Here is a 57,671-nt window from a genome sequence, read left to right as displayed (position 1 = left end):
CGAAGCCCAATCGATGCAGATGCCGGCCAACTTCCTGATGCGCCTCGGCCAGCCGCTGGCGCAGGCGCTTGAGGTGCTTGCGCCAGCGGCCGTCGATGATCGCGGCGTACACCACACGCTCCATCACCTGCGAGGTGGTCAGGCCTGAGCGCATTTTCAGGTGCAGCAGTTTCTGCATCAGCTCGGGGTTGGCCAGCATGTAGCCGACCCGCACGTTGGGCGAAATGCTCTTGGAGTAGCTGCCTACGTACACCACCTGCTGCAGGTGGTCGAGGCTGGCCAGGCATGGCTGCGGCTCGGCGACCATGTCGGCGTACAGGTTGTTCTCCACCAGGCGGAAGCCGTGCTGGCTGGCCAGCTGCAGCAGGCGATGCAACTGCGGCAGCGGTGTGCGTGAGCAGGTCGGGCTGTGCAGGTGCGGCTGGGTGAAGAACGCCGTCGGGCGGTGGTGGGTGAGCAATTGTTCCAGCTGGTTCAGGTCGTAGCCGGCCGGGGTGCGTGGCACGCCGACCAGCGTCGCGCCCTGGGTACGCAGGATGCTCATCAGGTTGGGGTAGCCGGGGTCGTCCACCAGCACCACATCGCCAGGGCGCACCAGGGTGCGTGCGGCCAGGTCCAGGGCCTGGCTGGCGCCGTGGGTGAGCATCAGCTGCGCCGGGTTGGCGACGATGGAAAGCTCTTGCTGCAAATTCTGCGCAGTCAGCGTACGCAGCTCCATCAGGCCCATGGGGTCGCCGTAGCCCGACAGTTCCAGCGGGCTACCCGCCACCTGGCGCAGCCCACGCCGCAGGCCTTCTTCGTACATCCAGTCGTTAGGCAACCATCCGCACCCCGGTTTGTAGGGCAACTGGCGGATCTCGAAGATCTGCTGCAGGTACCACTCGGAGTTGAACGTTGGTCGGCTGGCGTCGGCCTCGGTATTGTGCCGTTCCAGTAGTTCGCCCGCCGCACGGTTGACGAAGAACCCCGCATTGCCACGGCTCACCAGCAGGCCCTGGGCGACCAGGCGATCGTAGGCCTCGACCACGGTGAAAGTACTCACCGAATAGCTCGCGGCAAAGGCGCGGATAGACGGCACCTTGGCGCCCGGCTTCAGGGTCTGGTTGTCGATCAACTCACGCAACCCGTCGATGATCTGGTTGACCAGCGGGGTGGAGGAGTCTGGATGTAATTCGAACATTCGGGGCCTTCAGGGTGCGTATCGCCTGGCGTCTGCAGGGTGTACTGCAAGGGCGACCTGTACAGTGCAGTGCGAGATTCATGCCACTGTGCATGGCTCTCTGCGTCGGACATTTTTACATTAGGTGTCGGATATCGCCACATAAAGCATGTTCAGTTCGCTTCAGGCAGTCGTCCTGGGGCGCGTCAGCAGGCCGCCATGGAGGGCCTGCGTGTGTTCGTTCACACCATCCTGCCCGCATTAGCACTGATGTACAGGTGAAGCCGCCAGCCATCGGGGTTTCACGGTTTTCCTTGGATAAAAAGAAGCACGGGGTACACAACTGATGGACGCAACATCCACAACCACCACCGCGAAAAGCGGGCACGAGAGCAAGCTCAGTGCCTCGCTGAAGTCGCGCCACCTGACGATGATGTCGATCGCCGGGGTAATTGGCGGCGCCTTGTTCGTCGGTTCCGGCAGCGTGATCCACAGCGCCGGCCCAGCCGCTGTCCTGGCCTACCTGGCGGGCGGCATCCTGGTGGTACTGATCATGCGCATGCTGGGTGAAATGGCGACTTCCTCGCCAGACACCGGCTCGTTCTCCACCTACGCCGACCGCGCCATTGGCCGCTGGGCCGGTTTCACCATTGGCTGGCTGTACTGGTGGTACTGGGTCATCCTCATGGCCTGGGAAGCCTATGTGGCGGGCAAGATCCTGCATGGCTTCTTCCCCGACGTTAGCGTCAATGTGTTCGTGCTGGCCACGACCCTGCTGCTGATCACCGTCAACTTCTTCAACGTCAAGCACTACGGTGAGTTCGAGTTCTGGTTCGCCTTGATCAAGGTGATCGCGATCGTCTGCTTCCTGATCGTGTGTACCGCTGCCGTGATGAACGTGTGGCAGTTCGGTGAAGTGCGTGGCATCAGCCACCTCACCGCCGAAGGCTTCATGCCCAATGGCATCACCACCGTGATCGGTGCGCTGCTTGGGGTGATGTTCGCCTTCCTGGGCGCCGAAATTGTCACCATCGCAGCTTCCGAAGCCAAAGACCCGGCCGCGCAGATCGTCAAGGCCACCAACTCGGTGGTATGGCGTGTTTGCCTGTTCTACGTCGGTTCGATCTTCCTGATCGTCTGCCTGGTACCGTGGAACGACCCGCACCTGGGCGTTTCCGGCTATGGCGCCTATCGCCGTACCCTGGAACTGCTGGGCGTGCCGTATGCCGAGCTGCTGATGAACTTCGTGGTGCTGACTTCGGTGAGCAGCTGCCTGATCTCGGGCCACTACACCGCTTCGCGCATGCTGTTCTCCCTGGCTCAGCGTGGCGATGCGCCGTCGTTCTTCAAGATCACCCGTGCCGGCACCGGTGTACCGGTGTACGCGATCATGGGCTCGTGCGCCGTGGCCGTGGTGTGTGCGCTGATCAACTTCAGCGAGACCCTGCGCCCGAAAGACGTGCTGGATACCTTGATGAACACCACCGGGATGATCGCCCTGCTGGTGTACCTGGTGATTGCCTTCTCGCAACTGCGCATGCGCCGCAAGCTGATTGCCGAAGGCAAGGAAGTGCGCCTGAAGATGTGGCTGTTCCCGTGGCTGACCTACCTGGTGATCGCGTTCATCGTGGCCGCCCTGGTAACCATGGCCTTCATGCCTGACTACCAGATCCTGGTTATTTCCACCGGTATCGCGGCGGCAGTCGTGGTGGCAATGGGCGTGGTGCACCAGATCCGCTCTGGCAGCAGCAAGCAGCACTAAGCGTCACTCGTGTCTGGAAACGGCCGGCTCCCTTGGGGACCCGGCCGTTTCGCGTTGTTGGGCCTGGGCTTTTTCTGCGGGCATGTGGAAGCGCTGGTTCATCCACGGCGAGCCGAGCAGGGCGGCGGCGCCGATGAGGGCCAGGATGGCGAGGGCGATGTAGGGCTTCATGGGCATGCGCATACATGGACTGACTCCACGCGTAGGTAGTCAGTTCCGGCCTCATCGCCGGCAAGCCAGCTCCCACAGTTGATAGCTGTACCCAGCCGTGTGGTGACCCTGGTGGGAGCTGGCTTGCCGGCAATGAGGCCATAGCAGACAAACACAGGTCTGCGCCTCTACAATGCGAAGCATTATCACTTGGCGCCGGCCCTCCATGTCTAATACACCGCCCAACCAGGAACTGCTCGACGCGCTGGCGTTGCACTATGACGACCTGGTTCGCTACATCCGCCAGCGCTTTCGCGACCGCCATTTTGCCCGCGACCTGGTGCATGACGTCTACCTGCAGATTCTCGACAAGCCTCCCCGCCAGCGCATTTCGCTGCCGCTGGCATTTCTGCGCAAGGTCACCTTCAACCGGGCCATCGACCGGGTGCGCGCCGAATCGCTGCGTGCGGCTCACCTGGCTGCCGCGAGCCATGACGAACCCGCCCTGGACAGCTGGGACGGTGCCCGCGAGCTGGATTTCGAGCAGCAGCTGCATGCCCTGCTGGCGATCATCGAGGCCCTGCCGGCACGTCAGCGCCAGGTGTTCCTGCTGCACCGTATCCATGGCATGGCTCAGCGTGACATTGCCGCCGAGCTGGAGATTTCGGTCAACATGGTCACCCAGCACTTCAACCGGGCGATGCGTACCATCGCCAGCCGCTGGGAACCGGCCCGGCGCCTGCATGGCGAGGCACGGGCATGAGCCAGGGCAAGCGTGAAAGCAAGGCCCAGGCCGACCCGTTGGAGGTGTTCAGCGAAGCCCTGCGTGAGCGGGTGGCGTCCCGCGAGGCGTTGCTCGCCGAAGGCAAAGCCATGACCGCACGCCGGCGCAAGGCCGGCAAGGCGGCCAAGGCCAGCCTGCTGTCGTTGCTGGTGGCGGGCAGCCTGTGGTGGCTGGACCCTGCCTGGCATACCGAGCAGGTGAGGGTGGCCGTGGGCGCGCAGCGCGAGCTGGTGCTGGCGGACGGCAGCCAGGTGCTGCTGGATTCGGGTAGCCGCCTGCAGATTGAACGGCACCTGCGCAGCCGGCAGCTGGAACTGCTCGAAGGGCAGGCGCGGTTTACCGTAGTGCATGCCGATGCGCCGTTCATTGTGCACAGCCAGGGCGTGCGGGTGCGTGATATCGGTACGGTGTTCGACGTGCGCAGCGATGTGCGTGGCGTGCGGGTAGGGGTGCTCGAGGGGGCGGTCGAGGTCGGCATTGGACACGGCGGCGTGCAACCACTGCGGGCCGGGCAGCAACTGCTTGCTGCTGCTGGCGAGTTGGGCGAGGTGCAGGCCGTGGCATCAGGTGCGATGGAGGCCTGGCGCAGCTCGGTGTTGCGTTTTGACGGCACACCGTTGCGCGATGCGGTTGTGGATTTGCAGCGCTACAGCGAGGTGCCATTGCGGCTGGCGGATGAACGTACCGGGGGTTTGCGCTTGTCGGGTGAGTTCGACAGCCGGCAGGTGCGGGCACTGCTGGATCAGTTGCCAGCGGTGTTGCCTGTGACGGTGGTGCGCGCGGCTGATGGTGGCTTGGTCATTGGCCGGGTTGATTGATCGCCTGCGCCGGCCTTTTCGCGGGCTTGCCCGCTCCCACAGGTTACAGAGGTGAATCCGATGGGTCGGATATCCTGGGGGCGGGCAAACCCGCGAAAGAGCCAGAACAGGCAACCGATAATTATTTTCATTGGCACATCAACATTCGCCCATGGCCAACCGCCATCCCCATGAAGTCACTTGAATCGTTCATATGGGGAACACATGGGTAACCACCTTTCACCGCTGACGCTGCTGGCTGCCAGCCTGCTGACCTGCGCCACCGTCCAGGCGCAGGATGCCACCTTCAGCCTGGACATTCCGGCCCAACGCCTGGACCGCTCGCTAAACGCCCTGGCCCAGCAGACCGGCACCCGCATCCTGTTTTCCACGGATGCTGCCGAGGGCCGTCAGGCGGCGGCCGTGCAAGGGCGCATGAGCGTCGCCCAGGCCTTGCAACAGCTGCTCGCCGGCTCTGGTCTGCAGCTGCAGCGGGCGGGTGAGGGTTACCTGATCGGCGCGCCGGCCAGCGGCATGGCGCTGGAACTGGGTGCTATCAACATCGACAGCCAGCGTTATGGCAATACCACCGACGGCACCGGTGCCTACACCTTGGGCACTACGCGCGCCGGTACAGGGCTTGACCTGTCGCCACGGGAAACGCCGCAGTCGATCAGCGTGGTCACCCGCCAGCGCATGGACGACCAGGGCCTGAACGACCTCACCGAAGTGCTGCAGCAAACCCCTGGCCTGTCGGTCCAAAGCCTGGGCAGTGAGCGGTTCAACATCTACTCGCGTGGCTATTCGGTAGACAACTACCAGTTCGACGGCATTCCCACCACCCTTGATATCGTCAGCCAGGTGTCGGCGCAAAGCCTCGCCGACATGGCCATCTATGACCATGTGGAGGTGCTGCGCGGTGCCACCGGCCTGCTGACTGGCGCAGGTGATCCTTCTGCCACCATCAACCTGGTGCGCAAGCGCCCCACCGCCGAGTTCAAGGGGCATGTCAGCGCTGGGCTGGGGTCGTGGAACAAGTACCGCACCGAGGTCGACCTGTCCGGGCCGTTGACCCCCAACGGCAATGTGCGCGGGCGCATGGTTGCCGCCTACCAGCAGAACGACAGCTTCGTCGACCACTACCACCAGGAAAAGCAGGTGTTCTACGGCATCCTTGAGGCCGACCTCAGCGACACCACCTTGCTCACCGTGGGCGCCGACTATCAGCGCAACCGGCCAGAGGGCTCGTCCTCGGTGGCGTTCCCGCTGTTCTACAGCAATGGTGAGCAAACCGACTTTTCCCGCTCCACCAATAGCGCCGCGCGCTGGAGCAGCAACCCCCAGGACGCACTGAACACCTTCGCCAGCCTCGAACAGAAACTGGGCCACGACTGGAGCCTGCGGCTGGCAGTGAACCAGATGTACATCAACCGCGACGACTACCGCCTGGCCACCGCCAGCTGGGGCTTCCCCGACAAGCAGACCGGCGAAGGCGTGCGCCTGTACGGCGGCGCCGGCAGCACATGGCAGAAGCAGGTGGGTGTGGATGCGCAGCTCAAGGGGGCGTTCCAGGCATTCGGCCGCGAACATGACCTGGTGCTGGGCTACAACTTCTCCCGCTACCAGAACCACCACGACCCGCTGCGCGGCACCGCGATCGAGGGCACCCGGGTCAACTTCTACACATGGGACAACTACACCACCAAGCCCAACACCGCCAACGGCAAGCTTTACGACGGCGATACCAGCATCTACCAGAGCGGTACCTACCTGGCGACGCGCCTGCGGCCCACCGACGACCTGTCGCTCATCCTGGGCGCCCGGGTCAGTAACTACCGCTACCGCTACGACCTCAGCACGCAGCCGAACAAAATCCCGGGTAACCGTGAAAGCGGCGTGGTAACGCCCTATGCCGGTGTGGTCTACGCGCTGAACGACATTCACTCGGTCTATGCCAGCTACACCAGTATCTTCAAGCCGCAGACGGTACGTGATGCCAGCGGCGCAACGCTGGCGCCGCGCGAGGGCGACAACTACGAAGTCGGCCTGAAAAGCGAGTATTTTGACGGGCGCTTGCAAACCAGCGTCGCCGCGTTCGAGATCAAGCAGGACAACCTTGCCGTGGTCGACCCAGGCCGAGTTGTGCCAGGTACCACCACGGCGGCCTATGAGGCGATTTCCGGTGCCACCACGCGTGGCTTCGAAGTGGAAGCCAGCGGTGAGTTGCAGCCGGGCTGGAACCTCAGCGCCAGCTACAACCACAGCATCATCAAGGATGCCGACGGCGAGCGCATCAACACGGTGTTTCCGGCCAACATGGTCAAGCTGTGGACCACCTACCGCCTGCCGGCCGAGCTGGACCGCCTGACCGTGGGTGGTGGCATGAACTGGCAGAGCGGCACGCACTTCACTGCCGCGCCTGCCGAGCTTGGTACCGTCAAGGCCAAGCAAGGGCAGTTCGCCGTGTTCAACCTGATGGGCCGTTTTCAGATTACTGACCAGCTTTCCACCACGCTGAACGTCAACAACCTGTTCGACAACAAGTACCTCAGTGCGCTGGATACCACGTTCTACAGTGGCTATTACGGCGAGCCACGCAACGTCATGGTGACCACCCGCTGGGATTTCTGAAAACGGGTCAGGGTCTCATCACCGGCAAGCCAGCTCCCACAAGGGCATCATCGCCTTCAAGTGCTGCACTGTCCCTGTGGGAGCTGGCTTGCCGGCGATAGGGCCCTCACAGTCGACAGATGGCATATGCTAGGCACATTGCCCGCCCAAAAGGAGCCCCACATGGCCTGGTCCGCCAACCAGTATTCCCTGTTCGAAGACGAACGCACCCGCGCGGTGCGCGACCTGCTCGCCGCCATCCCGCCACGCCCGGTGCGCCATGCCACCGACCTGGGCTGCGGCCCGGGCAATTCCACCGAGGTGTTGCTGCAACGCTACCCCGATGCCCAGGTGACCGCGCTGGACAGCGACCCGGACATGATCGACAAGGCCCGCGAGCGCAAACGGCTGCGCATCCCGCGGGTACGGACGGTCATCGCCGACATTGCCGGCTGGTCTGCCCCCGAGCCGCAGGACCTGATCCTGGCCAATGCCTCTCTGCAATGGGTACCTGACCACGCCTCGCTATACCCGCACCTGGTGCGTCAGTTGAGCGAAGGCGCCAGTCTGGCCGTGCAAACCCCCGACAACCTCGACGAACCGGCTCACCGGCAGTTGCGCGAGATTGCCAGCCAAGGCCCCTGGGCGGCGAAATTCGCCGATTTCCAGTTGCCGCCACGGCACAATGCGGCGTTCTACTACGACTTGCTCAGCCCGCTGTGTGCGCGGGTGGATGTGTGGCGGACCACTTATCACCACCCCTTGGCGGGCGGCGCCGAAGCGGTGGTGGAGTGGTTCAAGGGTTCGGCGTTGCGGCCTTACCTGGCCAGGCTTGATGAGCAGGAGCAGGCTGACTTCCTGCAGATGTACTTGCAGGCCATGCAGCGCGACTACCCGCCGGCCACCGATGGCAAGGTGCTGCTGCCGTTCCCGCGGTTGTTCGTGATCGCTACCCGCTAGGCCGGCGCCAGCGCCAGGCCACGTAGCTGTAGATGCCCAGGTTGAGCAGCAGCACGATGCTGCCCAACAGCAATTGAGTGTGCGGTGTCAGCCCGGCGGGGTAGATCAGTGGCCAGATATAGTGCTCGACAAAGCCGCCCTGGTAGCCTGCGCCCCCGGCTGCGCTGCGCATGCGGTTTTCCCAGGTGGTGAGCGGGCAGCCCAGGTGCAGGCACTCCACCGCCAGGCCCCAGGCCAGGGCCGGCAAGTGGATTAACAGGGCAGGGCGCCACTTGAGCACCAGCAGGCCGCCGAACAGCACTAGCAGGATGAAGGCCAGGTGCAGCAGGACCAGGGTGTCGGCGGCAAAGCGGTAGAGCATGGTTAGTGTGCCGGGGGTTGAAGTTAACCCAGCATAGTCGGGTGGCCTGCACTGGCCTCTTCGCAGCACAAGGGCCGGTACAGGCTTACAACCCTTCCTCGACCACCTGCAAAAAGGTCGCCACGACACGCCGCGTACGCTGCTCGCTCAGGCACACCAGCGTCTCGGTCAAATGCCGCTGACAATCCACGATCGGCAACGCACACACCCGCGCATCGGCGCCAAACTCCGCCGCTGACACCACGCCCACGCCAATCCCCACCACCACCGCTTCCCGCGCCGCTTCGCGGCCTTCCACCTGGATCGCCGGGCGAATCCGCAAACCCGCGCGTTGCATCTCTTCTTCCAGGGTCTGTCGCGTCACCGAGCCGGGCTCGCGCAGCACCAGTGGCATGTCATCAAGGTCGGCCAGGCTGATCGAGCCACGGCTGGCCCAGGGGTGATGGTGGGACACAAACGCCACCATCGGGTCGCGGCGCAGCGGCAGGCAATGCAGGCGTTCATCGTCGACATCCCGCCCGAGCAGGGCCAGGTCGGCCTGATAGCTGAACAGCCGCGCAAGCGATTCGTCGGTATTGCCCGTTTCGATCTTCACCTGAATGCCCGGGTAGCGCTGGCAGAAGCGGGCGACCTGCGGCAGCACGTGCACCGGGGCATCCACTGCCAGCACCAGGCTGCCGGTGTGCAGCGCGCGCGAATCGTGCAGCAGCTCCTGGGCCTCGGCCTCGCAGGCGAACAGGCGCTGGCTGATGCCCAGCAGGCGCTCGCCAAGGTCGGTGAGTTGCACCGAACGCTTGTTGCGGTGGAACAGCAATACGCCGAAGCGCTCCTCCAGTTTGCGCACCTGGTCCGACACTGCTGGCTGGGTCAGGAACAGCTTTTGCGCAGCGCGGGTAAAGCTGCCGTGCACGGCCACCGCATGGAAGGCTTTGAGTTGAGCGTGGGAAACCGACATGGCTGACCTCAGTAACAAGCTTGGCTTATGTGTGTAATACGATAAATCGATTTTATTTATCTTAGCGCAACTGTTTCCATAGATGTCAGCCCGGTGCCGGCATCACGAATGCCGCCAGGGCCCTGGTGCCCACACGGCGCCACCTGACCCGATGACAGCCTCGTCATCGCTGTGCGTAACACAAGAACAAGACAGGCGTTTCTTCACATTCTGCCGGCACACTTGAGCAAGAGGTCAGACACACATGAATCAATCCCTAGCCGCGTTCAAACGCTGGCGCATCCAGATTTTCGCCATCACCTGGCTGGCCTACGCCGCCTTCTACTTCACCCGCAAAGCCTTCTCGGTCGCCAAGCTGGGCATCGCTGAAGACCCAAGTTTCATGCTCGACAAGGCCGCCATGGCCAACCTCGACGCCATCTACCTGGCCGCCTACGCCGTGGGCCAGTTTACCTGGGGCATGCTCGCCGACCGCTTCGGCCCGCGGGTGGTGGTGCTTGGCGGGTTGCTGATTTCTGCTGTGGCAGCGGTGGTGATGGGCAGCTACGCCACCTTCCCGATCTTTGCCACCTGCATGCTGGTGCAGGGCCTGGCGCAGTCCACCGGCTGGGCCGGTTTGTGCAAGAACATCGGCAGCTTCTTCCCGGCCTCGCAGCGTGGGCGGGTACTGGGCCTGTGGAGTTCCTGCTATGCCTTCGGCGGCCTGGTGGCCTCACCGTTCGCGGGGTGGTGGGCCTATACCCTGGTGGGTACCTGGCACGCAGCGTTCTTCTCCAGTGCCGCCGTGGTGGCTTTGGTGGCCGTGCTGTTTTTCTTCCTGCAGCGCAACAAGCCTGAGGATGTCGGCCTGCCGGCGGTGGAACCCGAGCCGCAGAGCATGGCCCCGGCCGACAACCTGTGCAGCGTGTGGGCGCCGCTGAGGGAGATCCTGCGCAACCGCACGGTGCTGACTTTAGGGCTTGCGTACTTCCTGTTGAAGCCGGCGCGCTACGCCATCCTGCTGTGGGGGCCGGTGATCGTGTTCGAGCAGATGCCCTCAGTAGGCAAGGTCGGCGCGGCTATCATCCCAACCGCCTTCGAGCTGGCGGGGTTGCTTGGTCCGATCATGATCGGCCTGGCCTCCGACAAACTGTTTGGCGCCCGGCGCATGCCGGCCTGCGTGATCAGCCTGGTGCTGCTGACCATGACCCTGGCGGCGTTCATGGCGGCCATGCACACCGGAAGCGTGATGCTGGTGGTGGCCTTGCTGTTCGTCATGGGCCTGACCCTGTACGGGCCTGACTCAATGATCAGCGGCGCCGCTGCCATCGACTTCGGTACCGCCAAGGCCGGTGCCACTGCCGCCGGATTCGTCAATGGTTGCGGCTCGGTGGGGGCGGTGCTGGGTGGGCTGCTACCCGGGTATTTCGACGGCGTCACGGTGTTCATCGTGTTCGCTGGCTGCGCGCTGTTCTCGGCGCTGGTGCTGCTGCCGCACTGGAACAGCCGCCCGGCCAGCAGTGTGCAAAGCAACGACGTGGCACCGAATACCAGCATGGCAATCAAGCCACTGCGTACCTGAAAGGAAAGCGAGCGAATGAGACCCTTCTGGCTGCAACAGGCCCTGGACTCCACGCAGGAGGCGGTGTGCCCGCCGCTGCAAGGCGATGCCCGCTGCGATGTGTGCATTGTCGGCGGCGGCTACACCGGCCTGTGGACCGCATTGATGCTCAAGGAGGCGGTGCCGGCACTGGATGTGTTGCTGATCGAAGCCGACATCTGCGGCGCCGGTGCCAGTGGCCGCAATGGTGGCTGCGCGTTGTCCTGGTCGGCCAAGTACTTCACCCTGGAGCGCCTGTTCGGCATGGCCGAGGCGGTGCGCCTGGTGCGCGAGTCGGAGCGCAGCATCGGTGACATCGGGGCGTTTTGCGCGGCCAACGGCATTGACTGTGACTACCGCCTGGACGGCACGCTGTACACCGCCACCAACGCGGCACAGATCGGCGCCACGGACGGGGTGATCGCTGCGCTGGAGCAGAAGGGTATCAATTCGTTCCGCCGCCTGCCCTTGGAACAGGTGCAGCGTCTGGCGGGTTCGGCGCGGCATCTGGAGGGCTGGTTCTCGCCGGCGGCAGCCACGGTGCAGCCGGGCAAGCTGGTGCGCGGCCTGCGCCGGGTGGCCTTGCAGCGCGGTGTGCGCATTCATGAAGGTACCGCCATGACCGGCCTGGAGCACGGCGCCCCGGTGCAGGTGCGCACCGCTCATGGAACCGTACGTGCCGATCGCGTGGTGCTGGGCCTCAATGCCTGGATGGCGCGGGCTTTTCCGCAGTTCGAGCGCAGCGTGGCGATCGTTTCCAGCGACATGGTCATTACCGAACCGTGCCCCGAACTGCTAAGCCAGATCGGTCTGGACAGCGGCATCAGCGTGCTCGACTCGCGTATTTTCGTGCATTACTACCACAACACCTCTGATGGCCGGCTGATGCTCGGCAAGGGCGGCAACACCTTTGCCTATGGCGGGCGCATGCTGCCGGTATTCGACCAGCCGTCGCCGTACCGGCCATTGCTGGGCGAAACCGTTGGCGAGTTTTTCCCGGCCTTGGCCGAGGTGCCCCTGGCGGCCAGCTGGAACGGGCCGTCGGACCGCTCGGTGACCGGCTTGCCGTTCTTTGGTCGCCTGGACGGGCAGGGCAACGTGTTCTATGGCTTTGGGTACTCCGGCAGCGGCGTTGGCCCGTGTCATATGGGTGGGCAGATTCTTTCGTCGCTGGCGCTGGGGCTGGATAACCCGTGGACCCGTTCGCCGCTGGTCAAGGGGCCGCTGGGGCTTTTCCCGCCCGAACCGATCCGCTACCTGGGCTCGCTGATGGTGCGCAATGCCATCCGCCGCAAGGAGCGTGCAGAGGACCACGGTTTGCGACCGCGCCGGCTGGACGTGCGCCTGGCACGGTTTGCGGCGGCGGCGGGCAAAGCCGATAAAGGCTGATGAGATTTCTTGTCGATCCCATGCCTGAGGGCGTATAAAATGCACCCACTTTTGGCCGGTCGCTTCCTGAACCGGCCGCTGAAACAAGAGAGTCGACATGGGCGCACAGTGGAAAGCCAAACATAGAGAAACAGCGGCCAATGCCAAAGGCAAGGTCATGGGCAAGCTGTCCAAGGAAATCCAGATCGCTGCCAAATCGGGCGCCGATCCCGACATGAACCCGCGCCTGCGCCTGGCGATCGTGCAGGCCAAGAAGGCTTCGATGACCCGTGAAACGCTGGAACGGGCGATTCGCAAGGGCGCTGGTCTGGACGGTGATACCGTGCAGTACTCGGCAGTCAGCTACGAAGGTTTCGCGCCGCATCAGGTACCGTTGATCGTCGAGTGCCTGACCGACAACGTCAACCGCACCGTCGCGCAGATCCGCGTGCTGTTCCGCAAGGGCCAGCTGGGCGCCAGCGGCTCGGTGGCCTGGGACTTCAACCACGTCGGCCTGATCGAGGCTACCCCGGAAGGTGACGCCGACCCGGAAATGGCCGCCATCGAAGCCGGCGCCCAGGACTTTGAAGAAGGTGAAGAAGAGGGTTCGACCCTGTTCATCACCGACACCACTGACCTGGATGCCGTGCAAAAGGCGTTGCCGGAGCATGGCTTTACCGTGACCTCGGCGAAGATCGGCTACACCCCGAAGAACCCGGTGAGCGCAGCCAGCCTGAGTGCTGAAGCACTGGCTGAGGTTGAAGCGTTCCTCGAAGCGATCGACGAGAACGATGACGTGCAGAACGTCTACGTCGGTCTGACCGCCTAAAAAAGCCGGGGCCGCGTTGCGGCCCATTCGCGACGCAAGGCCGCTCCCACAGGGGTTATGCACTCCTCTGTAGGAGCGGCCTTGTGCCGCGAAACGAGGGCAAAGCCCTCGCCTGCGGTCTGGAGCCGAACCCTTGATGAACCCCACCTTCGCCTCCCTCAGCCTCGCCCACCTGCGCACCCTCGACCACCTGCTGCAGCTGAAAAACCTCAGCCACGCCGCCGAGCGCCTGGGCGTCAGCCAGTCGGCCCTCAGCCGCCAGCTGGCCCACCTGCGCGAAGCTTTCGACGACCCGTTGCTGGTTCGCCAAGGCCGCGGCTACGTACTCAGCGAATACGCTGAAGCGCTGGTCGAACCGCTACGCCAGGTTCTCGAAGAACTGCACGCCCTGCGCCAGCCCGCCGTATTCGACCCAGCCCGCTGTGAGCGCCGTTTCTGCCTGGCCGCTTCGGACTACGTGGCCGAGCACATGCTGCCGCTGCTGGTGGCCGCGCTGGAACATGAAGCCCCGGGCGTCTCGCTGGAGTACCGTACCTGGCAGGCCGGCCAGTATGCGTTGCTGGCCAGCGGCGAAATCGACCTGGCAACCACCTTGTTCGACGAGTCGCCCCCCAACCTGCACGGGCGCTTGCTGGGTGAGGACCGTGCGGTGTGCCTGATGCGCCACGACCACCCGCTGGCCACCCACTCCGCGCTCAGCCAGGCCGATTACCTGGCGCACAAGCATGTGCGCATTTCCGGTGGTGGCGACAAGGACAGTTTCATCGACCGCCACCTGCGCGCTCAGGGCCTGCAGCGGCGGGTCAGCCTGGAAGTGCCGTTTTTTTCCGCCACCGTCAAGGTCATTGCCAACAGCCAGGCCGTGGCCACCGTACCCGAGCACATCGCCCGGCAATTGTGCCGCTTGCATGACCTGGCCTGGCGGCCGTTGGGCTTTATCGACCACAGCCAGCGCTACTGGGTGGTGTGGCACCAGCGGCTGCAGGCTTCAGCGGAGCACCGCTGGCTGCGCAACCGGGTGTTCGAGCTGTGGCGTCAGTCGCAGTTCGGCGTGCAGGGTGGGCATGCGGGTTCGCCATAGCAGGTATGCGCAAGGCGGGGTTATTCGCCGGGGGATAGGTGCCTAGACTGGGGCATTGTGTTGCCTGTTCCGGCCCTATCGCCGGCAAGCCAGCTCCCACAGGTAAGCCACAGGGTCTGAAGCCTATGGACTACCTGTGGGAGCTGGCTTGCCGGCGATAGGGCCGGAACAGGCAGTGGATTACCCACAGGAGAGCCCACGTGACCCCCGAACAATTCCGCCAGTACGGCCACCAACTGATCGACCTGATTGCCGACTACCGCCAGACCGTCGGCGAGCGCCCGGTCATGGCCCAGGTCGAGCCTGGCTACCTCAAGGCTGCCTTGCCCGACACCGCTCCCCAGCAAGGTGAGCCTTTCGAAGCCATCCTCGACGACGTCAACCAGCTGGTCATGCCCGGCCTGTCCCATTGGCAGCACCCGGACTTCTACGGCTACTTCCCCTCCAACGGTACGCTGTCCTCGGTACTTGGCGACTTCCTCAGCACCGGCCTGGGCGTGTTGGGCCTGTCGTGGCAGTCCAGCCCGGCCCTGAGCGAGCTGGAAGAAACCACCCTCGACTGGCTGCGCCAGTTGCTCGGCCTGTCCGGCCAATGGAGCGGGGTGATCCAGGACACGGCCTCTACCAGTACCCTGGTGGCACTGATCAGCGCCCGCGAGCGCGCCAGCGACTACGCACTGGTGCGCGGTGGCTTGCAAGCCCAGGCCAAACCCCTGATCGTCTATGTCAGCGCCCACGCCCACAGTTCGGTGGACAAGGCCGCGCTGCTGGCAGGCTTTGGCCGCGACAACATCCGCCTGATCCCGACCGACGAGCGCTACGCGCTGCGTCCGGAGGCGCTGCAGGCAGCCATCGAGCAGGACCTGGCAGCGGGCAACCAGCCATGCGCCGTGGTGGCCACCACCGGCACCACGACCACCACGGCACTGGACCCGCTGCGCCCGATCGGCGAGATCGCCCAGGCCCATGGCCTGTGGCTGCATGTGGACTCAGCCATGGCCGGTTCGGCGATGATCCTGCCCGAGTGCCGCTGGATGTGGGACGGCATCGAGCTGGCCGATTCGGTAGTGGTCAATGCGCACAAGTGGCTGGGTGTGGCCTTCGACTGCTCGATCTACTACGTGCGGGATCCGCAGCACCTGATCCGGGTAATGAGCACCAACCCCAGCTACCTGCAATCGGCGGTGGATAGCGAGGTAAAGAACCTGCGTGACTGGGGCATACCGCTGGGCCGTCGGTTCCGCGCGTTGAAGCTGTGGTTCATGTTGCGCAGCGAGGGTGTAGAAGCGTTGCAGGCGCGGCTGCGGCGTGACCTGGACAATGCCCGGTGGCTGGCGGAGCAGGTAGGGGCGGCTGCGCAGTGGGAAGTGCTGGCACCGGTGCAATTGCAGACCTTGTGCATTCGCCATCGGCCGGCGGGGCTGGAAGGGGAGGCGCTGGATGCGCATACCAAGGGGTGGGCCGAGCGGCTGAATGCGTCCGGGGATGCGTACGTGACGCCAGCGACGCTGGACGGGCGATGGATGGTGCGGGTGTCGGTGGGTGCGCTGCCGACTGAGCGGGAGCATGTCGAGAAGCTTTGGGAGAGGTTGCAGGAAGTGGTTGCAGGCTGAGACTGCCGGGGCCGCGTTGCGGCCCGTTCGCGGCACAAGGCCGCTCCTACAGGGCAACGCGCAAGCCTGGGCTCATGCGATCCACCTGTAGGAGCGGCCTTGTGCCGCGAAAGGGCTGCAAAGCAGCCCCCTGCAATCTATCAGTGGCTCACTGCCTGAAAGCTACCTTTACGGCTAGCTTCATACGCTGCCTTTTCCATCGGCTTGGCGTTCGGGTTACCCAGGTCTTCCATCGTCAGGCGATGGGTTTCCGGGGCGATGTAAGCGGCCAGGGCGCACACGCAGGTGATGAAGAACGCCAGGCTACCGACTACCAGCGGGATGTTGTCCGAGCCAGGTGGTGCAATCAGGGCGAACAGCGCCGGCAGCATGGCGGTCAGCATGGTGCCGATGTTCTGTGCGATGGCCATGGCCGAAACGCGGTAGCGGGTGTGGAACAGCTCTGGGTAGAAGCTTGGGAACACCGCGTTGTAACCCTGGTAGACCATGCCCCACATCACGATCGAGGCGGCGAACGCCATTGGCACGTTCTGGATGCTGATTGCATACAGGTAGACGAAGGCCAGCAGGCCAGAGCCCAGGCAACCGGCGATCATGGTCGGTCGACGGCCAATCTTGTCCGACAGGTTGCCGACAAACGGGATCACCAGCACTGCGACGATGTTGCCGACCACCGGAATCCACAGGTACACGCTCTTGTCGAAGCCGATGCCATAGGCCGGCTGCACCGCGTAGGCCGCACCGAAGATGGTGGCTACCACCGGGATCACGTTCATCAGGGCCATGAACATCACCAGCACCATGTGCTTCCAGCTGTGACGGAAGGCTTCGCTGATGGGCGACTTGGCAACCTTGTCCTGCTTCTCTTCCTTCACGAATGCCGGGGTTTCATGCACTTCCTTGCGGATGATGAAGCCTGCGATCAGCACGATGGCGCTCATCAGGAACGGAATGCGCCAGCCCCATTCGGTGAAGGCTTCGCTAGGCATGAAGTAGGCCAGTGGCAGGAACACTGCCGCCGCCAGTACCTGGCCGGCCTGCACGCCTTGCAGGGTGAAACTGGCGTAGTAGCCTCTTCGACCGAACGGCGCGTGCTCCATGATCATGGAGCTGGCCCCGGAGATTTCCCCCGCCACGGCAAAGCCCTGGATCAGGCGCAGTACCACCAGCAAGGCCGGCGCGAGGTAGCCGATGTCGTGGTAGGTGGGCAGCAGGCCTACCGCCATGGTCGACAGGCCCATCAGGAACATGCAGAGCAGCAGTACGTTCTTGCGACCGCGGGTGTCACCCCAGTGGCCCAGCACGAAAGCACCGACCGGACGCGCCAGGTAGCCCACGCCGTAGGTGGCCAACGAGGCGATGATGGCCATTTTCGGGTCGGTATTGGGGAAGAAGATCTGCGGGAAAATCAGTGCAGCGGCCTGGGCGTAGATGAAGAAGTCGTAGTACTCGAGTGCCGAGCCTATCCATCCACTGGCGGTCGCTTTTTTGGCTTGCGAGCTGGAGTGAGCCATCGTTGTCTCCGTTGTTATTGTTGTTTGCGCAGGTTCCGCCGTTGGTTCGCCAAGGCAGGAGGCAGTGGTCGGTGTGCCTGCGTCTGTGGTTCATGTTGACCACGGGCCAGCGGTCTAGCAATTCGTTAAAACGGGTTTTGTGCGATAATCGAACGCAAAACTAACCATTCCGTACAAAGAGATTGAAGCGACGACTTTACCTGCGAATAATCGATCGTGCCATAAACTGTGACAGTGGTTTTTTACCTGACTGGCACCGTCATTTTCTAACAACAAGGAACTCCCGTCATGCAGCGTTCGATCGCTACCGTGTCCTTGAGCGGCACCCTGCCGGAAAAGCTCGAAGCCATCGCCGCCGCCGGTTTTGACGGCGTCGAGATCTTTGAAAACGATCTGCTGTATTACGCCGGCAGCCCGCGCCAGGTGCGCCAGATGTGCGCCGACTTAGGGATAGCCATTACCCTGTTTCAGCCGTTCCGCGACTTCGAAGGCTGCCGCCGCGACCGCCTGCAGAAAAACCTCGACCGCGCCGAGCGCAAGTTCGACCTGATGCAAGAGCTGGGCACCGACCTGGTGCTGGTATGCAGCAACGTTCAGGCCGATGCCCTGGGCGATGAACAGCTGCTGGTCGACGACCTGCGCCTGTTGGGCGAGCATGCCGGCAAACGTGGCCTGCGCATTGGCTATGAAGCCCTGGCCTGGGGCCGTCACGTCAACACCTACCAGCAAGTCTGGAACCTGGTGCGCCAAGCCGACCACCCGGCCCTAGGGGTGATTCTCGACAGCTTCCACACCTTGTCGCTGAAGGGCGACCCCAGCGCGATCCGCGACATCCCCGGCGACAAGATCTTCTTCGTGCAGATGGCTGACGCGCCGATCCTGGCCATGGATGTGCTGGAGTGGAGCCGCCACTTCCGCTGCTTCCCGGGGCAGGGCGAAATGGACATGGCGGGTTTCCTGGCGCCGATTCTTGCCACTGGCTACCGTGGCCCGCTGTCGCTGGAAATCTTCAACGACGGCTTCCGCGCCGCGCCCACCCGGCAGAATGCCGCCGACGGCCTGCGTTCGCTGCTGTATCTCGAAGAACAGACCCGCTTGCGCCTCGAGCAGGAAAACACGCCGATCGAACCTGGCGTGCTGTTCACCCCGCCCGCGGCCAGCGCCTATGACGGCGTGGAGTTCCTTGAATTTGCGGTCGACGAAGCCGTCGGCGCGCGCCTGGGCAGCTGGCTGAAGCGCCTGGGCTTTGCCGAAGCTGGCAAACACCGCAGCAAGGACGTACAACTGCTGCGCCAGGGCGATATCAACATTGTCCTGAACGCCGAACCGTACTCCTTCGGCCACAACTTCTTCGAGGCCCACGGCCCGTCGCTGTGCGCCACCGCACTGCGGGTCAAGGACCCGCAAGCCGCCCTGAAGCGTGCCACCGCCTTCCGTGGCCAGCCGTTCCGCGGCCTGGTCGGCCCTAACGAGTGCGAAGTACCGGCGGTACGCGCACCGGACGGCAGCTTGCTGTACCTGGTGGAGCAGGGCACCGCTGGCCACACGCTGTACGACACCGATTTCAGCCTGGACAAGAGCGCCACCGCCACTGGCGGCCTGCGTCGCATCGACCACATGGCCCTGGCCCTGCCAGCCGAGTCGCTGGACAGCTGGGTGCTGTTCTACAAGAGCCTGTTCGACTTCGCTGCCGACGACGAAGTGGTGCTGCCCGACCCGTATGGCCTGGTCAAGAGCCGCGCCCTGCGCAGCCAATGCGGCACTTTGCGCCTGCCGCTGAACATCTCGGAAAACCGCAACACCGCCATTGCCCATGCACTCTCCAGCTACCGCGGTTCGGGGGTGCATCACATTGCCTTCGATTGTGATGACATCTTCCGTGAAGTGGCGCGTGCCAAGCTGGCTGGAGTACCGCTGCTGGAAATCCCGCTGAACTATTACGACGACCTGGCGGCGCGCTTCGATTTCGACGACGAATTCCTCAGCGAACTGGCGTACTACAACGTGCTGTACGACCGCGACGCCCAGGGCGGCGAGCTGTTCCACGTGTACACCGAACCGTTTGAAGAGCGCTTCTTCTTCGAAATCATCCAGCGCAAGGGGGGCTATACCGGTTACGGCGCGGCCAACGTCGCGGTGCGCCTGGCAGCCATGGCCAAGGCCCGCAGCGGCGCGGCGCGCAAGCCCGTCCTCTGACCCCGACGCGGTCGGTGTAGGAGCGGCGCAAGGCCGCTCCTACACCGAGGGTGTATGACTCAGGGGCGCTCAGCTACCATCAACAGCGACTGCGGCACTGCACTTTGCGGGTGCTGTGGCTCCTGCAAACTGAGCAGGCGCAACCCGGCCATGTCCAGTGCATTCAGCCAGCTGGCCAACGTACGGAAGTACCACGGCATCGGTTGCCAGTCCCCGTTAAACCCGGCAAACGACTCCTCCCGCCAGCCATCCTGATACTCCCCGCCGGCAACGCTCCAGGGGTGCAACGTCTGGATCACCAGTGCGCCACCCGGCACCAGCAAATCTTTCATGGCCGCCAGCAACGGGATGATGTCCTGGTGCAACAGCGCAAAGTTGGCACAGACCAGGTCATACCCTGTGCCCACATAAACCTGCGCATCGGCCAACTGCGCATAGCTGGCCAGGTGCACCTCGGCCGAGCCCGCCGCGCGCGCGGCCTCTACCAGCGTCCGGTCACCATCCACGCCCACGGCTTCGATACCGCGGTCCTCCAGTGCACGCAGCAACCAGCCCTCACCACAGCCCAGGTCCAGCACTCGCCCGGGCTGTCGGCCGAGGATGGCGAGCAGGATGGCCTGGTCAGTGACCTGGCGACGGCTCTCGATGGCGCCGCTGCGCACGGCGTCGATCCAGGCGTAGGCGTTGTGCTGCCAACTGTCGAGCAAAGTGCTTTCAGGGTCAGGCATGGTGGTATCCCGGTGGTTGAACGTGTGCTGTATCGTTACCCGGTCGCCGTGTGTTTTCGCTTGACCCGGTACATATCCCCATCGGCATGACGCAGCAGCATGTCGGCATCGTTGCCATCCTCAGGGAAGCGCGCCACGCCGATGCTGCAGGACGGCGTGTCGATGCCGGACAACTCCATACCGAGCGGCTCGGCCATGACCGCCAAAATGCGGGCTACCTGCTCGGCAATGGCCACTGGCGAGGGGCAATCGTTCAACAGCACGGTGAACTCGTCACCGCCCATGCGCGCCACCGTGTCGGTTGCGCGTACGCAGCCTTCCAGCCGCCGCGCAAGCGTGCACAGCACCCGATCACCCACAGCATGCCCGTGCACATCGTTGATTTCCTTGAAGTCATTGATATCCAGAAACAGCAACCCCAGCGTGCCATCGTGCTGCCGCGCTGTGGCAAGGGCACTGTCCAGCCGTTCATTGAACATGGCCCGGTTGGCCAGCCGGGTCAGCGGGTCGTGATGGGCAAGGAAGCGCAGTTCCTCTTCAGCCTGGCGCAGGGCCGTCACATCCCGCGCCACACCGATGCGCGCTTGAGCCTCTTCGGACCAGCTGGCTGCCCACAGGATGTGCACGATACCGCCATCCTTGCGCACATAGCGGTTACGGAAATCGTAATGGGGCTGACCGTTCATCACCCGCACAATCGACGCGCGCGTGGCCGCCAGGTCGTCGGGGTGCATGTAGTCGGTGATCGGCGTGCCGATCATTTCGCAGGGCTTGTAACCCAGCAGGGCCTCGCAGGCATCGCTGACGAAGGCGATCTGGTTGTCCCTGTCTACCACGAACACGGTGTCCAGCATCAGGTGGATCAACCTGGGGTACAAGGCTTGAAGGTCTACGGGCATGGGCAGGACGTCCGCGGCAAGGTGACCGATCATAGCGCGAAGAAATGCGTCGCATCTATCGTAGACTTGTGGTCCTGACACTGATGATCGCGCCCACCTCGGTACTCTGCAGGAGCAGCCTTGTGCTGCGAAGAGGCCCTTATGTTCCTCGGCATTGAGCACGTCCGATTTGGTGCTGGTGCCGCCTTCCTTGAAGCCTTTGCGGGTCGAAATCAGCGAACGCTCGTTGGAGTCCACGGCCTTTTCCAGCGCTTGGCGCAAGGCGCCGCTCTGTACGCCGCGGTACTCGCGGGAGGTGCCGGAAATTACCTCCTGACGGGTAGCATCCAGACCCACTGGGCGAAAACGGCGAGCAGGTGGTGTTCCGCGACAGCCCGCTGACGGCTGGCCCGGACACTAACTACATCCGCTATGCCGGTGCCGAGCACATCGTGCTGGGCGGCACCAGCGAGGGCAACGACACGATGATGGCCACTGACGGCAATGACGTGTTCCAGTTCGCGGCCGGTTTCGGCAACGACCGGATCATCAACTTCGATGCCATTGCGGCGGGTGGCCAGGACCGGCTGGATATCACCGCCCTGAACATCACCGCAGCGACCTTCGCCGCCAGCGTCACCATCGCCGATGTTGGCGCTGATACGCTGGTTCACATCGGCGCTGCCGACTCCATCCGCCTGGCGGGGGTGGCGGATGCGACCACGGTGACTATAGCGGACTTCATCCTGGCAGGTTGAGCACCTGAGGAACAGGCCGTTGCCTTGAAATACAGGGGCTGCGCAGCAGCCCCTGGCTTACTTGCCGGCCAACCCCGCATGCACCTGCAACTCTTCATCGATAAACGCCGCAATCATTGCCCTGTAAACCCGCTCCACCACCTCCGGTGAGGCGCCCGTCTCCACGGCGATACCCCGCACTTTGGCAATCACCTGCTCGACTCGCGCGGGCGCGCGAACGTCGTCGCTGGTTTTCTTGAAGGCGGCCGCCTGTGCCACCAGATGCCCGCGTTGAGCGAGCAGGGCAACCAGGCGCTGGTCAATGTGATCAATGCGTGTGCGAACATCTTCGATCGATGTGCAGCGTACGTCCATGTGTGAAGCTCCTATGGTCTACCTTGTTTTTCAGAAGTCGTAGCGCAAATCCAGCATCGCAGTGCGTGGCACACCATAATGCCCGTAGATGCCCGCCGTGCCAGCATAGTATTTTTCATCGAACAGATTGTTCATGTTCAGTGTTGCAGCCCCCGTCAATCGTTCAGTTCACCGCTTTTTCAATGCCCCACCAGCTCCCCCAGCAACCGCTGCTTGTACCCCTGCAACACCTGGCTGTCCCGCTGTCGCGGGTGTGGCAGATCAATGCGCAAGTCCTCGCGAATCCGCCCAGGGTGCGCGTCCATCACGATCACCCGGTCGCCCAGGTACAGCGCTTCCTCGATGTCATGGGTCACCATGATTACCGTGCAACGCTCCTGCACCCAGATGCGCTGCAACTCCTGCTGCAACCGTACCCGGGTCAGGGCGTCCAGTGCGCCGAGCGGTTCGTCCAGCAACAACACCTTGGGCTTGTTCACCAGCGCCCGGGCAATTGCCGCGCGCTGGGCCATGCCGCCGGACAGCTGGTGCGGGTAGGCCTGCTCGTAACCACTCAGGCCTACCAGTTCGATGTGCTCGGCCACCAACCTGTTTTTCTCGGCTGCGGGTAACGCATGGTTTTTCAAGGCCAAGGCAATGTTCTGCTGCAGGGTCATCCACGGGAACAGACGATGGTCCTGGAACACGATACCGCGCTCCAGGCCCGGCCCGCGCACGGGTTGCCGGTCCAGCAGGATCTGGCCCTGGTAGTCCTGGTCGAGGCCGACGATCAGCCGCAGCAGGGTAGACTTGCCACAGCCGCTGGCGCCGAGAATGCTGACGAATTCGCCCGGGCGGATATCCAGATCGATTCCTTCGAGCACTGGCACATGCTTGCCCTTGAGCGGGTACGCCTTGTTCAGGCCGCGAATGGTCAGCGCGCCGGTGCTGGCGGTGGTGGGTAAAACGTGGGCGATGGCGTTCATGGTCGGGCCTTTCAATGGTTGGTGCGCCAGCGCAGCAGGCGGCGGGTGAGCAGGGTGCACAGCCAGGACATCAGGTAGCCAGTCAGGCCGATGCACAGCACGCAGACCACGATGATCTCCATGCGCGCCGCAGCTTCGGCGTTCATCATCAGGCTGCCAAGGCCGGCCCCGGCAGACAGGAACAGCTCGCTGCCCACCGAGGTTACCCAGGCGAAGGCCAAGGCTTGCAGTACCCCGGCGGCAATGCCGGGCAGTGCGGCGGGCAACAGGATCAGCCAAAGCTGCTGCCAGCGGCCGAGCATCAGCACCCGTGCCGCTTCGCGGTGCTGGCCGGCGACCTGGCGCAGGCTCTCGAAGGTGTTGAGCACCATCGGGTACAACGCTGCCAGGCTGACGATCAGCAGCTTGGCGCCTTCGCCGTTACCCAGCCACAAGGCGATCAGCGGGATCCAGCCCAGCATCGGCACCTGGCGCAAGGCATGGAACAGCGGCGCGATCAGGCGGTTGGCGGGGGAGGACAGGGCCATCAACGCACCCAGCCCGACACCGCCGACAATGCCGATGGCAAGGCCGCTGCAGGTACGTAACAGGCTCGCCCACAGGTTGACCAGCAGTTCGCCGCTGCCCAGCAGTTCGGCCAATGCTGTGCCCACCTGCGCCAGTGGGACGAAGGCGTAGGCCCCGGCTGCACCTTGGCGCGAGGCATACTCCCAGGCGCCGAGCAGCAACAGCGGCAGTACCAGGCCACGCAAATCAAGTCGTTTCATCACAGCCTCCTCAGTGGCTTTGCCAGGCGGACAGGCGTCGTTCCACGCGGCGCAGGGTGAAGTCCAGGCTGAAGCCGATAAGCCCGGTCAATACAACGCCGACCATCACTACATCGATGCGCAGCATCTGCCGGCCCATCTCGATCATCTGCCCCAGGCCGCTGTCGGCCGCCAGCAGCTCGCAAGCCACCAGCACTACCCAGGCGCGGGTCAGGGCCACGCGGATACCGGTGACGATCGCCGGCACCGCGGCGGGCAGGGCAATCCGCCCCACCAGCGTGGGCCAGCGCAGGCGGTAAACCGCCGCCACTTCGAAATGGCTGCGAGGGATCGCGCGGATACCTTCGCAGGTGGCCAGTGCCACCGGGAAAAACGCAGTCTTGGCGACGATGATCACCTTGAAGGTTTCATCCACCCCAAACAGCAGCACGAACATCGGGATCAACGCGATGCTGGGCACTTGGCGCAGGGTGTGGAACAGCGGGGCGCAGTAGGCCTCCACGGTCTTCGACAAGGCCAGCGCCGCGCCGAAACCAAGGCCGGCCAGTGCGCCGCCGGTAAAGCCCAGGGCCAGTCGCGACAGGCTGCCGGCCAAGTGCTCTTGCAACTCGCCGGTGGCCAGCAGGTCGGTGAGGCTGTGCCACACCTCCAGCGGCGGGATAAGCAGGTTGGCCGGGAATAGCCCGGCATAGGCCACCACGGCCCAGCAGATAAGCAGGGCCAGGGGGGAGATGAACCAGGAAAGACGAGAAAGCACGCGCATGGCTGGCCTTGGGAAAGCAGAGGGTAGAGCTGTATCGCAAGAGCTGTGCCAGGGGGCGCAAGCCCCGGATTGCGGGGCTGGAAGGTGAGGGTGATGCTTGAGCAGCAGCGAGGTGCTGCTAGAGCAGCAGTCAGTCAGCAGCATCGGTGCTGGATTCTTCGCGTGCATGCCCGCTCCCACAGGATGGCACCCGTCTGCGAACCTGTGCAGGACCTGTGGGAGCGGGCAAGCCCGCGAAGAAGGCAACCCGGTTTCAGCTTAGAAGTCGTAACTCACGCTGGTGTAGTAGAACGCCCCCTGCGCGCCTTCCGGGCTGGTGATGGAGTACTTGGGCACGCCATACAGCTGTGCACCTTCCAGCTTGTCCGGGTGGCTGTCGAACAGATTGATCGCGCCCGCCGACAAGGTCAGGCCCAGGTCGAAACGGTACGACACGTCCAGGTCGGTCACCCATTGCGGGCTGAAGGTCTGGTCCAGCGTCGGGTTGGCGGCGTTGCGGTTCTTCCATTCCCCATACCGGCGCTGGGCGACGGTGACGCTCCAGCCGTCATACAGCCAGTTGGCACTGAGGGTCAGCTTGTCTTCGGGGGTGCCGTCTTCGATCAGCCCCTGGGTGTTGCGGCCGATGATCTGGCTGCCAGGGATGCCGCCCACATCATCCAGCCCGGTTATACGGGTGTTGTTGCGCGCGTAGCCACCGTTGAAGTCCACGCGCCCCCAGCGGCCTGCATCCAGCTGGTAATGGCCGGCCAATTCGAAGCCATCGGTGCGTGTGTCGGCAATGTTGGTGTAGAACGCCGCGCTCTGGATGTTGGCGTAAGGGGTACCGGCGAAGATCGGACCCACCACCGATGCAGGCAATTGGTCGGACAGGGTGATGCGGTTGTCGATGTCGATACGGTAGGCGTCGAGTGTGACCGAGGCGTTGGGCAATGGCCGCCAGACCAGGCCCACGGAGAAGTTGGTCGATTCTTCAGGTTTCAGCGCCTTGCCGCCAAGCAGGGCCGCTTCCGGGCTGTCGGCACGCAGGGTGCGCTGCTGCACCTCGACCCAGTTGCCACTGCCTGGGGGCTGTTCCACCACCTGTACGCTAAACGACGACAACCCGCTCTGCACCAGCGAAGGCGCACGGTAGCCGGTACTGGCGCTGGCGCGCGCGGCAATCTGCGGGGTGAAGTCGTAGCGCAACGACAACTTGCCATTGGTGGTGTCGCCGAAGTCCGAATAGTGCTCGCTGCGCACGGCCACGCCGGCCTGCAACTTTTCGCTCAGCTGGGCTTCGACATCAAAGTAGGCACCGATCACGCGGCGGTCCAGCGACACGGCATCGACCTGGGTGATGCCCGAGTAGTAGCCGGGTATGCGCCTGCCGGAGAGAGGGTCGATGGTGTTGAACAGCGGCCCGTTCGACCAGCCGGCGGCGTCGCCTTCGCTGAGGTCGTAGTTTTCCTGGCGCCAGGCCAGCCCGGCGGAAACGGTCAGCGGCTTGAACAGCCAGTCGTTGGCGAAGTCGCGGGTCCAGTCCAGGGACAGGTTGGTCTGGTCGGCTTCGCGGCGACCGGTGTAGATGGTCGACGGGCTGGCGGTGCCCCAGCTGGGGTTGATGGCGTCGCGGTCGGTGGAGTCGACGCGGTTATTGCCGTAGTTCAGCGCCAGGTCGAATTTGCCCAGGGCCTGGTCCTCGAAGCGCAGGCCACCGGTGACGGCAAAGTCTTCCAGGCCGTAGCGGGTGACCGGTAGGCGGCCGTCCGGGTAGCGCGCCAGGGCTACGCTGCCGTAGTTGTTGCGCAACGTGGTGGGCGGGTCGAAGAAGTTCTCGGCATCCGTGTTCTTGTGCGCATAGGTGGCAAAACCGTAGGCACTCAGCCCCTCGCTCAAACCCATTTCGGCATTGGCGGTAAAGTTGTACTGGTCCGAGACATTGCCCGAACCCCAGCGCCAGTTGCGGTAACGGTTGTTCTGCTCGCGCGCGGTGTCAATGCTGGTGGAGCCGGGGTAGAACAGGCGGTTGTCGTCGCGGGTGTCGCTGGCGGGGTCCTGGCTGCCGGCGTCGAAGGCCAGGGTCAGGAAGCCGTCGTTGGGCAAGGCAAAGCCCTTCCAGCCGCTGAGCTTGCGTTGCAGGCCGTCGCCTTTCTTGTAGCCGCCGAAGCGGTAGCCGGCGTTACCACCCTCGTCGCGCTCCTTGAGCACGATGTTGATCACCCCGGCAATGGCGTCCGAGCCGTACTGGGCGGCTGCGCCATCGCGCAGGATTTCCACCCGTTCGATGGCCGACAGCGGGATCAGGCTGAGGTCCACGGCCGCCGCGCCACGGGCGTTGACCAAGCCCTGGCGGGTGACGTTGGCGCTGGTGTGGCGGCGCTTGCCGTTGACCAGCACCAGCACCTGGTCGGAGGCCAGGCCGCGCAGCGAGGCGCCCTGGGCAATCGAACCGGCAAAGGCGCCCTGAGGCGACTGGGGGAAGCTGAACGAAGGCGAAAGCGCAGTGAGTGCCGCGGACAGGTCGCTGGCGCCGGTTTCCTGGAGTTTTTCACCGCTCAGCACATCGACCGGCGCGGCGCTTTGCAGGGCGGTGACGTCGCTGCGGTGGGTGCCGACCACGACCACGGTGTCGAGGCGGTCGGCGGGTTCGGCAGCGAATGCGGGCATGGCGAGGCCGGCGATGGCCAAAGCGATGGCGCTGGCCAAGGGAGTGTGGTGGGGCATGGGGTGTTCCTGCTGAATGATGTCTTGGCAGTGCTGGCCCTATCGCCGGCAAGCCAGCTCCCACAGGTCCCTACAGGTTTCAGGCCCTGTGCTGTAGCTGTGGGAGCTGGCTTGCCGGCGATAAGGCCCGAAAGGGCAACCTAGAACCGGCTGGTAACGCTGAGCCCGACGGTGCGCGGGTCGCCGTAGGTGATCACGTACTGCCCGGCGGTACCGTTGGGCCGGCCGTGCACCTGGTAGCGGCGGTCGGTGAGGTTGTTGACGAAACCGGTCACGCTCAGCTTGTCGTCGTGGCTGAACCAGCTCAGGCGGGCGTTGGCCAATGTGTAGTGGGGCTGGCTGAGGGTTTCGTCGGCGCTGCTCTGGCGGTCGGCCAGGAAGTACTCCTTGTCACGGAAGCTCACGTCGCCCCCTGCCACCAGCTTGCCGCCCACTTCCAGCGGAATGGTGTAGTCGGCACCCAGCGACACCACGTTGCGCGGCGAACGCACGAAGCTGTTGCCGCTGTAGTCGCCGGTTACCACGCCAGTGGTGGGGTTGGTGTTCTTGAAGTCGGTGTATTCGGTGTCAAGGAATGACACCGCCGCGCGCAGGTGCAGGCGCTCGGTCGGCTGGCCTTCGATCTCCAGCTCCGCACCCTTGACCTTGCCCTTGGCGCCGTTGGTCAGTGCGGTGGTGAGCACGCCATTGTTCACCGTCAGCAGGTTCACCTGGATGTCGGAGTAGTCGTAGTAGAAGAGGTTGGCGTTGACGGTCAGGCGGCGGTCGAACCACTCCGACTTCAGCCCCAGCTCATAGGCATCCAGCTCTTCCGGGTCGACCGTGGTCAGCTGCGCCAGGCTGGTCGACAGCCCGGTGTTGAAACCGCCCGAGCGGAAACCGTGGGCGTAGCGGAAGAACACCCGCAGGTTGTCGTTGATGCGGTACTCGGGCGTCAGGTCGTAGGTCCAGGCTTCCCAGGTCTTGTCTTCCTGGCGATTGCCGTTGGTGCCCACGCCACCCAGCGGGACCAGCGGGCCGTTGGCGGTGGCGCGGGTCAGTTGCACCAGGTCCAGGTCGATGTCCTTTTTCTCCTGCGTCCAGCGCAGGCCGCCAGTGACGCTGAAGTCGTCGGTGAAGTCGTAGGTCAGGTTGCCAAACAGCGCGTAGCTGTCGGTGCGGTGGTCGAAGCCCATGTCGCGGAACGCCGTGGTACCCACCTGGTTCGAGCCGGTGCCGTTGGGCGTCGGCCCGGGGGTGACCACCCGCTGTGCCGAGCTGTCGAGGTCTTCGTGGAAGTAGTGCGCACCCAGCAGCCAGTGCAGCGGGCGGTCTTCCGGCGAGGCCAGGCGCAGCTCCTGCGACCATTGGCGGTAGCTGTTGTCGGTGATCGACGCGCCGTTGACCTCGTAGGGGGTGTAGTCGGCGTCGCTGGTGGAGCGGTTGCGGATGTAGTCGTAGGCGCTGATCGAGGTCAGCGTGTAGTCGCCCAGGTAGTAGTTGAACGTCAGCGAGGCGCCGTCGTGGTCCAGGCGGTAGTCTTCGTTGACGTTCAGCGAGATGTCGCGGCCATGCGGGCGTTCGTAGCCGACGTTGTAGTAGCGGCCCACGGGCAGCGAACCATTGCTGCCGTCGCCCTTGAACTGGCGGCTGTGGACCTTGAGCAGGGCGTCCAGGTCGGGGTTGAGCTGGGCCAGGAACTGCAGGCGGATGGCTTTCTTGTTCACATCGCCATAGGTGTTGCCGTCGAAGTCGTTGTTCTGGAAGCCGTCACGCTCCTCGGAATACAGCGCCACTCGCCCGGCCAGCTTTTCGTCCACCAGCGCGCCGCCGATGGCGCCGGTGACGATGCGTTCGTTCTTGCTGCCAAAGCCGACGGTGCCATAACCGTCGGTGTCGAAGGTGGGCTTCTTCGAGATCACGTTCACTGCGCCGGCAGTGGTGTTCTTGCCATACAGGGTGCCTTGGGGCCCACGCAGTATTTCGATGCGCTCCAGGTCAAACAGCGGCCCACCGCCTGCGATGGGGGCGTTGAGGTAGACGTCATCGGCGTAGATGCCCACCGGGAAGACCGTTGCCGCGCCGGTGTCGCCGGTGCCCAGGCCGCGGATGTACCAACGCGGGCGGCCGTCGCCGTCGGGGTTCTTGGCCGAGGCGTTGGGCACGAAGGTGGTGATGTCGCCCATCGAGCGCACGCCATCGGCGGTGATGCTGGTGCCTTTGATGGCCGACACGGCCACCGGGACTTCCTGCAACGTCTGCTCGCGGTGCTGGGCGGTGACCGTGACGGTTTCCAGGGCCGGTTCGGTTTTATTGTCTTCGTTGGCGGCGATGGACTGGCTGCCGGTGCCGGCCAGCAGAAGCGCCAGGCTGATCTGGCGGGCCAGTGGATTGAGTTGGTGCATGGTGGATCTCCCCGTATGTAAAGCGTTATTGGGGAGAGCTAGAGCAGGGACTGTGCCATGTTGTTAAGCTATTGAAATGTATCGTGTTTATTAGAGTTTTGAGAGGGTGTTGCAGATTGGGCAGCAGTGGGGTGCTGGGCGGGTGCTGCTGGGGCAGCAGTGGTGGGGCTGAGATTGTTGGGGCTGCGCAGCAGCCCCAAAAATCTCAAACCGCCAACCGCGAAGTCGAACCGATCACACTCTCCAGCACGCGAAAATCAATCCACTCCCGCACATCGAAACGCCGTGGAATGAACCCCCACCTGAACAGGAACTCGGTAAAGTCCTGCAGCGCCTCGATCGAGCGGCTGTCCAGGGTAGTACGCAAGCGCCGGTGCGCATCATCGCCATAGGCCGCTGCCACCCAGTACTCGCTGGTGTTCAGTTCGCGCGCCAAAAAGCGCCGCGTCTCCTCCGGGTTGGCCCAGGCCCATTGCTCGGTGCGCAGCACCGTGTCGACCAGCGTACGGCTGGCATCGAAGTGGTTTTCCAGCAAATGCCGGTCCACGGTCAGCGTGCGTGGGGTGCCATTGTTGCTGCGGATCAGCGGGTCGGGGTGGCTGCCGGTATCGACCACCACGCGCAGGCCGAACTCATGGGCCAGGTGCACCGCGTGCGCACCCTTCAGGAAGATGGCGTCGATATCGCCCCGCAGCAGGCCGATCAGCTCATTGTTGCGGCGGCTGAAGCGGCTGGTGTCCAGGCTCACTTCAGCGCCGTACAGGTGCTGCTTGGCGTCGTCGCTGTAGGTGCCGCCGTAGGGGTAGTCGACCAGCTCCACATCGGCCACCGCCAGGCCTTCGAGCTTCAGGGCGTTTTCCAGCCCGCGCAGGGCCTGGGCACGGGTGAAGTCGATCTGTACGTTGGCCCACTTGGGTATGCCGAAACGGCGGTTCTTCAGGTCGCGAATGCTGCGTACGCCGCTTTCTTCGGTGGTGAGGATCAACTGCACCTCATCACTCCACGACAGCCCCAGCACGCGGGTCTCGACGCCGCTGGCGTAGGCCCAGATGGCCGGGATGTTACCGCCGTGGCGCACCGAGTTCCGCAGGTGATGGTCGTAGTGGGCTTCGCGCACCTCGCGTTCGCTGGACTCGCGCAGCGACTGGATATTGGTGCCAAACGGCGTAAAGGCCTCGGCCAGCCGCCCCGACTGCACGGCGATGCCGAGGCCGGTGGGCACGGGGCTGTGGGTGTACCAGAGCGTTTCCAGGGGCTTGGTCATGGGGTAACGGGTTTCCTGTCCATTTGGAGGGGGGCCAGCAGTTGGTCCAGTGGTTGGCGAGTGATCCAGTCGCGCACCTCGAAGCGCGCCGGGATGAAGCGCCAGCGCTTGAGGAACTCGACAAAGTCCTGCAAGGCATCGATGGCCTGTTCGTCCAGGCGCGTGCTCAGGCGCAGGTGGGCGTCGGTGCCGTAAGCCACTTGCACCCAGTACTCGCTGCTGTTGGTTTCCCGCGCCAGGTAGCGGCGGGTTTCGTCGGGGTGCTGGTGGGCCCAGCGTTCGGCGCGCAGCACCGAGCCGAGCAGGGTGCGCACCACCTGCGGGTGCTGCGCCAGCAGGTGGCTGTCTACCGCCAGGGTGCGTGGCGTGCCGTTGTTGCTGCGGATCAGCGGGTCGGGGTGGCTGCCGGTGTCGATCACCGTGTGCAGGGCAAAGGCGTGGGCCAGTTGCACGGCGCTGGCGCCCTTGAGGAAGATTGCATCGACCTCGCCGCGCAGCAGGCCGGCCAGCTCCAGGTTGCGGCCTTCGCTCTGGGTGCTGGACACCGGTGTGCCGGCCACGTTGCGCACTGGGCGGTCGCTGAAGGTGCCGTCGTAGCGGTAGTTGACCAGGTCCACGTCGCCCACTTGCAAGCCTGCCAGCTTGAGGGCGTTTTCCAGCCCGCGCAGGGCTTGCGCGCGGGTTAAGTCGATCTGTGCGGCGGCCCAGTCGGGCAGGCCGAAGCGGCGGCCCTTGAGGTCTTTCACGGTGTGAATGCCGCTGTCTGGCCGGGTCAGGATCAACTGCGCCTCATCGGCCCACGACAGGCCGATCACGCGGGTGTCCCGGCCCTGGGCGCGGGCCCAGATGGCCGGGATGCTGCCGCCGTGGCGTACCGAATTGAGCAGGCTGTGGTCGAAGTGCGATTCGCGCACGGCCTGCTGGTCGGCTTCACGCAGGGACTGCACCTGGGTGCCGAGGCCGGCCAGGTCTTCCTGCAGCCAGCCTTGCTGCACGGCGATGCCCAGGCCGGTGGGCACCGGACAGCGGGTGTACCACAGGGTATCGAGGGGTTGGCTCATGTTCAGCTCCGTTCGGCTTCAGGCACTGGCCTGCAAAGGGGTGGTGGTGGCCGCCTGCTGCACCAGCGGCAACACTTCCTGGCCGATGCGCAGGGCCTCTTCCAGGTGCGGGTTGGCGGCGAGGATGAAGGTGCTGAAACCGGCATCGCGGTATTCAGCCAGGCGTTCGGCGATATTGTGATGGCTGCCCACCAAACCCACGGTGGGGCCGGGCTTGGCCTTGGCGAAGCCGGCCCACAGGTTGCGCGCCAGGATCAGTTCGTCGAAGCCCTGCAAGCCTTGGTGATAGGCCGCCTGGCGTGCACCGCCGACAGAGTCCGAGCCGGTCACGAAGCCCTTGGCGCTGGCGCTGGCCTTGCCTTCCAGGCGCTCGAACTGCTGGCGCAGCTCGCGCCAGGCTTGTTCTTCGGTCTCGCGGGCGAACAGGTCGACACGCAGGCCGAAACGCACGGTGCGCCCCTGCTTGTCGGCCAACTCGCGCACGCGTTCGATATGCGGCTTGAGCTTATCGATGGGCTCGGCCCAGTTCAGGTACACATCGGCGTGGCGCGCGGCCACGTCCAGTGCGGCATCGGAAAACCCGGAGAAGTACACGCCCGGTTTGCGTTCGTGTTGCAGGCCCGGCGGCAGGCTGCCGTTCTCCAGGCGGTAGATATCGCCTTCGTAGGAGAACTTTTCCTGTGTCCACAGGCCCTGGATCACGTCGAGGAATTCGCCGGTGCGCTTGTAGCGCAAGTCATGCTCCAGGAAGTCGCCATTGGCCCGTTGGCTGGTCGGGTTGCCGCCGGTGATGATGTTCCAGTCCAGCCGGCCACCGCTGAGGTTCTGCAGGATTGCCGCCTGCTGGGCGGCGTAGGCGGGCAGGGTCCAGGTGGCCTGGAAGGCGATCAGGAAGCGGATGCGCCGGGTTTCGCGGGCCAGCGCGGCGGCGGCTATCCACGGCTCCGGGCCGGTGGGCAGCAACGCACCTTCGAACCCGGCCAGCTCGGCGGCCTTGGCGACCTGGGCGATGTAGTCGATGTAGGTGAAGCCATCGGCCTGGCCATCGGGCAGGCGGCCGGGGGCGATGTTGCCTGGGCGGTGCGCGGGGTTGCCGCGGTTGTGGCGGTCGGTGGACAGCTGTGGGCCATCGGTGCCCAAGGGCAGGCGCCAGAAGAATTCGGTGGTCATGGGGGCTCCTGAAGGGGGAGGTTGTGCGTATAGGGACGGTGGTGCAACGGCTGTGCCATGCGTGGCGCGTGGCCTGTAGGGCGGGGGTTTGAGGAGTAGACGGGGAGAGGGCTGCTGCTGTGGCAGCAGTGCGGCAGCAATGGATGCTGGGGTAGCAGCATGAACAGGCCCGGCCTCTTCGCGGGTCAACCCGCTCCCACAGGTACCTCACAGGTAATCGAATGCTGTGGTGATCCTGTGGGAACGGTTTACCCGCGAAGAGGCCGGCAAGTCAGACTTCGATCCCCTCGGTTACAACCGCTCCCGCACTGCGCAGGTACGCGTCGTACAGCGCCGCATAGGCGCCATTACGCTTGATCAGATCGGCATGCGCCCCTTGCTCCACCACCCGCCCATGCTTCACCACGGCAATCCGGTCGGCATCGCGAATGGTCGCCAGGCGGTGGGCGATGATGATCGCAGTCCGCCCCTGGCACAGCCTGCGCAGCGCGCGCTGGATACGTCGCTCGGTGTGCACGTCCACTGCCGAGGTGGCTTCGTCCAGCACCAGCACCGCCGGGTCGGCCAGGTAGGCCCGCACCAGGCACACCAGCTGGCGCTGGCCATGGCTCAGGTGCGCGCCCAGTGGGCCAACTTCGGTTTCGTAGCGCTGTGGCAGGCGCTCCAGCACCTCGTCGGCACCCAGCTCACGGGCTGCGGCCACCAGTTGTGCATCGTCGGCAGATGGCGCGGCCAGGCGCAGGTTGTCGAGGATGCTGCCGCTGAACAGCACGTTGTCCTGCAGCACCACGCCCACGTTGCGCCGCAAGTCATGCTGGGCCAGCGCACGCAGGTCGATGCCGTCCAGCTTCACGGCGCCGTGCTGCACTTCGTAGAAGCGCGTCAGCAACTGCACCAGGGTACTCTTGCCGTGCCCGGAAGGGCCGACGATGGCCAGCACTTCACCAGCGCGAATATGTAGGTGGAGCCCGTCGATCACCGGGCGCGAGCTGTTCGGGGTATAGGCAAAGCCGACCGCGTCGAAGTCCACCTGGCCGCGCGCCCTGGACAGGGCGTGTGGCGCTGGCGGGTCGAGCACTTGTGGGCGGGTGTCGAGCAGCAGGAAAATGCGCTGCGCTGAAGCGCTGCCGGTGGCGTAGCGCTCGAACAGGTCCGACAGCTCTTGCAGCGGCCCAAGGAACAGGAACACGTAGAACAGGCTCTCGGCAACCTGGCCCACGCTGACCTTGCCCTCGGCCAGGCCATGAGCACCCACCAGCAACAGTACGGCCATGCCGGCGGTGCTGAGCAATGCGGTAAACGGGGCGAACCAGCCGGCCCGCAGGCTGCCGCGGATCAGCGCCTGGTTGAAGTCTTCCAGCAGGCGTCGGTAACGTGCCTGGTTGGTCTGCTCTTGCCCGCACTGTTGGATCAGCCGCACTCCACTCACACTTTCCACCAGGTGTGCGGTGAAGCGGCTGCGCTGCTCGGCCACCTTGGCCCAATTGCGCTGCGAAACCCGTTTGAAGCGCCAGGTGGCCACGACCAGCAACGGTACCGTGGCAGCCAGGCTGTAGAAGAAGCTGGGGTCGATGCGCCACAGCATTACCGCTGCCAGGCCGCAGCGCAGCAAGGCGCCGAGCAGCTCGGGCGGGCCCTGCACCAGCAAGGGCTCCAGCGCATCCACGTCCCGGTCGGCACGGGAAATGATGCGCCCGGCACGGGTCTGGTCGAAGTAGCTCACCGACAGCGCCTGCACATGGGCGAACACTTTCACCCGTAAGGCGTTGAGCACGCCGATCGCTGCGCGCCCGGCGATGAACTGCGACACCCCGGCCAGCAGAAAGCGCCCCAGCCAGCTCGCGGCCAGCCCCAGGCCCAGCCACAGTACCAGGCGCTCGTCGAGCAGCCAGTGGTCGGCGCTGGGCACCAGGCCCTTGTCCAGCAGTTCCCGCACGAACCACGGGCGCAGGAACACGGTAAATACCAGCAGCAGCTCGATGCCGATCACGGCAAGGATCTGCCCGCGAATGGGCTGCAACAGCGGCAGCAAGCGGTGGAACATGCCCCGGTCCAGCGCCTGGCGGGCCAGGCGTTGTTCGATGTCGATATCGCTGGCGGGGGTGTGCTGCGCATCAGTCATGGTCGATCCCCAGCAAGTCGCGGTAATGGGCGTTGTTCGTGCACAGCTCGGCATGGCTGCCGTTGGCAGTGATGCGGCCGTTTTCCAGCATCAGCACGCGGTCGGCCAGCAGCAGGGTGGAGAGGCGACTGGTGATCAGCAGCAAGGTCGGGCCTTGGCCGCTGGCGCTGTGCAGGCGGCGGATGTTGTGCAGCACCTGGCGTTCGCCCAGGGCATCCAGGGCGCTGGTGGCGTCGTCGAGGCACAGGATGTCCGGCGCGCCGAGCAGCGCCCGGGCCAGGCACAGGCGCTGGCGCTGGCCGCCGGACAGGGTCACGCCGCGGTCGCCCAGCGGCGTGTCGAGGCCGTGGGGCAGGCGTTCCAGCACGTCCTCTGCAGCGGCCAGGCGCATACCTTCACGCAACTGGGCGTCACTGGCCTGCGGTGCGGCCAGGCGCAGGTTGGCGGCCAGGCTGTCGGAGAACAGAAAGCTCTCCTGGGGCAGCACCTGCACACGGCGGCGCAGGTCGGCCAGGTCGAGGTCACGCACGTCGTGCCAACCTGCAGTATCGCTGCCGACCTGGACGCTGCCGTGCTGTACATCGGCCAAACGTGGCAGCAGGCTGGCCAGCAGGCTTTTACCCGTGCCGGTGGCGCCGACCAGCGCCACCACCTCACCGGGCAGCAGGGTCAGCGAGCAATCCTGCAGGATAGGCCGGCCAGCTTCTGCTGCACTGACTTGCACCTGGTTCACCTTCAGCCCCAACGGCCCTTCGGGCAGGGTGGCATGGCCGCCGACGATGGCCGGGCGTTCGTCCAGCAGTTGCCAGATGCGTTCGGCACTGGCGCGGGCATCGGCGAAAGTCTGCATCACCCGGCCGATGCCTTCGATGCGGAACACCAGCGTGGTGGCCACCAGCAGCGAAGTGACCAGCTCACCGATGCCCAGCGCGCCGGCCGCCACGCGATGGGCGCCGTAGACCAGGATCCACACATGCCCCAGCGCCACCACCGCCTGCGGCAGCGGAATGCGCGAACTGGCGTAGGCAAGGGCGGCGCGGGCATGACCGGTGAACACCTCCACCTGCCGGGCGAAGCGGGCAATGCGTTGCTGTTCCAGGCCAAATGCCTTGATCACCCGCACGCCACCGATGCCTTCGGCGAGGTCCTGGCTGACCTGGTCATAGGCGGCGCCCACGGCACGGTCGAGGGTGACCAGGCGATCGGTCTGCACCACGAACAGCCATAGCCCGGCGCCGGTCAGCAGCAGTGGCACCAGCCCCAGCAGCGGGTCGTACCAACTCAACAGGCCCACAGCAACGATTACCACCAGCGGGGTTTCGATGATCTGCCGCCAGAAGGTGATCAGCGCGTCGCGCACTTTGTCGGCATCGCGGGTGGTGCGGGTGACCAGTTCGCCCATGCCGTGCTGCCAGTGATAGCCCAGGTGCAGGCGCTGCACCTGGCTGAGGATGCGTTCACGCAGGCGCGTGAGCAGGGCCTGGCTGAGCACCAGCGACAGCACGGCGGCGGCGTATTGCAGCAGGCCGCGGCCCAGGGCGATGGCCAGCAGCAGCCACAACCAGTGCCAGGCCACGCGGGCGTCCAGGCTGCCGTCGGCCAGGCGCAGCACGGCGCGGCCGGCGCTGACATCATCGACCGCATGGCCGATCAGCCACTGCTGCCAGGCCAGGCCGAGGTTGCCGGCAATGTACAAGGCAGCGACCAGAGCAAAGCGCCAAGGCATTTCGCGGTAGATGGCCAATGCCCGAAGAAGCGGGTGGTTCATGTAGATGCTCGATCAGAATGCGACGCCGCCCTTGTAGGAGCGGCCTTGTGCCGCGAATGGGGCGCGACGCGCCCCCCGGCCCCAAATGGATTCAACGGCGGGTAGCGCCCTGGCTCTCCTTGGCATTGAGCACCGCCGTGTACTCCCCCGGGTCGGCCCCGTTCAGGTAGTAGTTGCCCACGTTGTGCAGCCGCCAGCGGATCGGGTCGTGGGTGGTGTGCACCCGGGCATTGCGCCAGAAGCGGTCGAGGTTCCACTTGCTCAGCGAAGCGCTGGCCCCCAGCAACGAGAACAGGTCACTGGAAATCTTCAGCGATGCAGCATCGGAATGCGCACGGGCGGTAGCTACCGACAAGATCAGCTCATCCTGCAACGCCTTGTTTTCCGGGTCGCGCTCGTGTTCGTCGAACACCCGCGCCGCCTCGCGCAGCACCGACTCGGCACCGCGCAGCGCCACGGCATACTCACCGATCTGGCGAATGACATGCGGCTCGTCACTGGCGCGCTCTACGCCGCTCTCCACCCAGGCCCGGGCATGCTCGCGCAGGTACTCGACAGCCGCCTGCAAGGCGCCAGCGGCGATGCCGGTGTCGATGGCGGCGTGGAGGATCTGCGGGAAGGTCAGGCCGGTGCGCTTCATCGGCCCGGCACGGCGGGTCAGGTAGCGCTCGTCGAGCACGATGTTGTCGAAATTTACCGTACCGCTTACCGAGTTCTGCTGGCCGAAGGCTTGCCAGTCATCGATCAGGGTCAGCCCGGGGGTGTCGCGATGCAGCAGCACGCCGACGCCGCCGTCTTCGCTGGCGGCGGTCAGCGAGATCCACTCGGCCAGGTAGGAACCGGTGGAGTAGAACTTGCTGCCGTTGAGTACCCACTGGCCATCGGCGCGGCGCTCGACCCGGGTCTTGAGGGCGAACTTGTTCTTGCCGCCGACTTCGGCCAGTGCGTTGCCGAAGCGCTTGCCGGCGAGCACGTCGGCAATCAGCCGGTCGCGTACTTCATCGGGGTAGCCGGTAAAGATGCCGCGCAGCATCACGTTGTGAATTTGCAGCAACTGGCCTACACCGCCGTCGGCAGTGGAGACCAGGCGCACGGTTTCGACCACGGTCTGCACCGAGGCACCTAGGCCGCCGAACTGGGCGGGCACAGCGATGGCGGTCAGGCCGCTGCTGGACAACAGCTCGGCCTGGCGGTGGGGGAGCTGGCCGTTGTTGCGCGGGTCGGCGGCCAGTTCGGCGATTTGCGCGGCCACCTGGCGGGCGGTTTCGATGGCGTCGGCTTCGCTGGTCAGGTGGCGGGCGGGGGAGGGTTCTATGGCACTCATGGTGGGGTCTCGAATTGTCTGAAGGGCTAGTGCGCCTGTTTCGCGGGCATGCCCGCGAATGGCCACACCGCGGTACCAAGCCCTAGAGCAATATCTTTGCCACCCCTCTTCAGGCCCCAGCCTGCGTGGCTTGTACAAGCTCTTGCTGCGCCAGCAGCAGCCACCCTGCTGATCTGGCAGCACCCCACCCGCAATCCTGCTCCCAGCCAAGCACCCAGCTCCCTGAAAAAATACTAAAACCCAGGTAAATCAAGGCCTCCAGCGGTTGGCACGCACACTGCAATGGTGCCTGCACGACGCCCAAGGAGCCCCCCCATGACCTTCGCAACCCCCACAGCAAAACGCCTGGCAGACGACCCATCCGCCCTGGAACGCATCTGGTTCACGCGTTGCCCGGTGCCCACCGCCTCAGGCCTGGCCTACAAGCTCGGCTGGCTTGAGCAAGAGTTTGCTGCCGATGGCTTGCCCGTCTCGACCCTGCAGGAGGCCCGTCAGCTTGGCCATCACCACTACGATCACCAACTGCCTGGGCTGTTTCGCGAAGGCGGCAACGTGCCGGCGCTGGCGGCGCGTGCGGCCGGCTCGCCCAGCCGGCTGATCGGCCTGACCTGGATCGAGGAATGGCAAACCATCCTGGTCCGCCCGGATTCCGGCATCCGCAGCGCCGCCGACCTGCACGGCAAACGCCTGGCGCTGCCGGCCTGGGGCGACAGCCGGCCGGGCAGCATTGCCCGGGCCATGAGCCTTCACGGTTACAAAGGCGCCCTGGCATCGGCAGGCCTGCACCTCGATGACGTGCAACTGGTGGAAGTGGCCCTGCTCGACCAGGCCAGTGCCGCCACCCCGGAGCTGGGCTTGCAGCGGCTATGGTCGGGGCTGGAATACCTGGCGCGCGGTGAAGTCGATGCCGTGTACGTGAAAGGCGCGGCGGCCGCCGATGCCGCACGCCGGCTGGGCCTGGTGGTCGGCGTCGACCTCGACCTGCTGCCCGACCCACGCCACCGCATCAACAACGGCACCCCGCGGCCGATCACCGTGCATCAGCGCCTGCTCGACAACCATTTCGACCTGGTGGCGCGCTTCCTTGCCCAGACCTTGCGTGCCGCCGAGTGGGCAGCCGGCAACCGTGACGCGCTCAACCGCATTCTCGAAGAAGAAACCCGTGCGGGCAGCCAGGGCGTGGCCGAGGCCTACCGCGGTGACTTCCACACCACCCTGGCGCCGGACCTGTCCGCACAGCGGCTGGCCTTCCTCGGCACACAAAAAGACTTCCTGTACCTGCACGGTTTCCTCGAAGCCGATTTCGACATTGCCGACTGGGTCGACCCGCGGCCTCTGCAAGCTGCCCATGAACTGCTGGCCCAATGCCGCGCCTGACCTGACTGGAGATTGAACATGACCGTACTGATCAACGAACGCCCCATCACTGCCGAACTGCAAGCCTTCATCGACCAGGTAGTGGCCGAAGCCGAAGCGGCCTTCAGCGTCTTTCGCGAAACCAACACCATCACCGCCAATGGCACGGTCGGTTTCATCGAGCGTGTGCCGGGTGAAGAGCTGCTGGTGTCGGTGAACTACGGCGGGCCGTGGAACCATCGCAAGCCGTTGCAGGCCACCGTTACCGACTTTGCCGGCAACGTCATCGTCGGCAAGGGCAAAGGCGGCCTTGGGCGTTATACCAAGCTGTTCCAGACCCATCCCGACGTCACCACCGTGTCGCACGTGCACAGCCCTTACCTGGGTGCCTGGGCGCAAACCCACCGCACCTTGCCGTTCCACTACGTGCCGGTGCAGCGCTACCAGCTGGCCCGCGAGCTGCCGGTGTACATCGACCGGCGCCAGGCCGAGGTGGACTTCATCCTCGACAAGATCGCCGAGAACCCGTTCAACCTGGCAATCCTGGAAGCCAACGGCGGCGCCACGGTGTGGGGCAAGCAGGGGCTGCGGGCCACGGCGGAGTTCATCCTGTTGCTGGAGGAGGGGGCGCAGATCCAGTTGCTGGCCGATGCCCTGGGCGGGTCGCGGCCTTACGGGCCGGGGGTGCTGACCCAGCAGTGGAAGATGAGCGGGTTGTACGACCGTGCAACCGAACTGGGCCTGGTGCCTGGCATCGATCGGCGCAACTGATGCGATCGCTGGGGGCGCTTTGCGCCCCTATCGCGACACAAGGCCGCTCCCACAAGGACATGCGTACGCCGACCAATGTGGGAGCGGCCTTGCGTCGCGATAGGGCTGCGCCGCAGCCCCAGAGGCCTGCCCTCAAACACCTCATCTGAAAAGGACCCGCCCCATGGCAGTAAAAATCCTCTGGTACCTCACCACCCCCGACGGCCCGTACCCCTGGGAACCCGAAGGCCGTTGGCACACCGACTTCGAACACCTCAAGCAACTGGCCATCGCCGCGGACCGCCTGGGCTACTACGGCTCGCTGCTCGGCTCCAGCCCCAACGAAAGCCTGGCCGTGTCGGCAGCGCTGATCGACGCCACCAAGCGCCTGCGCTTTCTGGTCGCCCAGCACCCGGGCGAGTTGTCGCCAGCGGTGTTGGCCAAATGGGCGCTCACCTTTGACCAGTTCTCCAACGGCCGCCTGCTGTTCAACGTGGTCAACGGCAACGACGCCGGCCTGGCCACATTGGGCGTGCATTACCCGCACGACGAACGCTACGACTTCAGCCTGGAATACTGGCGCGCCTTCCAAAGCTTCTACGCGGGCGAAACGGCGGGTTACGACGGCCGCTACGTCAAGCTGTCACCCCGTTCGCCCGCCGCAGCCCATCACCCGCTGGGCGGTTGGCACCCACCCAGGCAAAAGCCCGGCATCCCGCTGTGGGGCGCCGGCACGTCGGCACCGGGCGTGGCCCATTCGGTGCAACTGCTCGATGTCTACCTGAGCTTCGCCGACACCCCGCAAAAGCTCGGCGACAAGTTCCGCCGGGTGGCAGCCGAGGCGGCCAGGATCGGCCGCGAACTGACCTACGGCACCCGCCTGCAAGTGATCGTGCGCGAAACCGAGGAAGAGGCCTGGGCCCATGCAGAGCGCCTGTTGCAGCGCACCTCGCTAGCCACCGCGCGCGCGGCCATCGAACGCCAGTTGCCTGCCGGGCAAACCTTCGACAGCTACCTCAGCGACGACCCGCGCATCCAGCGCAACCTCGACAGCATCCGCGCCGGGCGCCTGCCCACGGCCCGCGAGCTGGAGATCTACCCCAACGTCTGGCTGGGCCCCAGCCTGTTCGGCTTCAACATCCTCGGCCCTGCCGCCGGCACTTACCTGGTCGGCAGCGCCGAACAGGTCGCCGAGCGGATCCGTGAGTACGAGGCCCAGGGCACGTCGGCATTCATCCTGTCGGGCTTCCCGCTGATCGATGAGGCGCACAGGGTGGCAGACCTGCTGTTCCCGCTGCTGGACCTGGACCATGGCTTCGAGGTGCCGCGCCTGGGCGCAGTCAGCAAGCCCGGCGTGGCGCAACCGGCGTAAGGAGAGGGTGATGAGCGAGTTGTTTTCGCGCCGGGTGTTTCTCGGCAACAGCCTGGCTGTTGGCGGCAGCCTGCTGCTCGGCGGCGGGCTGCTCAGTGGCTGCGACAACGGCGCGCCGGCGGCCGCCAGTGCGGCGCTGCAGGGTACGCCGGTGCGCGGTGGGCGCTTGCGGGTAGGCATTATCGATGGCGACCAGGCCGGCAACCTTGATGCGCACAAGCCGGTGGGCGGCGGCATCATCCGTGGCTGGGCGCTTTACGCCAAGTTCTGGGAATGGAACGCCGACGTCAGCACGCGCCTGGCACTGGCCGAGTTCGCCGAGCCGAATGCCGACGCCAGCGCCTGGACCATCCGCCTGAAGCCTGGGCTGGAGTTTCACCACGGCAAAAGCATCACCGCCGACGACATGCTGTTTTCCATCCTGCGCCTGACCGACCCGCAACTGGCCTCGCCCTTCGCCGGGCTGGTCGGCGCTATCGATCGGCAGGCCCTGCGCAAGCTGGACGAGCGCACTGTCGAAATACGTTTCAAGCAGGGGCAAAGCTTCTACCCGCTGGATGAAACGCTGATCAGCTTCGGCGGCATCGTGCCCACCGACTACCACCCGGTGGCCAACCCGGTCGGTGCCGGGCCGTATCGGCTGAAAAGCTTCATACCTGGCCAGCGCTCGCTCTATACCCGTTTTGAAAACTACTACAAGCCCAACCGCCCTTTTGCGGAGGAGCTGGAAATCATCGAATTCAAGGACCAGGTGTCGCGGGCCGCAGCGCTGCGCGCCGGTCAGATCGACGTGGCCAGTGGCGTGCAGGCCGAGCACAGCGCGTTGCTCAAGGCCGACCCACGGCTTCGCCTGTATGCCTCACCCAGCACCTCGTTCACCGGCTTCAACCTGAACCTGGCCAAGGCGCCGTTCCAGGACGTACGGGTACGCCAGGCATTTCGCCTGCTGGCCGACCGCCAGGAACTGGTGGCACGTGGGCTCAATGGCTTTGGACGGGTTGCCAACGACCTGTATTCGCCCCACGACCCCACCTACAACCACGCCATTGCCCAGCGCCCGTACGACCTGGACCAGGCCCGCTCGCTGCTGCGCCAGGCGGGGCAGGACGATTTGCGTGTGGAACTGACCACCACGCCAGGGCCTGGCGTCAACGCCGCGCTGGTGTTTGCCCAGCAGGCCCTGAAGGCCGGGGTGCAGGTGAAGGTCAATCAGGTGGACGGGTCCGTCTTCAACGGCCCGCAACGCGAGCAATGGCAGCTGTCGCCGGGCTCGACCCCGGCGCGTGGCTTTCTTGCCTCGGCGCTGCACAACGATGCCCCGCAGGCCATCTACAACCGCAGTAACTTCCACGACCCGCGCTTTACCGAACTGTTCCAGCAGGCCCTGGCCCAACCCGACCTGGTGCGGCGCACGGCCTTGGTCCACGAAGCCCAGGCCATCCAGCACGAACGTGGCGGGTTGCTGATCTGGGGCTTTTCCGACGTGCTCGATGCGGCGTCGGCCAAGGTTGGCGGACTTGCCCCGGAACAGACCACCTTCGCCTCTTGGCGTTTTGACGAACTCTGGTTGAACCCCAATGCCTGATCCTCGACACACGCCCCGCACGCCGGCCTGGCTGGCCTGGTTCATCGGCCGCCTCGGTTACGGGCTGCTGACCGCCTGGGTGATCAGCCTGGTGGTGTTCATCGCCACCCAGGCGCTGCCTTCGGACCCGGCACGGGTGATCCTCGGCCCGGATGCGCCACTGGAAAGCATCCTCACCCTGCAACGGCAACTGGGCCTCGACCAGCCAATCCTGGTGCAGTACCTGCGCTGGCTGGGCGCAGCGTTGAGCGGGGACCTGGGCATTTCGCTGGACTCACAGGTACCGGTGGCGCAGCTGCTGTTCGGCCGCTTGGGCCATACCTTGGCCCTGCTGATCGGGGTGTTGGCGCTGGTGGTGCCGGTGGCCCTGCTGCTGGGGGTGAGCCTGGCCCTGCGGCGTGACAGCCGGCTGGACCGCTGGGGGCTGTCGGCGCTGATTCTGCTCAAGGCCACGCCGGGCTTTTTGCTGGCCATCGGCCTGGTGCTGCTGTTTTCCATGCCGGGCATGGGCTGGCTGCCGGCGGTGTCGATCCTCGACCCGCAGTTGCCGTTGTGGCGGCAGTGGCCGTCGCTGGTGCTGCCGGTGCTGGCCCTGAGCCTGACGGCGCTGCCGTACCTCACGCGCATGGTGCGGGCCTCGATGATCGAGGCGCTGGAGTCCGAGTATGTGATCGCCGCGCGCCTGCGGGGTGTGCCCGAGCGGCGCATCGTCTGGCGGCACACCTTGCCCAATGCCCTGACTCCCGCGATCCAGGGCGTGGCGCTGACCCTGCGAACGTTGGTTGGCGGTGCGCTGCTGGCCGAGGTGATCTTCAGCTACCCGGGTATCGGCACTGCATTGAACGCGGCGATACAGATGCGCGACCTGCCGATGATCCAGGGCGTGGTGCTGGTCATTACCCTGGCGGTGGTGTTGATCAACCTGCTGGCCGACCTGTTGACGGTATTGCTCACCCCCAAGCTGCGCACGGCGCGCCGGGTGCGGATGATCCGCCGTATCCGGCGCGGCATTCGGCCCTGGTGGCGACGCGGGCGCAGCACCCCTGCCCAGGAGGCGACCCATGATTGAATCCCGTTGGCTGGCCGACCCACAGGTGCGCCGTGGCGCCGTGATCACCTTGCTGGTGGCGCTGCTGGCCGCTTTCGGCCCCTGGCTGGCACCTCATGCGCCCACGGCGATGGTCGGGCCGGTGTACGGCCCCCCGGCTGCCGGGGCACCGCTGGGGCACGACTTTCTGGGCCACGACCTGCTCTCTCGGTTGCTCAGCGGCGGCCTGTCGGTGCTGTGGATGTCGGTGGCAGCAGCCACCCTCGCATTGCTGGCTGGCGGCAGCCTGGGCCTGTTGGCCGGGTTCTCGCGCAGGCGCCTGGACCAGGCGATCAGCTGGGCGGCGGACGTATCGCTGGCGTTTCCGGACCTGATCCTGGTGCTGCTGATCGTGTCCATGCTCGGCCGTGCACCTTGGCTGATCGTGCTGACTGTGGCCATCGCTTTTACCCCGGGGGTGGTCCGTCTGGCCCGCGGCAGTGCCGTGGCGGTGGCCGGGCAGGAGTACGTCGAGGCGGCGCAGATGATGGGTTACCCGCGGTGGCGCATCCTCTTTCATGAAATCCTGCCGAACATCCTCACGCCCCTGCTGGTGCACTTCGGCAACATGCTGACCTGGGCGGTGGGCATGCTGTCCGGCTTGAGTTTTCTGGGCTACGGGGTGGCACCGCCGGCGGCGGACTGGGGCCTCATGATCAACGAAAACCAGGCCGGCCTGCTGGTGCAGCCCTGGGCCGTACTGGCACCTGCATTGCTGATCGGGGTGTTTGCCTATGGCACCAACATCCTGGCCGAAGGGATTGGCCGGGCCAGTGCAAGGATTGGGGAGAAGCAGCCATGAGCGCGCTGTTGAATGTGGCAAGTGAAGTGTTGCAAGTCAGCGACCTGCGGGTAGAGCTGGCCGGGCAGGTCGATGTGCTGGCCGAGGTGTCGTTCAGCGTTGCGGCAGGCGAAATTGTTGGCCTGGTGGGCGAGTCCGGCTCGGGCAAGACCACCTTGGCCACGGCGTTGCTGCGCCATGCCCGGCAGGGCGCGCGCATTGTGGGCGGGCAAGTGGTGGTGGCCGGGCAATCGCTGCTCGAACTCGAAGGCGAGGCCTTGCGCCTGGCCCGTGGCGGGCTGGTCGGCTACGTGGCCCAGGACCCGGCCACGGCGCTAAACCCTGCGCTGCGCCTGCGGGCTTTGCTGCGTGAAACCTTGTTGGCGCACCAGCCTGCGCTGTCGCGTGAAGCGGTGCGCCAGCGCATCGGTCAAACCCTGCTGGATGTGGGGCTGCCCGATGACGACGCCTTCCTGCGGCGGTTCCCGCATCAACTGTCTGGCGGGCAGCAGCAGCGGGTGATGCTGGCGTTGGCGTTCGTCTTGCGGCCAAAGCTGATCGTACTCGACGAGCCCACCACGGCGCTGGACGTGACTACCCAGGCCCATGTGCTGCAGACCCTCAAGCGCCTGTGCCGTGACCAAGGTGTGGCGGCGCTGTACGTCACCCATGATCTGGCGGTGGTGCGCGACCTGGTCGACCGGGTGATGGTGATGTACGCCGGGCGGCTGGTGGAAGTGGCCGGGCGCGAAGGGTTGTTCCGCGCACCGCTGCATCCCTACACCCGCGCGTTGCTTGCGGCCATTCCCGACATTGCCCGGCGCCAGCCGTTGCAGGCGATTGCCGGGCATGCGCCGGCACCAGGACAACGCCCGGACGGCTGTGCGTTTGCGCCGCGCTGCGGCAGGCGTCGTGCAGAGTGTGCAGTGATCGAGCCGTCTTTGCTGGCGCATGACGGCGGGCATCGGGTGGCCTGCCTGGTGCCGCACCGAGAGCCGCTGCCCATGGGTGAGGTGGCTGCCGAGGCCGCTGCTGCGCGGGGCAAAGTGGTGTTGCTGGAGGTCTGCGGGCTGGATGTCGCTTACGATCGGCAGGTGCTGTTCGATGTTTCCCTGCGGGTGGGCCAAGGAGAGTGCCTGGCGCTGGTGGGCGAGTCGGGTTCGGGCAAGACCAGCCTGGCCAGGGCCATTGCCGGGCTGGGCGAAAACGTTCAGGGGCAAATGAGCTACGCCGGCGAGCCTTTGGCGTTTGCCGCGCGCGAACGCGATGCCCGGCTGCGTCACCAGATCCAGTACGTGTTCCAGAACCCCTATCGTGCGTTGAACCCAAGGCAGACCATCGGGCAAACGCTCAGCGCGCCGTTGGCGCACTTCTTCGGGGTACGCGGTGGTGAAGCGCGCGAGCGGGTCGAGGCCGTGCTGGCGCGGGTGTCGCTACCGGCGCGTGTGGCCGACTTGTATCCGCATAGCTTGTCCGGTGGCGAGCGCCAGCGCGTGGCGATTGCCCGGGCGTTGATCTGCGAGCCGAAGCTGCTGGTGTGTGACGAGATCACTTCCGCGCTGGATGTGTCGGTGCAGGCATCGATACTGGCCTTGCTGCAGCGATTGCAGGGGGAGGGGGTGACCTTGTTGTTCGTCACCCATGACCTTGGGGTGGTGCGGGCGATTGCCGACCGCGTGCTGGTGTTGCGCCGGGGGCGGGTGGTGGAGCAGGGTATTGCCGATCAGGTTCTGGGGCGACCGGTTGATGCTTATACCCGCACGCTGGTGGAGCATTCGCCGAGGTTGCGGGTTGGCCTCTAGGTGCTTGCCTTGGGGGGATGCACCCGGCAACCCAGATGCACCCCAAAGCCATACCCCCCCACCTTCACCCCACAAACCGGGCCTGGCGGCGCCGAACTTCCTCGCGCACCGCTGGAATCACCCAGCGCCCGTAATCCACCGTGTCATACAGCGGGTCGTAGCCCCGGTTGAGAAAGGTGGTCACCCCAAGGTCGACATAATCGAGCAGCGCCTGGGCCACGGTCTCCGGCGTGCCTACCAGCGCGGTAGTATCGCCATAGGCGCCCACCGCAGTCGCCGTCGGCATCCACAACGCCCGGTCATGCCGGTCGGCGCGGGCGGCAGCGGCGAGCAGGCGTTCGGAGCCGGTGCCCTTGATGCGCTTCTGCCAAGGGCTGTCCGCCGCAAACTGTGGGTTGGCCTTGATCTGCGCGAGGATCTGCTCGGCACGCTGCCAGGCTTGCTCCTCGGTGGCACCCAGGATCAGCCGTACCGACAAGCTGACCCTCGGCGCCGCTACGCCTGCGGCGTTGGCGGCAGCCTTGAGTTTGCCGATCTGTTCGGCGACGCCGCTCAGCGGCTCACCCCACAGGGCATACAGATCCGCATGCTTGACGGCGATCTGGTAGGCGATGTCGGACGAGCCTCCGAAGGAAATCGGGATATGCGGCTGCTGCAGCGGCTTCACCGGTGAAAAGGCACCCTTGATATTGAAGTAGCGGCCCTCGAAGTCGAACGGCTCCTCGGCCGTCCAGGTGCGACGGACTATCTCCAGGTATTCGTCGGCACGCCGGTAGCGCTCGGTCTTGTCCAGCAGCGTATCCCCCTCTTGCGGCTCGGCGGTGATACCGGTGATCGCATGCAGGCGGATGCGCCCGCCGCCGGTGGTGTGGTCGAGGGTGGCGAATGCCCGTGCGGCCACCGTCGGCGCGGTCAGGGCCGGGCGGTGGGCAATCATGAAACCCAGGCGTTCGGTGTGCGCGGCAGCGTAGGCGGCTATCTGCAGGCTGTCGGCGCTGCCCGGGCCGCTGGCGATCAGCACCCGGTCGAACCCGGCATGCTCATGGGCGCGGGCGTGGTGACGGATGAATGGCAGGTCGAAGTCGGGTGTGCGTACGCCACGGGTCTCGGACCACTGGCGGGGGAAGATCATGCCGACAAATTCAATGGACATGGCTGAGGCCTTTCAGGTTGAGGATGATCAGAACTGGTAATCGACCTGGGCCAGCAGCGTACGGCCCGGCATCGGTTGCAGGAAGGTGTTGGTGGAGCCAGCCAGGCCACTGACGAAATTCAGCTCGTCGGTGACGTTGAGCATGCGCACCGTCACGCCCCACTGCGGCTGGCGGTAGTACACGGCAAGGTCGAGGTTGTATTCGTCCGGCACTTTCACCGTCTTGCTCAGGTTCAAGTACCAGCTGCTGGTCCACCAGCCGGAAAGCTCGACGCCAAACCCTGAGTCGAAGCGGTAGTCGACATACCCGCCGGCGTTGTATTCGGGGATCTGCACCGCATCGAACTTGCCGGACGGGCGCTGGTTGAGGCTGTTGTTGTCGCCGAACACGGTGCCGTTGTCGGGGATGAAGCCGGCCGAGGCAAACCCGGCCTGGCTGGTGAACTCGTTGTAGGCGCTGATGCGGCTGAGGTTGAGGCCGCCGCGCAGGTGCAGGTCCTGGTAGCGCAGGGTCGCTTCCCAGCCTTTGACGATCAGCCGGGCGATATTGTTGTTGCTGTCCGGTGACTGGTCGCGGGCCTGCTTGTAGGCAGCCAGGGTGAAGAACAGCTGGTCGGGCAGAGCCTCCACTTTCAAACCCACCTCATGCAACACGCTCAGGCTCTCGAAGGCCAGGGGGTTGAGCTGGTTGGCCCCCGTGCCGCTGCCCCAGCCCAGGCCATTGGTGAAGAAGCCGGTATTCACCGCGAGGGAACGGTCGAACGTGTAGTACAGCGTGCTGTTTTCCGTGGGTTTGAAATAGGGACTGACCTGCACCGAGAACAGCCGGTAGTTGTCCGAGTCCTTGCGCGGGTTGCCGCCGGGCAGCACAAAGGGGTTTTCGATGCGCGCGTCGATCCAGCTGCGGCTGGCACCCACGTTCAGGCCCACGCTCGCCCAGGCGCAGGTTGTGCTGGCTGAACAGGGTCTTGGTGGTCCAGGTGCTGTCGGCGGTGTAGGGCGCTACCGACTCGGCATACAGGCCATGCCCGGCCGGGTACATGGCGGGCAGGTTGAGCCAGCCGTAGTAGCTGGAAAACTGCGGCACACCGGGTTGGCCGATCCAGGCAGCGTTGCCACCGGCGGGGTTGCGGCCGCTCAGGCCAAGCAGGTCGCCGGGGTTCTTCAAGGTAGGGTCGAGGGTCAGGTCATAGGCGTTGATGGTGCTGCCGAAGCTGTTGTTGGCGGCGATCGACTCGTTGCGCTCGCGGCGGTAGACCAGCCCGGTGTTGCTGTCGTCGATCAGGGTCAGGTCGCCCAGCTGAAGTTGGCCACGGGCGCGGAACTCGAAGCGGTTGTCGAAGATGTCGTCCTTGCCCTGCACCTGGAACGCCCCGACGGCATCTGTGGTGTCGGTGGAGTGCTGGTAGAAGGTGCTGTTGGCCAAGGTGATCGACGGGGTCAGGTCGCCTTCGACGCGCAGTTGCGTGGTAAAGCGCCGCGAACGGTTTTCGTCCTGCGCGCGCTGGCCGGTTTGTGACGATAGCGAGGTCAGGCCGTTGCCCGCCAGCGCCGGGTCATAGACCCAGCCACGCAGGCTCCCGGGGTTGGCCTGGGTGTTGGGCGATGCGCCCTGGAAGCTGCCGTTGACCACCGGGTACTGGCCCTGGGCATTGCGCTGGCGCTGCACCCAGCCGAGCACCTGGGCGTCGGCTGCACCGGATGACAGCACCGGTGACCACAGGGTGTTGCCGTTCTGGATGATTGGGGTGGCGCGGCCGGCGTAGTACTTGCCGTGGTCGACCAGGTCCTGGGTGGCGCGGTTCCAGCCGTGGGTGATGTTGTAGTCGTAGTAGTCATCGTAGGCGGCGTTCCAGTCGACCCGAAGGTTGTCGTTGCGCCAGGCGAGGGCACCGTAGAAGGCGTCGAAGTTGTTCTCGACGTTGTCGTAGAAGTCTTCCTGGCGCTGGCGGGTGATGCTCACCCGGTAAGCCAGGTTGTCCGTCAGCGGGCCGGTGTTGTCGATGCTGAACCTGGTGGCATCGCGTGATTCACCATCGGGGATCCAGCTGCCGATTTCGCCGCTGAGCCTGGTGCGGAAACGGTTGAAATCGGGCTTCTTGCTCAGGTAGTTGACGTAGCCGCCACTGCCGCTGACCGAACCGTAGGTCACTGACGACGGCCCGGCGACGATGTCGGCGCCTTCGTAGGCGTTGAAGTTGGCCGGGTGGCGAACCCCGTAGGCGCGCTGGCCATCCTGGAACACCTCGGTGTTCTGCCCGCGCATCTGCGGGGCGATGCCGGCGTTCTGGCCACCGCCGCGGGTGATGCCGGGGGCGTACTTGACCAGGTCGTCGGAGCTGCGGATCGGGTCGTTGGCCAGTTGCCCGGCGTTGATCTGGGTGACCGAGCGCGGGGTGTCCAGCACCTTGGCTTCCAGGCCGCCGTAGATCGAGGCTGGCGGGCGGCTGGGCAGGGCGTCGTCATCGGGCTGTTCGGCCTGCACGGTGACGGTTTGCAGCTGGGTGTCTTCGGCGTGGGCCAGCGGCGCGCTGGCGGCCAGAATGGCCAGCGCCAGTGCGCTGGGCTGGAATTTGGGGTGCAGCAAGGTAACGCGGGGCATTGGCTGGGCCTCGTTCAATAGCAGGAATGTGGGAGAAACGAGGGCGCAGCCGCGCCTGCGGTTGGTTTGTTTTTTGTGTTGCCTGTCCCGGCCCTATCGCCGGCAAGCCAGCTCCCACAGGGACTGCATGGGCTTGAAGGCTGGCGCCATCCCTGTGGGAGCTGGCTTGCCGGCGATAGGGCCGGGACAGGCGGTAGAGGGCCTGCAGGTCAACTTCTGAGCCACAGGCTCTCGAAGCGCCAGGTACTGAACAGCGACTGCTCCGCCTGCGCGCCACCCACGCGGGTGCTGACGCTGTCGAGCAGGTCGGCAAAGCCCCAGATCAGCATGCCGCCGCGCTCGTACTGAATGCGTTGCGCGCGGTGCACCAGCGCCTTGCGTTTTTCCAGGTCCGGCTGGGCCATGGCAGCGAGGAAGGCCTCGCTGAATTCGCGGTCGTGGAAGTGGGTCTTGTTGGCTACTGCGAACGGCGCGTCGGTGTGGATGGCACTGGCCAGGTACGGCGCACCGATGCTGCCGCCGGTGCTCAAGGTCCAGTCGTCGCGCTGTGGGCCCTGGAAGGTGGCCAGGTCGACCTGGCGCACGTTGAGGGTGACGCCGATACGTCGGGCCTGCTCGGCCAAGACCAGGGCCGAAGCCAGCCCCGGCCCTGGTGTGGTCACCAGGTCCACCTGCAACTGTTCATGGCCGGCTTCGCGCAGCAACTGCGCTGCCCGCTGCGGGTCGTAAGGGCGCGGGCCGATGCTGTGATCGAAGGTGGGATCGAACGGTGCATACAGGTCGTTGGCCACCCGGCCCTGGCCATTCAGCGCACGGCGCACCAGTTCCTCGCGGTCGGCCAGCAGGCGGAATGCCTCGCGCACGCGCGGGTCGTCGAACGGCGCCTTGGCGGTGTTCATGTCGAACGACAGCCAGTTGCCACTCACTGACTTCAGCAGCCGCAGCCGTGGGTCGGCCTGCAGCACCTGCAGGTGCTCCGTGGACATGACGTTGGCCATGTCGATCTGCCCGGCACGCAACGCCGCCAGGCGGCCGGTCTGCTCCTTGAAGTCGATGATCTCCAGTTCATCGGCATAGGGCTTGCCAGGTTTGTAGTAGTTGTCGAAGCGGGTGAACAACGAGCGCTGGCCCGGGGTGAAGCTTTTCAGTTTGTACGGCCCGGCACCGACCGGGTTGGTGACCGGGTGGTAGTCCACCGGTACGATGCCGCCGAAGTTGACCCAGGTTTCCGGCAGCGGCAGGTAGCTGCGCCCTTCGCGAAAGCCCAGGCGCACGGTGCGGTCGTCCAGCTTGACCAGGTTGTCGCGGTCCACCCAGTGCAGCAGCGCCGCATAGGGCGAGGCCAGCTGCGGGTCGGTGAGGCGGCGGATGGAGAAGATCAGGTCATCGGCGTCGATGGTCTTGCCGTGGTGGAATTCCAGCCCAGGTTTCAGCCGCAAGGTCCAGCCGCTGGCATCGGCGTTGGGCTCGGCGAACTCGGCCAGGGCCAGGCGCGGCTGCATCTGCTCGTCCCATTCCCACAGCTTGCTGTACAGGGCAAAGCCACGCACGATGCCGCTGCCGATGGGCTTGTGGGCGTCGAGGTTGCCGCTCTGGTTGCCGTCGATGATGCCGAGGCGCAGGCGCCCGCCATGGCGCGGCTGGTCGGTGGCGGCATGGGTCGGGCTGTCGGCGGGGCCGCAGCCGGCCAGTAGCCCGCCCGCCAGCACGCCGGCGTGGCCGAGGAAGCCGCGCCGGCTCAGTGGGTAACCGTCCCAGGCCATGGCGTCAGGCCCCGTTGCTGACGTGCAGTTGCACGGGTTGGCCTGCCGGGCGGGCAATGGCTGCACGCTGCGCACGGAAGTGCGGCAGGATATGCTCGCCGATGCGATAGGCCTCCTCCAGATGCGGGTAGCCGGCGAGGAAGAACAGGTCGACACCGATGCTGTGGTACTCGCGGATACGCGCCACCACGTTGGCATAGCTGCCCACCAGCGCACAGCCCGGCGGGACGCCGATGTAGCCGAAGCCGGTCCACACATTGGGGTGGATGAAGAAGTCGTCGAACGCCTGCTGCTCGTCCTGGTCGCTGTAGCCGTGCTCGTAGCTCAGCTTGCGCGCCGTGCGCAGGCCGGCGTGGGCGGCGCGGGCCTTGACCGTGCCCTTGGCCACGCCTTCGTCGAAGAAACGCTTGGCCTCCGCCAGTGCGGCTGCTTCGGAGTCACGGGCGATCACGTCGATGGACAGGCCAAAGCGGATGTCGGTACGGCCCCACTTCAGCGCGCGGGCGCGGATGTCGGCGATTAGCGCGGCAATTTCGTCCGGGTGCTCGGCGCGCATCAGGTAGAAGTCGGCGTGCTTGGCGGCGAACTCCCGCGCTGCCACCGACGAGCCAGCGGTGCAGATCAGCGGCAGCTCGGCTTTTTTCAGCGGGCCGCGCAGGCCACCGCCTTCGGCGCGGTAGTAGGTACCTTCGTAGTGAAACTGCTCGTTGTGCCAATAGCCGCGCACCACGTCCATGAATTCGGTGGCACGGGCGTAGCGCTGGTCATGGTCTTCGAAGTCGCCAACCTGGCGCTGGATGGCATCGGAGCCGCCGTTGATGATGTTCCACACCAGGCGGTTGCCGGTGGCGCGCTGGTAGGTCGCGGCCTGTTGCACAGCCACCCACGGGGTGTAGTGATAGGGCTGGAACGCGGTGACGAATTTCAGCGTGCGGGTTTCCCGGGCCAGCAGCGAGCACACCGTCCATGGCTCTTCGCCGGTGGGGGCGTTGACCATCAGCGCGCCGCCAAAGCCGTTTATTTCAGCGGCGCGGGCGATTTGGCCGAGGTAGTCGATATAGGTGAAGTGATCACCCACGGCGAAACCCGACACCGCACCGGTACTGGGCCCACCCGCATGCCAGTCACCGCGGTTGCGCGGGTCGCCGGGGAGGAACTGGGTTTCGCCATGCAAGGGCAGGCGGGTGAAGAATTCGATGCTCATGGGCTGGCCTCCTTACTGGACGCTTGGGCTGCAATTGGGGGTAACTGGCTGGCCACTGATGACCTGGCGGGCGAAGGGGATCGAGTCCTTCAGCGAGGCATTCACCGTTTCGCTGTGGCCCAGGCCCTTGTACAGGTGGCCCTGCACCACCGAGCCGGCCTTGCAGGCGGCCTGCATCAGCGCCACCTGGGTGGCGGCGGCGGGGGTCTTGTCCTCGGCGCCGGTGCCGATGAAGATCGGCTGGGCCAGTTTCAGGGTCGGGTACGACACCTGCGCCAGCCATGGCTTGAGCTGGTCGCCCTTGTAGTCTTTCTTGGCGTTGGCCGGGGTCAGGCCTGTGCCGACCACGTCGCTGACCAAGGCTGACAGGCAGCTGGTGCGCGCCTGTTCGAACAGCGGCAAGGCTTTGTCGGTGTAGAAGTCGCGCGGGTCGATGCTCGGGTCGTACTGCTGCGCTGCCAGCAGGGTGTAGAAGCCATAGGCCAGGGCCGGGTCGACCTTGTCCTGGTCCTGTTCACCGACATTCTTCGAGCCCACGGTGTAGATCACCCCCGTGCCGATACTGCCCTTGACGCCCAGCTTGGGCGCATAGGTCGCCGCATAGGCACCCGCGGCAAAGGCCCCCGCGCCACCTTGCGACTGGCCTATGATCAGCACTTTGTCTGCCAGCCCTGGCACACCGGCTACCACAGCCTTGGCAGCATCGAGAATGCCGTAGGCCGCCATGCGGTTGTTCAGCAGCGGGTGGCCGCCCGGTACACCGAGGCCTTGGTAGTCGGTGGCGACGATGGCGTAGCCTTCATCGAGCCAGCGGTTGAGGTATTGCACGTCGCGGTAGCTGCGGCCAGCCCAGGACGGCGCGCAGATATCTGCCACGCCGACGGTGCCGTGGCCCCAGCTGGCGACCGGCCAGCCGCCCGCAGGTGCCTTGCCTTTGGGTATGAACAATGCGCCGGAAACCACGATCGGGGTCTTGCCGTCGATGCCATCCAGCGAGGTGTACAGAATGCGTTGCGCGCTGGCCGCATTGGGCAGGCTGAGCGCCTGGTCCAACGGCTCGCTGCGCAGCAGTTTCCCGGGAGTGGCGGGGATGGCCTTGCTCCAGGTGTAGAAGGCCGACACACGGCCATCGCCCTGCTGCGGGTCGGGTTTGGGCGCGTAGGTTTCGGCGGCCATGGCACCGACGGACAGGGCCAGGGCGCTGAGGCCGAAGACGAGCGAAGCAGGCAGTTTCATGGGTTAAGGCTCTCAAGGTTGTTGGCTGATCTGGGCGTCGAGGGACGGCCAGTAGTGGGTCAGTTGCAGGTCGATCAGCGCCTGGCGGGTAAAGCCCGTGGCCAGGTCGCTGGTGATGTCGTAGGGCGTTCGGATCAGCCGGTTGGCCAGGGCGTACTGCCCCAGGGCGTCGTAGTGGGCCTTGAGCTGGGCATCGCTTTTCGGCGCCCAGCGTGCCTTCCACGCGACCGGGTCGTCCTGGTCGTCCCGGCGCAGCACGCTTTCGCTCACACCGGCACGCGAAGACAACCCGTAGTAGGCGTCGCGGTTCTGCTCCTGGGAGATCCACCAGGCCGCGCGCACCCAGGCGGTGGCCACCAGTTGCGTCAGGTCGGCGTGCTGCTGCACGAAGCGGTCAGTGCCCCACAGGTCCGACACCAGCCGCCAGTCGTTGGCGCCTTGCTTGGTCGACCAGAGGATGCGCGCCACGCCTTTGTCTTCCAGGGCATAGGCTTCGTTGAGCAGCACGGCGGCGTCGACCTTGCCGGCGGACACCGCAGCGGCGCCTACTTGCGGGTTGAGGTTGGCGATCTTGAAATCACCGAGTGCCAGGCCCTGGCTTTGCAGGAAATTGCTGAAGGCGAACTCCCACGGGCGGCCGCGGTGCAAGGCCAGGCGCTTGCCTTTGAGGTCCTGGATGCTGCGCACCGTCGAGTTGCTCGGTACTACCAGGTAGATGTTGTTGCCGCTGCCACCCGGTACCACCAGCTTGCCCGGCACCTGGCCGGCACCAGCGATGACCGAAGGCAGGTCGCCGCGTACGGCAAAGTCCAGGCTGTCGTTGCTGAAGCCTTCGTTGATTTGCGGCCCGGCGCCGGCATGGGGCAGGGCGGTCCATTGCAGTTTCACGCCGCGGGCGGCCAGTTGCTGTTCCAGCCAGCCTTCTTCGATCACCCGCCCGGGGATGCCGCCGAACACCGGCGCTCCACCCTGGGTGAACGCGACAATGGCGATGCGCACCGCCGCCGGTGGCTCGGCTGCCAGCGCAGCCAGGCTGAGGAACAGGCCGCCCAGCAGGGCGAGGGCATGACGCCAGGGATTGTTCATGTGCAGCTCCAGGCAAAGGTTCTACAGGCCAGGAGCGAAATGCATGCCAGCATGCCTTAAATTGGCTGAAGTCCCCTATTTACAAGGCCTCCAGCCATGAACACGTTGGCGTGCGAGTAAAGGTCTGCTGATCGGCGGGCAGGGGAGTGCTGCCGGGTTGCTGCTGTGGCAGCAATGGGTTGTTGAAAATTTCAATATTCTTAATTCGAATATCTAAATATTAATTAATAATTTTTTGATCTAATTTGTTTCATGCACTATTGGCCTGCGCGTCAACTGCCAGGAATGCCCCTATGTCGCTGATCACCCACCCCAATGCCCGCGAGCTGACCAAGTCGGTACGTGCCACCGTGCTCGTGTTCAAGGACCCGCGCTCCCAGGAACTGCTCAGCCGCATCGAGCGCCTGGCGCCCAGCGAGGCCAATACCCTGATCATCGGCGAAACCGGCACCGGCAAGGAGCTGGTTGCGCGTCATATTCACCACCTCAGCCGCCGTGGGCGTGAACCCTTCGTGGCCGTGAACTGCGGTGCCTTTGCCGAAACCCTGGTGGAGAGCGAGCTGTTCGGCCACGAGAAAGGCGCGTTTACAGGCGCCACCAGCAACAAGGCCGGCTGGTTCGAAGCGGCCAATGGCGGCACGCTGTTCCTTGATGAGATCGGCGACCTGCCGCTGAACATGCAGGTGAAGTTGCTGCGGGTGCTGCAGGAGCGTGAAGTGGTGCGCCTCGGCTCACGTACGCCGATCCCGATCAACGTGCGGCTGGTGGCGGCGACCAACGTCAACCTGGCCGATGCGGTGGTGGCGGGGCACTTTCGTGAAGACCTGTTCTACCGCTTGCATGTGGCGACGATTCGCTTGCCGCCGCTGCGCGAGCGGCCGGGGGACATCCTGCCGCTGGCGGAATTCTTCATCGAGGAACATTGCCGACGCCTGGGTTACGAGCGTGCTTCGTTGAGCCCGGATGCCGAACGTAAATTGCTGGCGCATAGTTGGCCGGGCAACATCCGCGAGCTGGAGAATGCCATTCACCATGCGTTGCTGGTGTGCCGGTATCAGGTGGTGGCGCCAGCGGACCTGCACCTGGTCGATATGCGGCCACAGGTGTCGGCGCCGGTTGCGCATGCGTATCTGCCTGCAGCGGGCGCAGCACCGCCTGACCTGG

43 protein-coding genes and 2 pseudogenes (2 of these 45 cut by a window edge) are annotated in these 57,671 nt (G+C 65.1%); 20 read left to right on the top strand and 25 right to left on the bottom strand.

The genetic code is table 11. From position 1 onward, the window contains the following. Positions 1-1,180, bottom strand: the 5' portion of a protein-coding gene (locus PP4_RS16875; RefSeq protein ID WP_016500413.1) for an aminotransferase-like domain-containing protein. Its footprint begins 245 nt before the window's first position; 1,180 of the gene's 1,425 nt are visible here — the first part of the coding sequence; it begins with the start codon at positions 1,178-1,180; the stop codon falls past the left edge of the window. A gap of 325 nt (positions 1,181-1,505) precedes the next feature. Between PP4_RS16875 and PP4_RS16870 the strand changes: the two genes are divergently transcribed. Then, positions 1,506-2,921 (top strand): amino acid permease, encoded by a 1,416-nt coding sequence (locus PP4_RS16870; protein ID WP_016500412.1) that lies wholly within the window; start codon positions 1,506-1,508, stop codon positions 2,919-2,921. Between the two features lie 3 nt (positions 2,922-2,924). On the opposite strand, the gene PP4_RS16865 is transcribed toward PP4_RS16870, so the two are convergent. Continuing rightward, positions 2,925-3,104 (bottom strand): hypothetical protein, encoded by a 180-nt coding sequence (locus PP4_RS16865; RefSeq protein ID WP_016500411.1) that lies wholly within the window; start codon positions 3,102-3,104, stop codon positions 2,925-2,927. A 193-nt stretch (positions 3,105-3,297) separates the two neighbouring features. Between PP4_RS16865 and PP4_RS16860 the strand changes: the two genes are divergently transcribed. The 4 genes from PP4_RS16860 to tam all read left to right on the top strand — a co-directional run bounded on the left by PP4_RS16860 (position 3,298) and on the right by tam (position 8,222). After that, the gene (locus PP4_RS16860; protein ID WP_016500410.1) at positions 3,298-3,834 is read left to right on the top strand and encodes an RNA polymerase sigma factor; all 537 of its coding nucleotides are present in this window, start codon (positions 3,298-3,300) and stop codon (positions 3,832-3,834) included. Next, entirely contained in the window at positions 3,831-4,673 is an 843-nt protein-coding gene (locus tag PP4_RS16855) for a FecR family protein (protein WP_016500409.1), read from the top strand. Before PP4_RS16860 ends, PP4_RS16855 begins: the two co-directional genes overlap by 4 nt. A 204-nt stretch (positions 4,674-4,877) precedes the next feature. Beyond that, a complete protein-coding gene (locus tag PP4_RS16850) occupies positions 4,878-7,283 on the top strand; it encodes a TonB-dependent siderophore receptor (RefSeq protein ID WP_016500408.1) in 2,406 nt (801 codons plus the stop codon). A gap of 162 nt (positions 7,284-7,445) precedes the next feature. Then, the gene (tam, locus tag PP4_RS16845) at positions 7,446-8,222 is read left to right on the top strand and encodes a trans-aconitate 2-methyltransferase (RefSeq protein WP_016500407.1); all 777 of its coding nucleotides are present in this window, start codon (positions 7,446-7,448) and stop codon (positions 8,220-8,222) included. Here the strand turns inward: tam and PP4_RS16840 are convergent. After that, positions 8,212-8,583 carry a DUF2784 domain-containing protein gene (locus PP4_RS16840; RefSeq protein WP_016500406.1) on the bottom strand — a complete coding sequence of 124 codons (372 nt, stop codon included), beginning with the start codon at positions 8,581-8,583 and terminating at the stop codon, positions 8,212-8,214. The two genes, tam and PP4_RS16840, sit on opposite strands and share 11 nt — an antisense overlap. A gap of 85 nt (positions 8,584-8,668) precedes the next feature. Continuing rightward, on the bottom strand, positions 8,669-9,538 hold the full coding sequence (locus PP4_RS16835; RefSeq protein ID WP_016500405.1) for a LysR substrate-binding domain-containing protein: 870 nt from the start codon (positions 9,536-9,538) through the stop codon (positions 8,669-8,671). Positions 9,539-9,782: 244 nt separating this feature from the next. Here PP4_RS16835 and PP4_RS16830 point away from each other — a divergent pair, with 244 nt between their 5' ends. The 5 genes from PP4_RS16830 to PP4_RS16810 all read left to right on the top strand — a co-directional run bounded on the left by PP4_RS16830 (position 9,783) and on the right by PP4_RS16810 (position 16,008). Further along, a complete protein-coding gene (locus PP4_RS16830; RefSeq protein WP_016500404.1) occupies positions 9,783-11,099 on the top strand; it encodes an MFS transporter in 1,317 nt (438 codons plus the stop codon). 15 nt (positions 11,100-11,114) lie between these two features. Next, entirely contained in the window at positions 11,115-12,506 is a 1,392-nt protein-coding gene (locus PP4_RS16825) for an FAD-dependent oxidoreductase (protein ID WP_016500403.1), read from the top strand. Positions 12,507-12,603: 97 nt separating this feature from the next. After that, positions 12,604-13,314 (top strand): YebC/PmpR family DNA-binding transcriptional regulator, encoded by a 711-nt coding sequence (locus tag PP4_RS16820; protein WP_016500402.1) that lies wholly within the window; start codon positions 12,604-12,606, stop codon positions 13,312-13,314. A 136-nt stretch (positions 13,315-13,450) separates the two neighbouring features. After that, positions 13,451-14,395 (top strand): LysR family transcriptional regulator, encoded by a 945-nt coding sequence (locus tag PP4_RS16815; RefSeq protein WP_016500401.1) that lies wholly within the window; start codon positions 13,451-13,453, stop codon positions 14,393-14,395. A gap of 200 nt (positions 14,396-14,595) precedes the next feature. Continuing rightward, positions 14,596-16,008: a DOPA decarboxylase gene (locus PP4_RS16810; protein ID WP_016500400.1), complete on the top strand. Its 1,413-nt coding sequence runs from the start codon at positions 14,596-14,598 to the stop codon at positions 16,006-16,008. Positions 16,009-16,148: 140 nt separating this feature from the next. Here PP4_RS16810 and PP4_RS16805 read toward each other — a convergent pair whose 3' ends face one another. Then, the gene (locus PP4_RS16805) at positions 16,149-17,522 is read right to left on the bottom strand and encodes an MFS transporter (protein WP_016500399.1); all 1,374 of its coding nucleotides are present in this window, start codon (positions 17,520-17,522) and stop codon (positions 16,149-16,151) included. 288 nt (positions 17,523-17,810) lie between these two features. Between PP4_RS16805 and quiC the strand changes: the two genes are divergently transcribed. Next, positions 17,811-19,718, top strand: a complete 1,908-nt coding sequence (gene quiC, locus PP4_RS16800; RefSeq protein ID WP_016500398.1) for a 3-dehydroshikimate dehydratase QuiC — start codon at positions 17,811-17,813, stop codon at positions 19,716-19,718. Positions 19,719-19,777: 59 nt separating this feature from the next. Here the strand turns inward: quiC and PP4_RS16795 are convergent, their stop codons facing one another. Both PP4_RS16795 and PP4_RS16790 read right to left on the bottom strand, forming a co-directional pair. Next, positions 19,778-20,446 carry a class I SAM-dependent methyltransferase gene (locus tag PP4_RS16795; RefSeq protein ID WP_016500397.1) on the bottom strand — a complete coding sequence of 223 codons (669 nt, stop codon included), beginning with the start codon at positions 20,444-20,446 and terminating at the stop codon, positions 19,778-19,780. Positions 20,447-20,481: 35 nt separating this feature from the next. Beyond that, complete coding sequence (locus tag PP4_RS16790) at positions 20,482-21,345, bottom strand: sensor domain-containing diguanylate cyclase (protein WP_041168084.1); 864 nt, start codon at positions 21,343-21,345, stop codon at positions 20,482-20,484. A gap of 147 nt (positions 21,346-21,492) precedes the next feature. Here PP4_RS16790 and PP4_RS29870 point away from each other — a divergent pair. Beyond that, positions 21,493-22,082, top strand: a pseudogene (locus PP4_RS29870) (hypothetical protein); the annotation flags it as partial. Positions 22,083-22,139: 57 nt separating this feature from the next. Here the strand turns inward: PP4_RS29870 and PP4_RS16775 are convergent. The 12 genes from PP4_RS16775 to PP4_RS16720 all read right to left on the bottom strand — a co-directional run bounded on the left by PP4_RS16775 (position 22,140) and on the right by PP4_RS16720 (position 38,730). Beyond that, positions 22,140-22,436 carry a chorismate mutase gene (locus PP4_RS16775; protein WP_016500394.1) on the bottom strand — a complete coding sequence of 99 codons (297 nt, stop codon included), beginning with the start codon at positions 22,434-22,436 and terminating at the stop codon, positions 22,140-22,142. 179 nt (positions 22,437-22,615) lie between these two features. Next, a complete protein-coding gene (locus tag PP4_RS16770; protein WP_016500393.1) occupies positions 22,616-23,401 on the bottom strand; it encodes an ABC transporter ATP-binding protein in 786 nt (261 codons plus the stop codon). Between the two features lie 11 nt (positions 23,402-23,412). Then, positions 23,413-24,168: an ABC transporter permease gene (locus tag PP4_RS16765; RefSeq protein WP_016500392.1), complete on the bottom strand. Its 756-nt coding sequence runs from the start codon at positions 24,166-24,168 to the stop codon at positions 23,413-23,415. A 10-nt stretch (positions 24,169-24,178) separates the two neighbouring features. Beyond that, a complete protein-coding gene (locus PP4_RS16760) occupies positions 24,179-24,931 on the bottom strand; it encodes an ABC transporter permease (protein ID WP_016500391.1) in 753 nt (250 codons plus the stop codon). 258 nt (positions 24,932-25,189) lie between these two features. Beyond that, positions 25,190-27,637 carry a TonB-dependent receptor plug domain-containing protein gene (locus tag PP4_RS16755; RefSeq protein ID WP_016500390.1) on the bottom strand — a complete coding sequence of 816 codons (2,448 nt, stop codon included), beginning with the start codon at positions 27,635-27,637 and terminating at the stop codon, positions 25,190-25,192. 140 nt (positions 27,638-27,777) lie between these two features. Further along, on the bottom strand, positions 27,778-30,021 hold the full coding sequence (locus tag PP4_RS16750) for a TonB-dependent receptor (RefSeq protein ID WP_016500389.1): 2,244 nt from the start codon (positions 30,019-30,021) through the stop codon (positions 27,778-27,780). A gap of 205 nt (positions 30,022-30,226) precedes the next feature. Further along, positions 30,227-31,285, bottom strand: coding sequence for an ABC transporter substrate-binding protein (locus PP4_RS16745; protein WP_016500388.1), 1,059 nt, complete (start codon positions 31,283-31,285; stop codon positions 30,227-30,229). Continuing rightward, complete coding sequence (locus PP4_RS16740) at positions 31,282-32,346, bottom strand: ABC transporter substrate-binding protein (RefSeq protein ID WP_016500387.1); 1,065 nt, start codon at positions 32,344-32,346, stop codon at positions 31,282-31,284. The genes PP4_RS16745 and PP4_RS16740 overlap by 4 nt, the downstream gene beginning before the upstream one ends. An 18-nt stretch (positions 32,347-32,364) precedes the next feature. Beyond that, positions 32,365-33,516, bottom strand: a complete 1,152-nt coding sequence (locus tag PP4_RS16735) for an LLM class flavin-dependent oxidoreductase (protein WP_016500386.1) — start codon at positions 33,514-33,516, stop codon at positions 32,365-32,367. 271 nt (positions 33,517-33,787) lie between these two features. Beyond that, on the bottom strand, positions 33,788-35,638 hold the full coding sequence (locus tag PP4_RS16730) for an ABC transporter ATP-binding protein (protein WP_016500385.1): 1,851 nt from the start codon (positions 35,636-35,638) through the stop codon (positions 33,788-33,790). Further along, positions 35,631-37,406 (bottom strand): ABC transporter ATP-binding protein, encoded by a 1,776-nt coding sequence (locus tag PP4_RS16725; protein ID WP_016500384.1) that lies wholly within the window; start codon positions 37,404-37,406, stop codon positions 35,631-35,633. Before PP4_RS16725 ends, PP4_RS16730 begins: the two co-directional genes overlap by 8 nt. 91 nt (positions 37,407-37,497) lie before the next feature. Further along, positions 37,498-38,730: an acyl-CoA dehydrogenase family protein gene (locus PP4_RS16720; protein WP_016500383.1), complete on the bottom strand. Its 1,233-nt coding sequence runs from the start codon at positions 38,728-38,730 to the stop codon at positions 37,498-37,500. Positions 38,731-39,045: 315 nt separating this feature from the next. On the opposite strand from PP4_RS16720, the gene PP4_RS16715 reads away from it, so the two are divergent. The 7 genes from PP4_RS16715 to PP4_RS16685 all read left to right on the top strand — a co-directional run bounded on the left by PP4_RS16715 (position 39,046) and on the right by PP4_RS16685 (position 47,463). Continuing rightward, positions 39,046-40,107, top strand: a complete 1,062-nt coding sequence (locus PP4_RS16715) for an ABC transporter substrate-binding protein (protein ID WP_016500382.1) — start codon at positions 39,046-39,048, stop codon at positions 40,105-40,107. An 18-nt stretch (positions 40,108-40,125) separates the two neighbouring features. Beyond that, positions 40,126-40,857, top strand: coding sequence for a class II aldolase/adducin family protein (locus PP4_RS16710; protein WP_016500381.1), 732 nt, complete (start codon positions 40,126-40,128; stop codon positions 40,855-40,857). 163 nt (positions 40,858-41,020) lie between these two features. After that, a complete protein-coding gene (locus PP4_RS16705) occupies positions 41,021-42,208 on the top strand; it encodes an LLM class flavin-dependent oxidoreductase (RefSeq protein WP_016500380.1) in 1,188 nt (395 codons plus the stop codon). Positions 42,209-42,218: 10 nt separating this feature from the next. After that, a complete protein-coding gene (locus PP4_RS16700; RefSeq protein WP_016500379.1) occupies positions 42,219-43,793 on the top strand; it encodes an ABC transporter substrate-binding protein in 1,575 nt (524 codons plus the stop codon). Further along, positions 43,786-44,862, top strand: a complete 1,077-nt coding sequence (locus PP4_RS16695) for an ABC transporter permease (protein WP_016500378.1) — start codon at positions 43,786-43,788, stop codon at positions 44,860-44,862. The genes PP4_RS16700 and PP4_RS16695 overlap by 8 nt, the downstream gene beginning before the upstream one ends. Further along, complete coding sequence (locus tag PP4_RS16690; RefSeq protein ID WP_016500377.1) at positions 44,855-45,682, top strand: ABC transporter permease; 828 nt, start codon at positions 44,855-44,857, stop codon at positions 45,680-45,682. Before PP4_RS16695 ends, PP4_RS16690 begins: the two co-directional genes overlap by 8 nt. Next, positions 45,679-47,463: a dipeptide ABC transporter ATP-binding protein gene (locus PP4_RS16685; protein WP_016500376.1), complete on the top strand. Its 1,785-nt coding sequence runs from the start codon at positions 45,679-45,681 to the stop codon at positions 47,461-47,463. Before PP4_RS16690 ends, PP4_RS16685 begins: the two co-directional genes overlap by 4 nt. A 64-nt stretch (positions 47,464-47,527) precedes the next feature. Here PP4_RS16685 and PP4_RS16680 read toward each other — a convergent pair whose 3' ends face one another. The 6 genes and pseudogenes from PP4_RS16680 to PP4_RS16655 all read right to left on the bottom strand — a co-directional run bounded on the left by PP4_RS16680 (position 47,528) and on the right by PP4_RS16655 (position 56,507). Continuing rightward, a complete protein-coding gene (locus PP4_RS16680) occupies positions 47,528-48,616 on the bottom strand; it encodes an LLM class flavin-dependent oxidoreductase (RefSeq protein WP_016500375.1) in 1,089 nt (362 codons plus the stop codon). Between the two features lie 27 nt (positions 48,617-48,643). Then, positions 48,644-51,218 (bottom strand): annotated as a pseudogene (locus PP4_RS16675) (TonB-dependent receptor). 209 nt (positions 51,219-51,427) lie between these two features. Continuing rightward, positions 51,428-52,981, bottom strand: a complete 1,554-nt coding sequence (locus PP4_RS16670) for an ABC transporter substrate-binding protein (RefSeq protein ID WP_016500372.1) — start codon at positions 52,979-52,981, stop codon at positions 51,428-51,430. A 4-nt stretch (positions 52,982-52,985) separates the two neighbouring features. Then, entirely contained in the window at positions 52,986-54,185 is a 1,200-nt protein-coding gene (locus PP4_RS16665) for an LLM class flavin-dependent oxidoreductase (RefSeq protein ID WP_016500371.1), read from the bottom strand. Between the two features lie 12 nt (positions 54,186-54,197). Beyond that, positions 54,198-55,421, bottom strand: a complete 1,224-nt coding sequence (locus PP4_RS16660) for a lipase family protein (RefSeq protein WP_016500370.1) — start codon at positions 55,419-55,421, stop codon at positions 54,198-54,200. 12 nt (positions 55,422-55,433) lie between these two features. Further along, positions 55,434-56,507, bottom strand: coding sequence for an ABC transporter substrate-binding protein (locus PP4_RS16655; RefSeq protein ID WP_016500369.1), 1,074 nt, complete (start codon positions 56,505-56,507; stop codon positions 55,434-55,436). A 293-nt stretch (positions 56,508-56,800) separates the two neighbouring features. Between PP4_RS16655 and PP4_RS16650 the strand changes: the two genes are divergently transcribed. Beyond that, on the top strand, positions 56,801-57,671 hold the 5' portion of the coding sequence (locus PP4_RS16650; RefSeq protein ID WP_016500368.1) for a sigma-54 interaction domain-containing protein. It continues 188 nt past the right edge of the window; the window shows 871 of its 1,059 coding nt (coding positions 1-871); the start codon lies at positions 56,801-56,803; the stop codon falls past the right edge of the window.

This window comes from Pseudomonas putida NBRC 14164, from assembly GCF_000412675.1.
In the GTDB taxonomy this organism is placed as follows: domain Bacteria; phylum Pseudomonadota; class Gammaproteobacteria; order Pseudomonadales; family Pseudomonadaceae; genus Aquipseudomonas; species Aquipseudomonas putida.
The sequence above is the reverse complement of the archived record's forward strand: the minus strand, read 5'-3'. Positions and strand labels throughout refer to the sequence as shown.

Bases quoted from the DNA above. Each gene is read 5' to 3' on its own strand.
- PP4_RS16870 (WP_016500412.1), top strand. From the start codon at position 1,506: ATGGACGCAACATCCACAACCACCACCGCGAAAAGCGGGCACGAGAGC.
- PP4_RS16865 (WP_016500411.1), bottom strand. From the start codon at position 3,104: ATGCGCATGCCCATGAAGCCCTACATCGCCCTCGCCATCCTGGCCCTC.
- PP4_RS16860 (WP_016500410.1), top strand. From the start codon at position 3,298: ATGTCTAATACACCGCCCAACCAGGAACTGCTCGACGCGCTGGCGTTG.
- PP4_RS16855 (WP_016500409.1), top strand. From the start codon at position 3,831: ATGAGCCAGGGCAAGCGTGAAAGCAAGGCCCAGGCCGACCCGTTGGAG.
- PP4_RS16850 (WP_016500408.1), top strand. From the start codon at position 4,878: ATGGGTAACCACCTTTCACCGCTGACGCTGCTGGCTGCCAGCCTGCTG.
- tam (WP_016500407.1), top strand. From the start codon at position 7,446: ATGGCCTGGTCCGCCAACCAGTATTCCCTGTTCGAAGACGAACGCACC.
- PP4_RS16840 (WP_016500406.1), bottom strand. From the start codon at position 8,583: ATGCTCTACCGCTTTGCCGCCGACACCCTGGTCCTGCTGCACCTGGCC.
- PP4_RS16835 (WP_016500405.1), bottom strand. From the start codon at position 9,538: ATGTCGGTTTCCCACGCTCAACTCAAAGCCTTCCATGCGGTGGCCGTG.
- PP4_RS16830 (WP_016500404.1), top strand. From the start codon at position 9,783: ATGAATCAATCCCTAGCCGCGTTCAAACGCTGGCGCATCCAGATTTTC.
- PP4_RS16825 (WP_016500403.1), top strand. From the start codon at position 11,115: ATGAGACCCTTCTGGCTGCAACAGGCCCTGGACTCCACGCAGGAGGCG.
- PP4_RS16820 (WP_016500402.1), top strand. From the start codon at position 12,604: ATGGGCGCACAGTGGAAAGCCAAACATAGAGAAACAGCGGCCAATGCC.
- PP4_RS16815 (WP_016500401.1), top strand. From the start codon at position 13,451: ATGAACCCCACCTTCGCCTCCCTCAGCCTCGCCCACCTGCGCACCCTC.
- PP4_RS16805 (WP_016500399.1), bottom strand. From the start codon at position 17,522: ATGGCTCACTCCAGCTCGCAAGCCAAAAAAGCGACCGCCAGTGGATGG.
- quiC (WP_016500398.1), top strand. From the start codon at position 17,811: ATGCAGCGTTCGATCGCTACCGTGTCCTTGAGCGGCACCCTGCCGGAA.
- PP4_RS16795 (WP_016500397.1), bottom strand. From the start codon at position 20,446: ATGCCTGACCCTGAAAGCACTTTGCTCGACAGTTGGCAGCACAACGCC.
- PP4_RS16790 (WP_041168084.1), bottom strand. From the start codon at position 21,345: ATGCCCGTAGACCTTCAAGCCTTGTACCCCAGGTTGATCCACCTGATG.
- PP4_RS16775 (WP_016500394.1), bottom strand. From the start codon at position 22,436: ATGGACGTACGCTGCACATCGATCGAAGATGTTCGCACACGCATTGAT.
- PP4_RS16770 (WP_016500393.1), bottom strand. From the start codon at position 23,401: ATGAACGCCATCGCCCACGTTTTACCCACCACCGCCAGCACCGGCGCG.
- PP4_RS16765 (WP_016500392.1), bottom strand. From the start codon at position 24,168: ATGAAACGACTTGATTTGCGTGGCCTGGTACTGCCGCTGTTGCTGCTC.
- PP4_RS16760 (WP_016500391.1), bottom strand. From the start codon at position 24,931: ATGCGCGTGCTTTCTCGTCTTTCCTGGTTCATCTCCCCCCTGGCCCTG.
- PP4_RS16755 (WP_016500390.1), bottom strand. From the start codon at position 27,637: ATGCCCCACCACACTCCCTTGGCCAGCGCCATCGCTTTGGCCATCGCC.
- PP4_RS16750 (WP_016500389.1), bottom strand. From the start codon at position 30,021: ATGCACCAACTCAATCCACTGGCCCGCCAGATCAGCCTGGCGCTTCTG.
- PP4_RS16745 (WP_016500388.1), bottom strand. From the start codon at position 31,285: ATGACCAAGCCCCTGGAAACGCTCTGGTACACCCACAGCCCCGTGCCC.
- PP4_RS16740 (WP_016500387.1), bottom strand. From the start codon at position 32,346: ATGAGCCAACCCCTCGATACCCTGTGGTACACCCGCTGTCCGGTGCCC.
- PP4_RS16735 (WP_016500386.1), bottom strand. From the start codon at position 33,516: ATGACCACCGAATTCTTCTGGCGCCTGCCCTTGGGCACCGATGGCCCA.
- PP4_RS16730 (WP_016500385.1), bottom strand. From the start codon at position 35,638: ATGACTGATGCGCAGCACACCCCCGCCAGCGATATCGACATCGAACAA.
- PP4_RS16725 (WP_016500384.1), bottom strand. From the start codon at position 37,406: ATGAACCACCCGCTTCTTCGGGCATTGGCCATCTACCGCGAAATGCCT.
- PP4_RS16720 (WP_016500383.1), bottom strand. From the start codon at position 38,730: ATGAGTGCCATAGAACCCTCCCCCGCCCGCCACCTGACCAGCGAAGCC.
- PP4_RS16715 (WP_016500382.1), top strand. From the start codon at position 39,046: ATGACCTTCGCAACCCCCACAGCAAAACGCCTGGCAGACGACCCATCC.
- PP4_RS16710 (WP_016500381.1), top strand. From the start codon at position 40,126: ATGACCGTACTGATCAACGAACGCCCCATCACTGCCGAACTGCAAGCC.
- PP4_RS16705 (WP_016500380.1), top strand. From the start codon at position 41,021: ATGGCAGTAAAAATCCTCTGGTACCTCACCACCCCCGACGGCCCGTAC.
- PP4_RS16700 (WP_016500379.1), top strand. From the start codon at position 42,219: ATGAGCGAGTTGTTTTCGCGCCGGGTGTTTCTCGGCAACAGCCTGGCT.
- PP4_RS16695 (WP_016500378.1), top strand. From the start codon at position 43,786: ATGCCTGATCCTCGACACACGCCCCGCACGCCGGCCTGGCTGGCCTGG.
- PP4_RS16690 (WP_016500377.1), top strand. From the start codon at position 44,855: ATGATTGAATCCCGTTGGCTGGCCGACCCACAGGTGCGCCGTGGCGCC.
- PP4_RS16685 (WP_016500376.1), top strand. From the start codon at position 45,679: ATGAGCGCGCTGTTGAATGTGGCAAGTGAAGTGTTGCAAGTCAGCGAC.
- PP4_RS16680 (WP_016500375.1), bottom strand. From the start codon at position 48,616: ATGTCCATTGAATTTGTCGGCATGATCTTCCCCCGCCAGTGGTCCGAG.
- PP4_RS16670 (WP_016500372.1), bottom strand. From the start codon at position 52,981: ATGGCCTGGGACGGTTACCCACTGAGCCGGCGCGGCTTCCTCGGCCAC.
- PP4_RS16665 (WP_016500371.1), bottom strand. From the start codon at position 54,185: ATGAGCATCGAATTCTTCACCCGCCTGCCCTTGCATGGCGAAACCCAG.
- PP4_RS16660 (WP_016500370.1), bottom strand. From the start codon at position 55,421: ATGAAACTGCCTGCTTCGCTCGTCTTCGGCCTCAGCGCCCTGGCCCTG.
- PP4_RS16655 (WP_016500369.1), bottom strand. From the start codon at position 56,507: ATGAACAATCCCTGGCGTCATGCCCTCGCCCTGCTGGGCGGCCTGTTC.